The sequence below is a fragment of the Embleya sp. NPDC050154 genome, from assembly GCF_044460165.1.
Classification (GTDB): Bacteria; Actinomycetota; Actinomycetes; order Streptomycetales; family Streptomycetaceae; genus Embleya.
This window is the reverse complement of sequence record NZ_JBITJP010000018.1, coordinates 57672-115342: the sequence shown is the minus strand read 5'-3', so window position 1 is coordinate 115342 and position 57671 is coordinate 57672. Positions and strand designations below refer to the sequence as shown.

Sequence of the window (57671 nt, the reverse complement as noted above, 5' to 3'; positions counted from 1 at the left end):
CCCCAGCCCGGCCGCAGCCGCAAGGGCCTGTGGATCGGCGTCTCGGTGGTCGCGGTGCTCGCGATCGTCGGCGTGATCGTCGCGGTCGGTATGTCCGGTGACGACGACAAGAAGAGCTCGGCGTCCTCGACGTCCTCGGCGAGCGCGTCGACCGGCTCGAAGTCCGGATCGGCGACGCCGTCGACCAAGCCGACCAAGCGCGTCACGTCGCCCGATCCGGACACCGACGAGGATTCGGACCCGCTGCCCGGCGGGGGCGGCGGACTCGGCGAGAACAACTTCCTCAGCACGTTGCACCTGCTCGTCCCGGCGACGAAGTCGAAGCCGGACGCCGAACTCGTGGCCCAGGGCAAGCAGGCCTGCGCGGACCTCAAGTCCGGGAAGAGCCTGGTCGAGACCGCGACGAAGGTGACCGCGGTGAGCGCGATGCAGGAGAAGGCCATGCTTGTGGGCGGTGCGGTGCCCGCGTTCTGCCCGGAGCAGAGGGGCAACATGAAGTAGGGCTCGTCGGTCCCGCAGTGAACGAGTGAATCTCGCCCGCCGCGCGTTTCCGCCCCCCCACCACGTCGTTGACCAGCGTGCCGAACCTGGTCGGCACGTTACGTGGAGGAACAACGCTGTGACGAACATGAAGAAGATCGCCGCCGTCGCGGCCATGGCCGGTGGCATCGCGGCCATGGGCGCCGGCGTGGCGACCGCGAGCGCCGAGTCCGAGGGCGCGGCGGTCGAGTCGCCGGGTGTCGCCTCGGGCAACCAGATCGCCGGTGACCTGCACGTCCCGGTCAACATCTGCGGGAACACGGTCGACATCCTGATCGCCGTGCTCAACCCGACGTTCGGCAACACCTGCGTCAACGCGGGCTGATCCACGCGCCGCGGCCCGCCTCCCGGGCCGCCGCCGGCGCGACTGCCCCGTTCCCGGCATTCGGGAACGGGGCGGTCGTCGTTGCGGGCGGCGCGCCGAACCGAAGCGATCCGCGATGTACATTTCTCGCGGGTTCACGGCGTCGTACCGGTGCTATTCCGATCACCTGCGAACCCGGTCGGCATATCGACTCGGGCGACCCGCGATGATGGGGATTGCTCGGGCCGGTCTTCCGCGTTGTATACGCAGAGGCGCCGTGTGGGGCGCGTACGAAACGCACGCGGAAGAAGGGGTTCCATGGAGCGAATGGGCAGAATGGCCGGATGGCTGCGCCGTCGACCGCGTGAGGATCCGGACACCGTTCGCGACCGGCGGGCCGGACTGCTCATGGACCTGGTCGAGCGCGGCTGGCCCGTCTGTCCGGCGGCGCACCCGGTGGGCTTCGGCTGCTCCTGTGACCGGGTCGGCTGTCCGGCACCGGGCATGCACCCGGTCTCGTTCGCGTGGCAGACCCAGGCGTCCACCGACCCGGTCCAGGTGGCGCGCTGGCTGGAGTTGTATCCGGAGGCCAACTTCGTCACCGCCACCGGCGCGGGCCACGACGTGTTGGACGTACCCGCGCGGGCGGGCGAGATCGCCCTCGCGGTATTCGCCGAGCAGGGCATCGAGATCGGTCCGGTGGCCTCCTGCGGCCCCGAACGCACGCTGTTCTTCACCGCGACCCGCGGCACTCCCGCCGACGAGGACGAGTGGTGGCCGTGCGAGTTGGACTGCCATCCCGAGACGCTGGACGCGCATCCGGGCCTGCGCTGGCACTGCCGGGGCAGCTATGTGCTGGTCCCCTCCGCACAACACCCCTCGGGGCAGCAGGTGCGCTGGATCCGGGGCCCCGAACTGCCGCTGCCCGACCCGCTGCGGGTGCTGGACGTGCTCACCGACGCGTGCGACACGGTGGGCGCGACGGCCGGCGACGTGCGCTGGATGTAGCCCGGCCCACCCGCCCCGGCGCCGGCGGATCACTCGCCGTCGGCGCCGACCAGGCCGTACATCCAGCCGACAAGCTGCACCTTGCCGCCGGCCTTGGGGACCACCGCGACGTACTCGGAGAGCCGGTGCTCGGTGACCGCCCTGGTCGGCTTGCCGGTCAGGAAGGTCAGGGTCGAGGGGTCCACGTCGCCCAGCCGGCGCGGCGGTTGCACGGTCAGCTTGACGCTGTGCTGGAGTGCGAAGAGCACCAGTGCGCCGCCGTCCTTCGTGCGCAGCGCGAGCGGCGGGAACTGGTTCGCCGCGCCGTCCACCGTCTGCCGCACGAAACCCTCACCGATCGGCTCGTCACGCTGCTTGCGCAACTGCGCGGTGTACGGGTCGGGCCCGAACAACTCGGCGCGGGTCTTGCCGTCCTTGAGGAACTCGGTGAGCACGGGCCCCAGTTCGCCGGGCGCGGCGGCCAGTCCGGTGGCGTTCGGGGCGACCGGTTCGAGGTAGCCGTCCGCGTCCCGCCGCAGTTCGGGCAACGGGCTCTGCAGGGTCGGGCCCCACGCGGCCTGCCAGACCGCGTCCGGGTTCGCCTTGACGAACACGAGCAACTGCGGCTTGGCGTTGTTGAAGTTCGGCGTGCTGTGCACGGCGAACCACTTGGGCCAGCCGATCACCTTGGGGATCAGGAACTCGGGCCGCTCGTGCTTGATCGGCGCCTTGCCCAGATTGCCGCGCGGGTCGGTGAAGCTCAGGATCTTCAGACCGGCCTGGTCGAGCGCGCCGAGCGAACCGGTCTCCACCCGCGCGTTGAGCGGGAGGTCGCGGTTCGCGTAGGCCTGGTTGTTCTGCACCTCGTAGTCGTGCAGCACCTTGCCGGCCTCGTGCCGGTCCAGGGCCTCGACGGGCGTCGTGGAGCCGTGGACGGCGACACAGCCGGTGGCGGTGAGCGCCGTCACGAGCAGGGCGGCGGCCGTGGCCACCGCGCGGGATATGCGCATCGGTACTCGGCACTCTTCCAGGGGAGCGGGCAGGAGGAGATCTCGCGAAACCTTACTGCCCGCGCCCGGTGCCGCACCGCGCCCGCCCGGTGTCGACCACGGCCACACGGAAGTACACGCAGCTACGCGACGGTCAGGACCTCGGCGCCGGTGTCGGTGACGACCAGGGTGTGCTCGAACTGCGCGGTGCGCTTGCGGTCCTTGGTGACCACGGTCCAGCCGTCGTCCCACATGTCGTAGTCGTAGCTGCCCAGGGTCAGCATCGGCTCGATGGTGAAGGTCATCCCGGGCTCCATCACGGTGGTCGCCCGCTCGTCGTCGTAGTGCGGGATGATCAGCCCGGAGTGGAACGAGCTGTTGATGCCGTGGCCGGTGAAGTCGCGGACCACGCCGTAGCCGAAGCGCTTCGCGTAGGACTCGATGACCCGGCCGATCACGTTGATCTGGCGTCCCGGCCGGACCGCCTTGATGCCCCGGTTCAGCGCCTCGCGGGTGCGCTCGACGAGCAGCTTCGACTCCTCGTCCACGTCGCCGACCGGGTAGGTCGCGTCGGTGTCGCCGTGCACGCCGCCGATGAACACGGTGACGTCGATGTTGACGATGTCGCCGTCGTTCAGGCGCGTGGTGTCCGGGATGCCGTGGCAGATCACCTCGTTGATCGAGGTGCAGATGGTCTTGGGGAAGCCCCGATAGCCCAGGCAGGACGGATAGGCGTGGTGATCCAGGACGTACTCGTGGGCGATCCGGTCCAACTCGTCGGTGGTCACGCCCGGTGCGATGTGCGCGGCGGCGGCCTCCATCGCGCCCGCCGCGATCCGGCCCGCGACGCGCATGCGCTCGATCGTCTCGGCGTCCTGCACCTCGGGCCCCGTGTACGGGGTCGGCGCCGGCTTCCCGACATACTCCGGCCGCGGGATGTCGGCGGGAACAGAGCGGATGGGGGTTGCCTTACCGGGTACGAGAATCGCCATAACCAGCGAGTGTAGCCGGCGCCGCGACCGAGGCATCGATCGATACGACGGATACGACCGGATACGACGGACAGCAGCTCGAGTGGGCGGAGGACGGGTCGTGAGGTTGAGACTGTGGCGCAAGCCCGAGGGGCGCGCCGGCGAGTGGTACTACTGCATCAAGCACGCCAAGGTCGAAGAGGGACCGGAGTGCCCGGCTCGCGACCGGCTCGGACCGTACGCCACCCGTCGGGAGGCGGCGAACGCGCTGGAGACCGCGAAGACGCGCAACCAGGTCTGGGAGAACGACCCCAACTGGAACGACCCCGGGCGCCGCTGAACCGGCCGCTCGGCCGGCGGTCGGGTCACTCGGAGGGTTCGGGGACCCGCCCGCCGCCCGCGGTGAGCACTCCGGGCAACTCGGAGATGCCGGACACCAACCCGGTGGGATCGGCCGGGCCCTCCAAGAGCAGGACCACGGCCGCGGCCCGGGGCTCGATGGAGGTCTCCCCGGGGTCCTCCGCGGCCTCGCGGTCACGGTTGTGCACGGACACGTCCACCACGGTGAACCCGGCGCCGGTACAGGCGACCAGGACCGCGGAGAGCACACCGTGCCCGGGAAGGTAGCCGATCCGGACCTCGGCCACCCGGCTCCGCGGCCCGCTTATCCTGCGGATGATCGGCGGATAGCCGTACACGACCACGAAGTGCAGCGTGGTGACCCCGATCGCGAGATAGGGCAGGGCCCGCGCCGCAGGCCATGCCGATCGCGCACGTCAACCAGACGACCGCGGCGGTGGTCAGGCCGCGCACCGTGTCGCGGCGGACGAAGATCAGGCCGCCGCCGATGAAGCCGATGCCGGAGACCACCTGCGCGGCGATCCGGGACGGATCCCAGCCGACGTGGCCCGCGGGCAGCACGTCGGCGAAGCCGTACTTGGAGATCTCCATGAACAGTGTGGTGCCCACGCCGACCAGTGCGTGGGTGCGCAGTCCCGCGCTCTTCTGGCGCACCTCGCGCTCGACGCCGATCACGCTGGAGAGCACGAAGGACAACATCAGCTCGGAGAACTGGGTCCACCCCTGACTCTGCGCGATCCCCTGCGACCAGGCCGCCAGGGTCGTGCCGGAATCCACGCGCCCACCTCCTCCGCCCGGGACCGGGGGTCCCGGGGCTGCTCGACCGCTTTCCCGTCCCCCGCACGCTACGACCTCGGACAAAGCCGTGGGTTACGCGCGGGGGTCCGGAAACCGGCGATCGAGGGAGGGGTGGGCGTGGGTCAGGCGCGGCGCGACCCGGCCATGGTCCGCTTTCGCGATCCGCTCGGCGTGGATACCGCCTTTCGGGTGCGCGAGGCGCCGGTCCTGGAAACCGCCGTCCGCGACGCCGTTGTCCTCGATACCGCCTTTCGAGTGGTCGAGGGCTTGGTCGAGGCCTTTCGGGATTCCGCCTTTCGGGGTGGTGCCTTCGCCGTGGCGGACTTGGCGGGCGCGCTCTTGCGCACCGTGCCGCCGCGCTTGGCGACGGTCCGGGCGACCGGCGTCCGGCGGGGCGAGGCCACGGACTTCGACATCCGGGCTCGGGCCGAGGCCGGGGCGTCGACGGTGCGATCGTCGACCGTTTCGGTGTCGCCGTTGCGCTGGACGGACCGAAGCGCGGTCAATGCCGCGCGCTTCGTGTCATAGGGCGACGACTTGATGATGGTCGAACCGTTGGCGGCTGCCAGGACGAATCCGTACTTGCCGGAGCGTCCCTTGGTGACAATGAATTTGGCCGGCACTGCGTCTCCTTGGAGAGCGTAGAGAAAGTTTTCTCTTCCAAGGAAACACGGTTCGTCCCGGTTGTCATATATAAGTGCTATTTCGGAGTGAATCGACCCGCACAGCCGAAAACCAGTGTGACCTCGACTGCATCCGGGTGCGCACCCCGTGTCCTCTGCGGTTTCGGCCGGCAGGATCGCGCCCATGACAACCCCCTCGTCCCCCAAACGCGACCCGCGTGACCTGCCGAACATCGACCATCTGGTCGTGGGCGTCCTCGGCGGCACCGGCGAGCAGGGCCGCGGCCTCGCGTACCGCCTGGCTGTCGCCGGCCAGAAAGTGATCATCGGATCGCGCAACGCCGAACGGGCCGCCTCCGCCGCGGCGGAGCTCGGCGCCGGTGTGCGCGGCGCCGACAACGCCACCTGCGCGGCCGAGAGCGACATCGTGATCATCGCCGTGCCCTGGGAGGGGCACCGCGACCTGCTCGTCGCGCTCAAGAGCGAGCTCGCGGGCAAGATCGTCGTCGACTGCGTGAACCCGATGGGCTTCGACAAGCAGGGCGCGTTCGTGCTCGACGTCGAGGAGGGCAGCGCTGCGCAACAGGCCGCCGCCGTGCTCACCGACTCGGCCGTCACCGCCGCCTTCCACCACGTGTCCGCGGTGCTGCTGCTCGACCCGAACGTCGAATCCCTGGACACCGACATCATGGTGCTCGGCGACCAACGCGACGCCACCGACGCGGTGCAGGCGCTCGCCTCGCGGATCCCGGGCATGCGCGGTGTGTACGCCGGCCGGCTGCGCAACGCGCGTCAGGTCGAGGGGCTCACCGCCAACCTCATCTCGACCAACCGCCGCTACAAGGCGCACGCCGGTCTGCGCGTCACCGACGTGTGAGGCCGCGATCCCGGGTGCGACCCACGACGCACTCGTTCGAAACGGCGTGAGGCCCCGCACATCGTCGGATGTGCGGGGCCTCACGCCGTTTCGCCTCGCCGGTGCCGCCCGGGGTCAGGCCAGCGACGCGGCCCAGGCGCCCAGCGGGCGGGCGACCAGCTCGCCGGCGTTGTTGTCGATCGCGTCCTGCAGGCCGGCCAGTACGTGGGTGACCATGCCGGCGGTGGCCGGGTCGGTCAGCACGTGCTGTACGTCGGCCTCGACGCCGAGCCGGGTGTGCACCTCGGGGACGGAGATCTCCGGGCCGGAGACGACGAAGTTGTTCAGGTCCCGGAGCAGCGTCTTGAGCTGGATCAGCGCGCGGATGCCGCCCTGGACGCCCGGCGAGGCGGACATCGCGACGATCGACTTGCCGGCCAGCACGCCCCGCGCGTACGGACGCGAGGCCCAGTCCAGCGCGTTCTTGAGGACGCCGGGCAGGCTGCGGTTGTACTCGGGGGTGGTGATGATCAGGCCGTCCGCCTCGGCGATCGCCTCGCGCAGGCGCACCACGGACGCCGGCGGGTTGGCCTCCAGGTCCTGGTTGAAGTGCGGGAGTTCGTCCAGACCCTTGTACACCTCGATCTGCATGCCCTCGGGCGCGAACGGCTGCAGGGCGTGCACGAGCGCGGTGTTGAACGACTCGGCGCGCAGCGAGCCCGAGATGGCGAGGATGCGGGTCATGGGTTCCTCCGTGGAGACGGCGAGGCGGAAGTGGTTGAACGCTTAACAAACTACTCCGGGTTTGTTGTCGGCTCAACTTTCGCTGGTCAGCGGGCGTGCCGCGGGCCCGGCTCGGCGCCCCGGGGGCGCCGCCGGCCGGTGCCGGCGGCCGGGTCGGCGGGGGCGACAATGGGAGCGCGTCGCGCCCGTACCGTCCGCGACCCGTTCCTCGCCCGCGCCCGTCTGGAGCCCCCGTCATGCCCCGCATCGTCGTCCTCGCCGTGATCGTGTGCGTCCTGGCGCTCGCCGCCGCCGTGGTGGCCTTCGTCGGCGGCAGTTGGCTCGGCGTCCCGTTCGTGCTGCTCGCCGCGCTGGACGGGAACATCGCCTTCTACTACCTGCGCCGGCACCGGGTGCGCCGTTCGCGTGAACTCGCGGCGCAGGGCTGATCCGGCGGTCGACGGGCCCGGTGCCCGTCCCCCGTATGGGTGGATGCCGGCTTCCGGTGGTGTGTCGGCATCGAATTCGAACAAAGGTTCGGGCTAACCTTCGACCCGACGTTGTCCACAGGCGTACGCCGGTCGTGCCTCCGTGTCGGTGCGACGGGTTAGCGTTCAAGGTGTGAAGCGAACACCACAGACCGGCAAGGCGGCAGGCATGGCAGGACAGGATCGCGAGAAGGCGTTGGAGAACGCCCTCGCCCAAATTGAACGGCAGTTCGGGAAGGGTTCGGTGATGCGTCTCGGCGACGAGGCGCGCGCACCGATCGAGGTCATTCCCACCGGCTCGATCTCGCTCGACGTGGCACTGGGCATCGGTGGCCTCCCGCGGGGCCGCGTCGTCGAGGTCTACGGCCCGGAAGGCTCCGGCAAGACGAGCCTCGCGCTGCACGCCATCGCGAGCGTGCAGCGGGCCGGCGGCATCGCGGCGATCGTCGACGCCGAGCACGCGCTCGACCCCGAGTACGCGAAGAAGCTCGGCGTCGACACCGACGCCCTGCTGGTGTCGCAGCCGGACACCGGCGAGCAGGCACTGGAGATCGTCGACATGCTGACGCGCTCCGGCGCGGTCGACATCATCGTCATCGACTCGGTGGCGGCGCTCGTGCCGCGCGCCGAGATCGAGGGCGAGATGGGCGACTCGCACGTCGGCCTCCAGGCCCGACTGATGAGCCAGGCGCTCCGCAAGATCACCGGTGCGCTCAACCAGACGAACACCACCGCGCTGTTCATCAACCAGCTCCGCGAGAAGATCGGCGTGATGTTCGGCTCGCCGGAGACCACGACCGGTGGCCGGGCGCTGAAGTTCTACGCGTCGGTGCGACTGGACATCCGGCGGATCGAGACGCTCAAGGACGGCACCGAGGCGGTCGGCAACCGCACCCGGGTCAAGGTGGTCAAGAACAAGTTGGCCTCGCCGTTCAAGCAGGCCGAGTTCGACATCCTCTACGGCGTCGGGATCAGCCGCGAGGGTGGCCTGATCGACATGGGCGTCGAGCACGGCTTCGTGCGCAAGTCCGGCGCCTGGTACACGTACGAGGGCGACCAGCTCGGTCAGGGCAAGGAGAACGCGCGGAAGTTCCTCAAGGACAACCCCGACCTCTCCGACGAGATCGAGAAGAAGATCAAGGAGAAGCTGGGGGTCGGCCCGCGGGTCGACGTGCCGGCGGAAGCGGAACCCGAGGAGGGCTGAGCCCGTGGGTCGCCCTGCCGGCGAGTGGTCGAACACGTGGGGGGACGGATCCGAGGACGGACCCGTCTCCCCACCGATCGACGCCGCCGAACTGCGGGCCGCGTTGGCGGCCGTCACGGCACGTGCCGCGACGGGGGGTCGAGCCGCGCGTGGTGGTGCCGAGGGAGGTGCCGCGCGCCCAGCCGGCCCGACGCGACGCGAGCTCGGGGAGCGCGACGCGCGGGAGTACGACCCGGAGGACGACGGCTCGGGGGCCGCCGCCTCGAGGACGTACGAGCGGGCCGCCGGTCGGCGGTCCGAGGATGGTCGGGCCAAGCGCGGCAAACGGGACAGGCGGGAGCGGGCCGGGACTCGGGGCCGGGCCCGTCGGGACGCGGACGACGAGGGCGTCGACGGCGCGGAGGGGGCCGATGCCGCGCCCGAACCGCTCGCCGATCCGGAGGCCACCGCGCGGGCGATCTGCCTGCGCCTGTTGACCGGGCGCGCCCGCACCAGGGCCCAGTTGGCGGACGCGCTGCGCCGTCGGGAGGTGCCCGACGAGGTCGCCGAATACGTACTGGGCCGATTCACCGACGTGGGACTGATCGACGACACCGCCTTCGCGGGCGCGTGGGTCGACACCAGGCACACGGGCAAGGGCCTGGCCCGCCGTGCCCTGGCCAGGGAACTGCGGCAACGCGGTGTGGACGCGGTCGTGGTGGACGAGGCGGTCGCCCGACTCGATCCGGAACAGGAATTGGAGACCGCCCGGGCCCTGGTGGCCCGCCGGTTGCCGGGCACGCGCGGCCTGGACCGGGACAAGCGCATCCGCAGGTTGGCGGGCATGCTCGCGCGCAAGGGATACGGCGAGGGCTTGGCCCTGCGAGTGGTCCGGGACGCGCTGGCGCACGAGGCCGAGACCGACGAAGCCGGCGACAGCGACGAGACCCCGTGGCGAGCCTGGGACGGACCGGTTTGATCCGGGCCCCCGCGGCGCCGGTCGGTGACCTAGCCTGGGGAGCGTTGTCCGAGCCGTCGGACCGCCACAAGCGCGTCCCTCGGCGCGCACACGTCCCTGCCGTCCGCTTGAAGGGCCATCCGCCTTGGCGATCAGTGTGTTCGACATGTTCTCGATCGGGATCGGCCCGTCGAGCTCCCACACGGTGGGTCCCATGCGCGCCGCGCGGATGTTCGCGCAGCGGCTCAAGAGCGAGGGTGTCCTGGATCGGGTCGCCTCCGTCCGGGTCGAGCTGTACGGCTCCCTGGGCGCGACCGGCCACGGCCACGGCACCCCGCGCGCGGTGCTGCTCGGCCTGGAGGGCTACTCGCCGCGCACCGTCGATCCGGAGGAGGTGGAGCCGGAGCTGGCGCGCATCCGCGAATCGGGGATGTTGCGGCTGCTCGGTGTGCACGACATCGCCTTCGACGGCGACCGGGACCTGGTGCTGCACCGACGCAAGACGCTGCCGTACCACGCGAACGGGATGACCGCGTGGGCGCGCGACGCGGACGGCACCGAGTTGCTCACCAAGACCTACTACTCGGTGGGCGGCGGCTTCGTGGTGGACGAGGACGCGGTCGGCGCGGATCGGGTCAAGCCCGACGACACCGTGCTGCGCTACCCCTTCCGCACCGGCGACGAACTGTTGCGGCTGACCCGGGAGACCGGGCTCTCGGTGTCCGCGCTGATGCTGGAGAACGAGAAGGCGTGGCGCACCGAGGCGGAGATCCGCGCCGAACTGCTGGAGATCTGGCAGGTGATGCGCGCGTGCGTCGAGCGCGGACTGGCCACCGAGGGCATCCTGCCGGGCGGGCTCAAGGTGCGCCGCCGTGCCTCGCGGACCGCCCGCACGCTGCGCGCCGAGGGGGACCGGCCCACGCACGCGATGGAGTGGGTCACCCTGTGGGCGATGGCGGTCAACGAGGAGAACGCGGCCGGCGGCCGGGTGGTCACCGCGCCCACCAACGGCGCCGCCGGGATCATCCCGGCCGTCCTGCACCACTACGTGGCGACCGTCCCGGGCGCGGACGAGGAAGGCATCGTCCGCTACCTGCTCGCCGCGGGCGCGATCGGCATGCTGTTCAAGGAGAACGCGTCGATCTCCGGCGCCGAGGTCGGTTGCCAGGGCGAGGTGGGCTCGGCGTGCGCGATGGCCGCCGGCGGCCTGGCCGAGGTCCTGGGCGGCACCCCCGAGCAGGTGGAGAACGCCGCCGAGATCGGGATGGAGCACAACCTCGGGCTCACCTGCGACCCGGTCGGCGGCCTGGTGCAGATCCCGTGCATCGAGCGCAACGGCATGGCCGGCGTCAAGGCGGTCACCGCCGCCCGGATGGCTCTGCGCGGCGACGGTCGGCACCACGTCTCGCTGGACAAGGTGATCAAGACCATGAAGGAGACCGGCGCGGACATGAAGGTCAAGTACAAGGAGACCTCACGCGGCGGCCTCGCCGTCAACATCATCGAGTGCTGAGCGGGGTGCTCGAGCGCCGTCCGGTCGGCTGCGCGGGGACCGGTTCGGGCCGCCGCGCGGGTGAGGTGCGCGACGCCCGCGTGTTGCCGATCCCCACGGGACACATGAGGTGTGCTCCCGGGAACGAAGGGTAGGCATGCGCCCGTGAACGATGCGAGTGGTCCCCTTCTGGTGCAGGTGTCGACGGTCGGAGCCGGTCACACATTGGTGACCGTGCACGGCGAGATCGACATGGACAGCGGTCCGGTACTCGACGACGCGCTGAGCCGACAGGTGTCGGCCGGGCTGACCCGGCTGCTGCTCGATCTGTCCTCGGTGGCGTTCATCGACTCGTTCGGCCTGCGGATCCTGGTCCGGGCCGAGCGGCGGGCCCGCGAGGCGGGCGGTTCGTTGCAGCTCATCGCGCCGACCCGGGCGGTCGCGCGGGTGCTGCGGCTGACCGGCTTCACCCTGATGGTGGCCGTGCACGACACCGTGCGAGAGGCGATCGAGGCACAGGACAGCCCGGCCGGGCACGAGTAGGCCCGCCCAGCCGGTCAAAAACGGCGAGATTCATGATCAAAATGAGGCCGAGGGGTGGCCGGATTCGATCATGCACGCCACACTTGGAGTGTCCGCGCGCCGGATGTTTCTGCTGTCGCCCGAAGGCCGTGGACCTGTGGCCGTCCCGTCGAGCGCAAGCCCGACGGGACGGCCGCCGCATGTCCGGGGCGGGGCGGAGTGAGGCGGCCCCGCCCGATCAGGCCAGCGTGCGCTCGAGGAACCGCGCGATCGTCGAGCGGTACTCGCGCGCCTCGGGCAACAACGCCGTGAGTTCGCCCGCGCCGTGTACGAAACCGTCCCAGCGCTTGGCCTCGACCGCGACGCCGGCCGCCTCCAGTTGCTTCGCGTAGGCCTCGCCCTCGTCCCGCAGCGGGTCGTACTCGCCGGTGAGCACCAGCGCGGTGGGCAGCCCGGCGAGGTCTTCGGCGAGCAGCGGTGAGGCGAGCGGGTCGGTGCGCTCGCTGCGCGGGCTGGTCAGGTAGAGCCGGATCGCCTCCTCGAGCGCCTCGCGGGTGAGCAGCAGGCCCTCGCCGTTCTCCTGCACGGAGGCCCCGGACAGGGTCAGGTCCAGGATCGGGGCGTCCAGCACCTGGGCGAGCGGGGTCGGCTGGCGGCGATCGCGCAGCATGATCGCGCAGGCCGCGGCCAGGTTGCCGCCCGCGCCCGCGCCGCCGATGGCGACCTTGTCCGGGTTGACGCCGAGCTGGAAGGCGCGCTCCTGGACCCAGATCCACGCGGCGTACACGTCTTCCAGGGGCCACGGGAACTTGAACTCGGGTGCCAGGCGATACTCGACCGAGATCACCACGGCGCCGCTCTCGGCGGCGATGTGTGCGCAGTGCGCGTCGGAGCCGTCCACCGAGCCGTGCCACCAGGTGCCGTCGTGCAGGTACACGTAGCCTGGACGACCGCCCCTGGGGGCGGCGCCGGCCGGCGTGTACACGCGGGCGGTGATCTTGCCCGGTTCGGGCTCCTTCACCGTGATGTTCACATCCCGCGTCGTCACACCTTCCGGCGCGGGCTCGACGAACGCGAGGATGGACGACTCGAGAGCTTTGTTCGACGCGGCACGACGCTCCGCCAGGGGCAGGTCGGCCGGAAGGGGCGGCGCGGCGGCGACAGCGTCGAGAATCGGCTGGATCTGCGGTGCGACGGGCATGCGACTCCTCCGAACGGACTACGAAGCAGCACAGTAGAACTTCGCGCCCGGAGTTGACAGGGCGTCAGAAGTCGAACGCGTGACATAGGCCACACAGAAAACGCGCGAAGGGCGTCAACCGTGTCAGTTGCCCTCGGCGTTGAATAACCGGAACCCACTGAGGAGTACGTGTTGACCGTCATCGACGAGCCCCGGATACCGGGCGCGCCGCCTTCGACTTCGGGCCGGGGCACCCCCGACGAGAACTCGTCGGGGGCCCTGTCGGTCGCGGAGCGCGGCATCCGGCTGCTGTGGCCGCCGTTGGCGGTATACGCGGGCACCGCCGTGCTCCAGCTGCTGGTGCTCTCGTGGATGATCCCGGCGGGCGGTCCGAGCCTGCGCGACCGACTGTTGCAGTGGGACGCGCACTGGTACGTGGACGTCGCCGCGCACGGCTACCCGGACAGCTTCACGTACACCCCCGAGGGCGACCTCACCGGCAACACCCTCGCGTTCTTCCCGCTGTATCCGGGCCTGGTCCGGATCGTGCACTACCTGACCGGCACCGACTACGAGACGGCCGGCCTGATCGCCGGACACCTCGCGACCGCCGTCGCGCTGTGCGTGCTGTACGTGTTCATGCAGCGCCTGTACGACCGGCGCGCGGCGCTGGTGATGACGGTGCTCGTGGGCGGCGCGCAGCCGATGGGCGTGGTCTTCTCGATGGCCTACAGCGAGACGCTGTTCCTGGCGCTCGCGGTGGGCACGCTGCTCGCGGCGCACCGACGGGCCTGGATGACCGCGGGCCTGCTCGCGTGCCTGACCAGCGTCACCCGACCGGCCGGTATCGCGGCGATCGCCGCGCTGGGGGTGGCCGCGCTGTTGGAGATGTGGCAACACCGGCGGCTCCTGTATCCGCCGATCGCGGCGTGTGTGATCGCGTGTCTGGGCATGCCGATGTACCTGCTGTGGGTGGGCACCCGGCTCGGTGAGACCGACGCGTGGTTCACCATCCAGGACGCCGGCTGGGGCACCAGGTGGGACAACGGCGAGGCGCTCTGGCACTTCCTGACCGACACACTGCGCAACGGCGACCAGTGGATAGCGGTCAGTACGGCGGTGCTGATCATCGCGGCCGTGGTCGGCTCGCTGGTCGCGCTGAACCGACGGATCTGGCCGCCGCTGGCGGTGTACGGCCTGTCGATACTGGTGATGACGCTGTGCCAGAGCAACTACTACCACTCGAAGCTGCGGCTGATGATCCCCACGCTGCTGTTCTTCGTCCCGCTCGCGACGGTGCTGGCGCGTGCCCGCACGCGTACGGCGGCATTGGTGCTCGTCGGGATGTGTCTGTTCGGCATGTGGTACGGCGCGTACATGCTCACCACGTGGCACTACGGGATCTGATCCGGGCCCGGGTCGCGGGCCGCCGTCCTCGAACGCCGCACGGGCCGATCGATGGTCGCCCGTGCGGCGTTCGCGGACGAGGCGGGTCCGGCCGCCGCGTCAGTGCCCCGCGCCGCGGGCGCGGTCGATGGTCTCCTCGAGGATGTCCAGGTGCTCGGGGGGCAGGTGCGCCGCGAGGTAGCCGTCCGGCCGGATCAGCAGGATCGTGTGCGCGCCGGCGCCCGGGTACTCCGGGGTGACCACCAACTCCGCCGGTGCGGCGAGCTTGTCCAGGCGCGCGCGCAGCCGCGGCATCAGGCCCGCCTCGCGCCAGCGGTCGCCGTGCCACACCTCTATGCCGGGGGCGATCAACAGCACGACCAGTCCTCGGTCCAGACACTCGGTCAGCCACCCGTCGGCGCCGTCCGCGCGGACCACGGGTACGTCCCGGATGCATTCGCCGACCCCGGGGCCGGGGGTGAGCAGCGGCGAGCCGGTGTAGTCGGGGCCCGACGTGCTCGCGGCCGGACCGCGCGGGTCGAGCCGGCGCAACGTGGTGCCCTTGCCGCGTGCGCCCATCAGGGTCAGCCGGCGGCCCATCTTCTGCGCCGGACTCACCGGCGCGAGGAAGTGCAGCGCGTCCTCGCCGAGCGCCAGCCGTCGCCTGGCGGCCCCCCGGCGCTCGCCGTGGTAGGTCTCCAGCAGCCGGATCGGGGCGTATCCGCGCAGCGTGAAGGCCAGCTTCCAGGCCAGGTTGCGGACGTCCTGGAGGCCGAGTTCGACCGCGTCCGCGGCGGACGGGTGGACCAGGTGCGCGGCGTCCCCGGCGAGCAGCACCCGGCCGACCCGGAAGCGGCGGGCGAGCCGCTGGTGCACCTCGTACTCGCCGCTCCACAGCAGGTCGTGCGCGGGATCCTCGGCCCCGTCGGAGTCGGGGGAGAGCGCGTCCAGCGTGCGCAACACCGAACGCACCCGCGCGGAGACCCGCTTGGGGTCGGCCAGGTCCCCGACGACCTGGATCACCCGGGTCTCCTCGGCGGCCTTGGCCACCCCGTGGGCCATCGGGAGTTGCCAGGTCAGTCGCCATACGTCGTCCGGCAGCGGCTGGGCCAGGACCGTGCCGCCGCGGTGGAAGGGCGGGTCCACGAACAACCACGGGGTGGCCGGCCCGCTGGTGTCCGGCGTCGGCGGCTCGTCGGCGAGCGAGGGGTCCGGCGGGACCAGCGAGGTCGCGGTGATCCGGCGCGGCAGCCGTACCTTCACGTCCGCGCACAACAGGCGGTCCACCCGCGGGCGGCCGGGGAAGCGCACGTTCACCGCGCGCCGGACCACCGAGCGCGCACCGTCGCAGGCGACCAGCCACTGCGCGCGCCACTTGACCGGGCCGCCGGGGCCGCGGGCGAGCAGGGTGACCGAGGTTTCGTCCTGTTCGACCCCCTCGATCCGATGCCGCCACGCGGTGGTCACCAGTGGGCTCGCGTGCACGGCGTCCAACAGGGCGCGTTCCAGGCGCTGTTGGGAAAGCCCGTAGCGAACCGGGGCATCCGGCTCGTCGACCGGCTGCGGGACGTCGCGGCTGCGTCGGCGGATCCGCTGCACGCCCCACGGCTCGGCGGCGCCGTCGAGCCGGGTGCCGGTCAGGTCGTAGACGAAGGCCAACGTCGCGCCGTCGAGCGCGCACGCGCGCGAGCCCGCCCGCGGTGTGCCGTTGCCGGAGTCCACCACGACCGAGCGCACCCCGCGCCCGGCCAGTGCCAGGGCGGCCGCCAAACCGGCGGGCCCGGCACCCGCGATGATCACCGAGTCCGCGCGCGGAGCGTTGCCCGCCATCGTGGCCCCCCAAGTGTTGCAAGACGTGTCGTACTCGTCGCCCATCATCCGGCACCGGGGCCCTTCGACGACAAAGCGACGCCCCGCGGGTGGCGTTCACCGCGGGGCGTCGGTCGGTGGTGCGGGGGTGGGACGGTGCGTCCGGCAGGGTCAGACGGCCACCGCGTCGCGGGACAACTCGCCCGGCGCCGGCGTGGCGACGGCCGGCGGCTTGCCCTTGCGCGAGGTGCGCAGCCTGCGCTCGAGCCACGTGGCGAACGCCGACAGGAGCATGCACATCGCGACGTAGATCGTGCCGACGATGATCGTGACCGGGATGAACGGCATGTGGTAGTCCTGGTAGCCACCGATCAGCTTGGCCGCCGCGAGCAGTTCCGGGTAGGTGATCAGGAAGCCGAGCGAGGTGTCCTTGAGGGTCACCACGACCTGGCTGATGATCGTCGGGAGCATGGTGCGGATGCCCTGCGGGACCAGGATCATCGTCATCACCTGGGTCTTGCGCATGCCCAGCGCGTAGGCCGCCTCGCTCTGGCCCTTGGGCACGGCGAGGATGCCCGCGCGGATGTTCTCCGCCTGCACGGTGCCGTTGTAGATGGTCAGGCCGACCACCAGCGGCCACATCGGATCCCACTTCCACCAGCCCTGGCTGCCCGGGACGAGGTAGAGCATGAAGATCAGCACCAGCAGCGGCATGGCGCGGAAGAAGGTGACGAACGTGGTCGAGGCCCAGCGCACGATCTTGTGATCGGAGAGCCGGCCGGCGGCCAGGAAGGCACCGAGCACGATCGAGAACACCGCGGCCAGCGCGAACGCCTTCAGGGTCGCCTTGAGGCCGTCGAAGATGAACTGCTGGACACCCGTGTACTGGAACGGGTCCCACTTGGCCGCCTCGAACTGGCCGGTGTCCTCGAACCGCACGACCACGAAGACCATGAACGCGAGCAGAGCCACGCTGCCGAGCACGCCGATGATCAGGTTGCGCCGGCGCGCCTTGGGGCCCGGTACGTCGAACAGCACACTCGCTTCGCGGCTCATCGGACCACCGCCAGCTTCTTCTCGAGCGCGGCGAGGAGCGCGCTCATGGTCAAGGTGATGATCAGATAGCCGACCGCGATCCACAGCAGGACCCACAGCGACTTGTAGCCGTTCTCCACCATCTGCGCCTGGGTGCCCATGAGTTCGGTGACGTTGAAGGCGCTGGCGATGGCCGAGTTGCGGACCATCGCGATCAGCAGGCTGCCGATCGGCGGGACCGCCGCCCGACCGGCCTGCGGCAGCACGATCTGGCTCAGCGTCTGGGTGAAGGACATGCCCAGGCTGCGGGCGGCCTCGGCCTGACCGATCGGGACGGTGTTGATGCCCGAGCGGATCGCCTCGCAGATGAAGGCGGCGGTGTACGTGCTCAGCGCGATGACCGCGAACTGGAAGAAGGAGAGGTTGAAGCGCAGCTTGGGGAAGCCGAGCGCGACGGCGAAGAAGATCAGCGTCAGGGGGGTGTTGCGGAAGAGATTGACGTAGGCGGCGCCGAACCAGCGCAGCGGGGGCACCGGCGAGACCCGACACGCGGCTATCAGCGTGCCGAGCAGAAGCGACACGATCCCACAGACGACGGTCAGCTTGAGCGTCCCGACGAAGCCGTGCCGCAAGAGATCCCAGTTGTCCTGGATCACCTCGAGCATCGTGATCGAGCCCTCCTCTCCGTGATCGTGGGTTCAGGGGTGGGGTGACGGCCCGTTCCCCCGGTCACGTGCGGCGGGGAGCGGGAGGGGTCGTGCGCCGACCGGTCCCGGGGGAGCCGGGACCGGTCGGCGCGCGACGATCGACGGTCAGTAGCGGACGAGCGCCGGAATGGCCGGGGCGGCGGAGCCGGACAGGCCGAGCGTGGCGTCGTACGCCTTCTTCCAGTCGCCGCTCTTCTCGTGTGCCTCGATGGCGTCGCTGACCGCGTTGCGGAACACCGCGTCGTCCTTGTTCAGGCCGACGCCGTAGTTCTCGGTGGTGAACGGCTCACCGACCACCTTGAGCGCGCCCGGGTCCTTGGCCGCGTAGCCCTTGAGGATCGCGTCGTCCGTGGAGACCGCGTCGACCTGGTTCGACAGCAGGCTCTCGACACACAGCGAGTACGTGTCGAACACCCGGGTGGTGGTGTCGGGGAACTTGGTCTGCAGGTTCTGCAGCGGCGTGGAGCCCTTCGCGGAGCACACCGTCTTGCCCTTGATGGTGTCCTTGCCGGTGATCGCGGTCTCGTTCTTACGGACCAGGAGGGACTGGCCGGCGATGTAGTACGGACCGGCGAAGGACACCTGCTCCTTGCGCTTGTCGGTGATGCTGTAGGTGCCGACGTAGTAGTCGATGTCACCGTTGACCAGCGCGTTCTCACGGTTGGTCGACGCGATGGCCTTGAACTCGATCTTGTCCGGGCCGAAGCCCAGGTCGGCCGCGATCATCTTGGCGATCTCGATGTCGAAGCCGGAGTACTTGCCGGTGGCCGGGTCCTTGGAGCCGAGGAAGGGCTGGTCCTCCTTGGCGCCGACGACCAGCTTGCCGCGCTTCTTGGCGTTGTCGAAGGTCTTCGAGCCGGTGAGCGCGACGTCCGTCTTGGGCGTGTAGGTGGGCAGCTCGGGCTTGGAGGCTCCGGGAGCGCCGGGCGCGCCCTGCGAACCACCGGTGGTGCCGCCCGGCGTCTTGGCCTCCGGCGAACCGTCCTTGCCGCACGCGGTACCGAACAGGGCGAGCACGGCGATGCCGGCGACGGCCACGGATGAGCGCATCTTCATGATCAACGTCCTTGCGTGAATGAGGCGAAACAGGCCTGAGGACAACAGAAACTCGTGGGGCGAAGCGCGAGTCGTGCCGCCGATCGGACCGGGCGCGCCGAAGGCGCCCGATGCGACTCGGGGAGGCGGGACGGACTCAGTGATGCAGGATCTTGGAGAGGAAGTCCCGAGCACGGTCGCTGCGCGGGTTGCTGAAGAACTCCTCGGGCGTGTTCTCCTCGACGATGCGGCCGTCCGCCATGAAGATCACCCGGTTCGCGGCGGAGCGCGCGAAGCCCATCTCGTGGGTCACCACGACCATCGTCATGCCCTCGCGGGCCAGGTCGCGCATGACCTCGAGGACCTCGTTGATCATCTCCGGGTCGAGCGCCGAGGTGGGCTCGTCGAAGAGCATCACCTTGGGCTCCATGGCCAGCGCGCGGGCGATCGCGACGCGCTGCTGCTGACCACCGGAGAGTTGCGCCGGGTACTTGTCCGCCTGACTGCCCACGCCGACCCGGTCCAGCAGTTCGTGCGCCCGACGGGTGACCACGTCGGCCTTCTCCCGGCGCACCTTGAGTGGACCGAGCGTCACGTTCTGTAGCACCGTCTTGTGCGCGAACAGGTTGAACGACTGGAACACCATGCCGACGTCCGAGCGCAGCCGGGCGAGCTCGCGGCCCTCCTGCGGGAGCAGGTTCCCGTCGATGGTGATCCGGCCGCCGTCGATCGCCTCGAGGCGGTTGATCGTGCGGCACAGAGTCGACTTGCCCGATCCGGACGGGCCGATGACGACGACGACCTCGCCCTTGTGGATCGTCAGGTCGATGTCCTGCAACACGTGCAGGGCGCCGAAGTGCTTGTTGACGTTCTCCAACACGACGAGGGGCTCGCCGGGGTGGGCGTCCTTGGTGGTGTCGCTCTTGGCGAGCACCGGCGGCTTCGGTGCGATGTCAGAGGCATCCGTCGTCACGATGGCGGGCTCCGTCCAGAGTCGTCCCGTATCTTTTTGCGCGACCGGGTGGCAGGTGGGTTCGAGAGTCTCCCGGCGACGCCGGGTGGTGCGTGACACTAGGGCAGGCAGCACCCCCCGAGTCAGTGCACTTGAGCTTGTCTTGAGGTCAAGAGTCGGTAACGGACCGTCAGATGTGAGGAACCACGTGCGCCTCCTGCTCGTCGAGGATGATCTGCGTGTCGCCGCGCCGCTACGCGCGGTCCTGGGTCGGCACGGCTTCACCGTGCGGCACGCCACCACCGGCGAGGAAGCCCTCGCCGCGATCGACGACGTCCCCGACGTGGTGCTGCTCGATCTGTCGTTGCCCGACCACGACGGATTCGAGGTGTGCAGCCGGATCCGGCGGCTGTGCGACGTCCCGGTGATCATGGTCACCGCGCGTGCGGACATCCGGTCCCGGATACACGGCCTGAACCTGGGTGCCGACGACTACGTCACCAAGCCCTACGACATCGGCGAACTGCTGGCCCGAATACACGCGGTGAGCAGACGCACGCGCAGTGACGCGCCGGCCGCGGAGAGTGCTCCGGCCGCCAAGGGGCCCGGCGGCATCGAACTGGACCCGGCCACCCGGCGGGTCACCGTCGGCGGCATCGACGTGGTGCTCACCCGCAAGGAGTTCGACCTGCTCGCGCTGCTGGCCCAGCGCCCGGGCGTGGTGTTCCGGCGCGAGCAGATCATCAGCGAGGTCTGGCACACGAGCTGGGCGGGCAACAACCGCACCCTGGAAGTGCACGTCGCGTCGCTGCGGTCCAAGCTCGGCAATCCCGCGATCGTCGAGACGGTGCGCGGCGTGGGCTACCGTGTCGTCCCCGAAGCCTGATCCCACCGGCTTCCCGAAGGATCGTCACCGGTTCCTGTGCGCACCCGCCTGCTCGCGTTGCTCCTCGCCCTGATGACCGCAGTGCTGATCGCGCTCGGCATCCCGTTGGCGATCTCCCGCGCGTCCGCCCATCAGCAGGAGCTGATCCGGGACCGGGTGGACGATCTCACCCGCTTCGTTTCGGACACCCAGTTGACCGTGGTCTCCGACACCGTGCGCGCGCAGACCGACGGCGGGGCGCGGCCCGGTCCGGACGCCGCCGACCTGGACATGCTGCGCTCCGAATTGGAGCGCTACGAGGCCGTCTACGGCATCCGGGTGGGTGCGTTCGACCGGCGCGGTCAGCCGATCGCCGTGTCACGTCCGGGATTTCGGATCGACCCGCGCTCGCCCGCGTTCACCGAGGCGCTGGCCGGGCGACGCAGCGACGACCCCGGACAGGTGTGGCCCTGGCAGCGCGATCGCATCGTGGTCGCGGTCCCGGTGATCCACCGGGGCGACGTGGTCGCGGTCGTGCTCACCGACTCGCCGACCGGTCGGATGCGCTCGAAGATCCAGCGGGTGTGGCTGATTCTGTTCGCCGGAGAGGTGGTCGCGGTGCTCGCCGCGCTGCTGCTGGCGACCCGACTCACCGGATGGGTGCTGCGCCCGGTCCGGGTGCTCGACTCGGTGACCCACGAGATCGCCACCGGCCGGCTCGGGGCCCGCGTGGCCGGCGCCCAGGGACCACCCGAACTCCGGCGCCTGGCAAGGTCGTTCAACGAGATGGCGGACCACGTGGAGACGGTCGTGGACCAGCAGCGGGCGTTCGCCGCGGACGCCTCGCACCAACTGCGCAACCCGTTGTCCGCGCTGCTGCTGCGGATCGAGGAACTGGGCCTGTCGCTGCCGCCCGGCCACGGCGAGACGCTGGACGGGGTGCGCGACGAGGGCCGCCGGCTCACCCACGTCCTGGACGAACTGCTGGAGTTGGCGCTGGCCGAGAACGCGCGCCCGTCCGCCCGGGCCGTGGACGTCGCGGCCCTGGTGCACGAGCGGGTCGACGCGTGGCAGACGCTGGCCCGTTCGCGCGGTCGTCGGTTCGAGCAGGAGGGCCCGCTCGCGCTGACCGGCAACGTGGACCCGGTCACCCTGGGCAGCGCGCTGGACGCCATCCTGGACAACGCGCTCAAGTTCGCGCCCGAGGACACCACGATCACCGTCGCGTGCTCGGCGGTGGGCAGTCGCGTGGAGATCCGGGTCAGCGACCGCGGTCCGGGACTGACCTTCGAGGAACTGCGCCGGGTGGGCGACCGGTTCTGGCGCAGCCCGCGGCACCAGAACGTGGACGGCTCGGGCCTGGGCCTGTCGATCGCCCGCACGCTGCTGGGCGCGAGCGGCGGCACGATCGACTTCGCCGCGCGCGAGGGCGGAGGGCTGACCGTCACGCTGATCGTGCCCAGGGCCGACTGAGCGCCGCCGGCCGCGGCCGACACACCCGCGCTATTCGGCCACCCGGCACTGCGGCGCGCGCGGCTGCGGCAGGCCCAGCGGACGCAGCCGCACGTCGTAGGCGCGTTGCCAGTCACCGTTGGCGATGTGCCGGTTCAGCGCCCCGCACACCGCCTCCGCGAGTGCGACGTCGCCCTTGCTCAGCCCCACGCCGTACGGCTCGTCCGAGAACGGCCGGCCCAGGATGCGCAGCGTGCCCGGGTGCTGGGCGACGAAACCGGACAGGATCGCGTCGTCGGTGCTGACCCCGCGCACGTTCTTGGCCAGCAACTCGTCCACGCACTCGGAGTACTTGCCGCGCTCCTGGACCTTCATGGTCGGGAACTCGCTGCGGATGCGGACGGCCGACGTCGACTCGCGCACCACGCACACCGCGCTGTCCGCGAGGTCCTCGGGACCGTCGACGCCCGGCTCGTCCGTGCGGACCAGGAAGTCCTGGCCCGCGATGAAGTACGGCCCGGCGAACGAGACCTTCTGCGACCGGGCCGCGTTGATCGTGTAACTGGCCACGACCAGGTCGACCTGCCCGCTGGTGATCCGGTACTCGCGGTTCTGCGTCTCCACGTCCATGAACGTGACGCGGTCCTTGAACCCGAGGTCGTCCGCGATCATCCGGGCGACGTCGTCGTCGAAGCCCTGATACGCCTGATCGCCGGTGCGCACGCTCCACCCCGGCTGGTCCGGCTTGACCCCGACGATGATCCGCCCCCGGGCCTCCATCGCCCGGTAGGTGGGCGATTTCTCGCGCAGATCGGCGAACGGGTCGGGCGCGTGGGTGCCGCCCTCGGCCCGGTTGTTCTCCACCGCGAGCCAGGACGCGCCCACCGCGACCAGCAGGAAGGCCAGCGCGGCGGGCAGCGCGATCCGGGTGCGCCGCCACCACCGGGCGCGGCCGAGGCGGCGCGGGGCCGGTTCGTCGGTCGGCGGCCCGCCCGCGTAGGTCGCCTCGGTGCCCTCGTCCCACTCCTCGACCGCGCGCCGGGGCAGCGGGTCGCCGCCCCAGGTCACCGGTACCGAGTCCTGCACGACCCGGGTCAGCAGCGCGTCGGTCTCCTTGGCGTCCAGGCGTCGGGTCGGGTCCTTGCGCAACAGGCCCATGATCACCGGCTCCAGCGGACCCGCGTGCCGGGGCGGCGCGGGCGGCGCGTTGACCACCGCGTCCACGACCTCCACGGGAGAGGCCCGACGAAACGGCGCGAGACCCTCGACCATCTCGTACAGCGTCGCGCCCAGCGACCACAGGTCGGACGCCGGATCCAGCGCGTCCGGATGGTCGGCGAGTGTGTGCTCGCTCGACGCGTCGTCGGTGAGCACACTGGGCCGGGCCCGGGCGAAGTGCTCCGCGCGCTCGGGCGCGAGATAGCCGGGGGTGCCCAGCAGTTCGCCGAACTGGGTGACCTGCGGCGCGTCGGCGAAGGTGGCGATGCCGAAGTCGGTGAGCACCACCCGGCCGTCCATGCCCAGGAGCACGTTCGCCGGCTTCACGTCACGGTGCAGCACGCCCTTGGCGTGCGCGGCCCGCAGTGCCCGCAGCACGTCCAGACCGATCCGGGCCGCCTCGGCGTGGTCGAGTCGACCCTCCGCGCGGATCACGTCGGCCAGTGAGCGCGAAATCACCAATTCCATGACGATCCACGGCAAACCGTCCTCTTCGAAGACGTCGTGCACCGTCACCACGTTCTCGTGGCGGATGCGGGCCGCGGCGATCGCCTCGCGTTTGCTGCGCTCCAGCCAGGACCGCTGCGACCCGGCGTCCAGGGACTTCGGCAGCAGCAGTTCCTTGACCGCGACCTCGCGGCCGAGGGCGGTGTCCACGGCCAGCCAGACCTCGCCCATACCGCCTCGGCCGAGACTGCGGCTCAGGCGGTAACGATTGTTCAGTATTCGGCCGATCTCCCCCTCGGACACCGCGGTCGCACCCTCCTCCCGAGCAAGCGGGCCTCCCTGACCATGATTGCGGCCTTCCCCCCGGTCGGCTCACAGCGTCGGTTCGGGGACCGCGCACGGTCTGGCCTTCAAGCTCAGAGCGTAGATGTCGGTCCCGAACACCATGACACGAACCCAGCATGTGCCATCGGGACCGCTTCGCGCGACGCCCTGGGCATCACGATCTGTCCGATCAGGGTTTCACCGATCGGTACCAGCGCTGGGCGCCGGCGTGCAGCGGCAGCGGATCGGTGAAGATCGCGGTCCGGGGGTCGACCAACTGCGCGGCGTGCACCTCGCGTCCGATCGCCTCCCGGTTCTCCATCACCGTCTCGGTCACCCGCCTGATCAGCACCGAATCCTGCGACGCCCGGGTGACCAACAGGTTCGGCACCGCGATGGTCGGCGTCTCGGTGCCACCGGGATAGGCGTCCGCGGGCACCACCGCCTCGCGGTACACCGGCCCATAGCGATCGCGCAGTTTGCCCGCGAGGTCGCCGAGTTGCACCAGCCGCACCGACCAGTGCCCGGCCAGGTCGGAGACCGCCCCGGTGGGCAGCCCGCCGGACCAGAAGAACGCGTCCACCGTGCCGTCGCGCAACCGTTGGGTGGCCTCGCCGATGCCGATCCGGACCGGCGTGATGGCGTGCTCCATGTCGCTCATGCCCACCTCGCTCAGCAGCCGGCGGGTGATCAACTCCACCCCGGATCCGGGCAGCCCGACCACCACCCGGCGCCCGCGCAGGTCGGTGATCCGCTGCACCGGCGAATCGGTGGGCACCACCAGTTGCACGTAGTCGTCGTACAACCGGGCCACCGCGCGCAACCCGTCCCGCTCGGCAGGCCCCAGGTCGGCCACCGCGTCCGAGGTGGCGATGCCGAACGTGTCGACGCCGTCGACCACCCGGCGCAGGTTCTCCACCGACCCCCCGCTGGAGTTCACCGCGACCCGCACCTTGAGGTCCGCGGACAGCCGAGGCCGCAACAGTTCGCCGTAGCGGTGGTACACCCCGGTCGGCACCCCGGTGGCCAACGAGACCGGCCCGCCCGGGGTCGGCCGCTCGTCCGTCGAGAGCACCGCGTAGCCCCCGAGCACGCACAGCAGCACGAGCGTGGCCAGCCCGGCCCGGACCAGGCGGGGCCGGCGCGCGCAGGCGTCGCGCACGGAAACGGGGAGGAACGACAAGGAGGGCACGGCGGCGAGTTTGCCATGGCGGACGCCCACACACGCCAGGAGGCAAACCCCGTACCCTGTCGGGTGTTATGACTGCGCGAAGCTATGAGGTCCGCACCTACGGGTGCCAGATGAACGTCCACGACTCCGAGCGACTGTCCGGTCTGCTGGAGGACGCGGGTTACGTCCGCGCGCCCAAGGGGGAGCCGGCCGACGTGGTCGTCTTCAACACGTGCGCCGTCCGCGAGAACGCGGACAACAAGCTGTACGGGAACCTGGGCCACCTCGCGCCCGCGAAGGCCGAACGCCCCGGCATGCAGATCGCGGTCGGCGGCTGCCTCGCGCAGAAGGACCGGGACACCATCGTGCGCAAGGCGCCGTGGGTGGACGTGGTCTTCGGCACGCACAACGTGGGCTCGCTGCCGGTGCTCCTGGAGCGGGCCCGGATCGAGCAGGAGGCCCAGGTCGAGATCCTGGAGTCGCTCGACGTCTTCCCCTCCACGCTGCCCACCCGACGCGAGTCGGCGTACGCGGCGTGGGTGGCCATCTCGGTGGGCTGCAACAACACCTGCACGTTCTGCATCGTGCCCGCGCTGCGCGGCAAGGAGAAGGACCGCCGCCCCGGCGACGTGCTCGCCGAGATCGAGACGCTGGTCGGCGAGGGCGTGATCGAGGTCACCCTGCTCGGCCAGAACGTGAACGCGTACGGCTCGGACATGGGCGACCGCGAGGCGTTCTCCAAGCTGCTCCGCTCGTGCGGACGGATCCAGGGCCTGGAGCGGGTGCGCTTCACCTCGCCGCACCCGCGCGACTTCACCGACGACGTGATCGCGGCGATGGCCGAGACGCCGAACGTGATGCACCAGTTGCACATGCCGCTGCAGTCCGGCTCGGACGCGATGTTGCGCGCGATGCGCCGCTCCTACCGGCAGGACCGCTACCTCGGGATCATCGAGCGGGTGCGCGCGGCGATGCCGGACGCGGCGATCTCCACCGACATCATCGTGGGCTTCCCCGGCGAGACCGACGAGGACTTCGAGCAGACCCTGCACACCGTGCGCGAGGCCCGGTTTGCCGCCGCGTTCACGTTCCAGTACTCCAAGCGCCCCGGCACGCCGGCCGCCACGATGGACGGCCAGGTGCCCAAGGAGGTCGTGACCGAGCGCTACCAGCGACTGCTCGCGCTCCAGGAGGAGATCTCCTGGGCGGAGAACCGCGCCCAGGTCGGCCGCACCCTGGAGGTGCTGGTCGCCGAGGGCGAGGGGCGCAAGGACCACGACACCGCGCGGTTGTCCGGGCGGGCCCCGGACAACCGCCTCGTGCACTTCGAGCGCCCCGCCGAAGGCGTGCGACCGGGCGACATGGTCTCGGTCGAGATCACCTACGCCGCGCCGCACCACCTGCTCGCGGAGAAGCCGACCCTGGCGATCCGGCGCACCCCCGCGGGCGACGCGTGGGAGCGGCGCAACGCGGCCCCCGCGGCCAAGGCCGGCGTACTGCTCGGCATGCCGCAGATCGGCGCACCCGCGGTCGAGGCCGCCCCGACCGCGGTCGCCTGTTGCGACTGAACTCCGCTCAGGTCACGTTCCACCCGAGCAGGACCGGCTGTTCGCGCTCGTAGCCGAGCGTGGACAGCCGGGCGGTCTCCAGTTTGAAGAGCCGGCCGTCCTGCGGCGGCAGACCAAGCCAGCGCGCGGTGAGCACGCGGAGCAGGTGGCCGTGCGCGACGAGCACCGCGTCCTCGCCGCCCTCGAGCACCGGACGCACCCGCGCCAGCACCCGGTCCACCCGGCGGCCCACGTCGGCGATCGACTCGCCCGGGTGCTCCGCGTCGCCGGGGGGCACCCCGTCCCGCCACAGGAACCAGCCCGGCACACGCTCGCGGATCTCGTTCGTGGTGATGCCCTCGTAGCCGCCGTAGTCCCACTCGACCAGGTCCGGCTCGACCTCCGCGCCGGTGATCCCGGCGAGTTCCGCGGTGTGTCGGGCCCGGACGAGTGGGCTGGTCAGGGCGAGCGAGAAGGTGTGCCCGGCGAGCAGGTCCGCGACCGCCTTCGCCTGGGCCTCGCCCTCCGGGGTCAGCGGGATGTCGGTCAGCCCCGTGTGCCGCCCGGACCTGCTCCACTCGGTCTCACCGTGTCGCACCAACATCAGTTCTGGCATGTGATCCATCCCATCACGCGCTCCGAGAGGCGTCGCGGCGAGCGCTTAGTACTCTCCCTGAATGCTCGTAGCCGCCGCGGTAGTCCCGTGCCCCCCGATGATCGTGCCCGAGCTGGCCCGCGGGGCCGTAGCCGAGCTGGACGGCCTGCGCGCCGCGTGTGATCAGGCCCTGGCCGCGCTGGCCGAGGCGGCACCCGACCGGCTGATCGTGCTCGGCGCGGGCGAGGCGGACGCGACGCTGGAGGCCGGCGGGACCGGCTCGTTCGCGCGGTACGGGGTCGACCTGGAGGTGACGCTGGGAGCGGGCGCCGCGGCCCGCCTGTCGCCCGCGCTGACCGTCGGCGCGTGGCTGCTCGGCCGCTCCCCGTGGGCCGCCGAGCGGATCGCGTCGGGGACCGCGCCGAGCCCGGTGACCGGCGCGGAGATCGCCGCGGACGCCGAGCCCGCGCGCTGTGCGGCCCGGGGCGCCGAACTGGTCGCGGGCGCCGATCGGGTCGCGCTCCTGGTGGTGGCGGACGGATCCGCGTGCCGGACCGAGAAGGCCCCCGGCTACTTCGACGCGCGCGCCGAGCCGTACGACCTCGCGCTCGGCGCGGCGCTCGAGGCGGCCGACCAGGTGGCGCTCGCGGAGTTGGACCCGGCCCTCGCACGGGAACTGTGGGTGGCGGGTCGGCCCGCGCTCCAGGTGCTGGCCGGCGCGGCGGGCCCGGGGCGGCACGGCCGGCTGCTCCATGCCGAGGCGCCCTACGGCGTCGGCTACTTCGTGGCGCTCTGGTCCTGACCGCGCGCTTGCGCTCCGACGACGACGACGACGGCGGCGGCCGTGCGGCCCGGACACGACGACGGGCGGTGGTCACCGGGATCCGGTGACCACCGCCCGCCGGCGACTCAGGCGCCGGGTCCCGCCGGGGGCCGGCTCTCGGGCATCGCCTCGGTGGTCGCGTCGGGCGCGCCGCCGCCGGCCTTGCCCAGTGCCTCCTTGGCCTTGCCCGAGGCGCCCTGGATCTTGTCGGTGTGCTTGCCGCCGGTCTTTCGATCGGCGATCTCGGCGGCCTTGTCGACGCCCTTGTCGGCCTTGTCGCCGTGCTGACCCAGCAGACCCTCGGCCTTGGCCTTGATGTTGTCGAAGACACCCATGTCCTGCTCCTCCTCGGATACGCCCGCCTCGACCGGTTCACCGGCCGCGTCCCCGGGGGTCCGGGGAGCGGGCGTCGTGGCCGTCGCCTCGACCGGTTCGGCCTCGGCGGCGGGCGATGCCGGCGTCGCGGGCCGGTCCTCGACCAGCGTGGCGGTGTCCGTGCCCGCCGCGTTGTGCGAGCAGCACGAGCCGCTTTCCTCCGACGTGCTCGGACGCCGCTTGAACCAGTCGAAAACACTCACAATTTCTCCTAGACCGTATGTCTGTGGTCGTTGTCGTGCATTTCGGCGGCAACGCGGGTGACGTCGCGCCGAGCCGCCCGGAGTACATGGGTCGCGGGAGATCAACGAGAGCGAACGGTGCCGGTCACGACCACGCGGGCGGCCGTACCGCAACGAGCGACGGCACGCGTGGCGGCGGCGACCCGGGGCCGCGCCCGGCACGACCGGGGGCGGTGATCCGGCAGACTTGGGGGGTGAGTCCCCGTGTCATTGCCGTCGTCGGTCCCACTGCGGCCGGAAAGTCCGATCTGGGGGTCGCCTTGGCCCGTGCGCTGGACGGGGAGGTGATCAACACCGATTCCATGCAGCTCTACAAGGGCATGGACATCGGCACCGCCAAACTGTCCGTCGCCGAGCGCGAAGGCGTCCCGCACCACCTGCTCGACGTGTGGGACGTGACCGTCTCCGCCAGCGTGGCCGAGTACCAGCGCGACGCGCGGGTGCTGGTCGAGGACCTGCTGGCGCGCGGCAGGACACCCGTCCTGGTCGGCGGCTCGGGGCTGTACGTGCGCGCGGTGCTGGACGACCTGGAGTTCCCCGGCACCGACCCCGCGATCCGGGCCCGGCTGGAGGCCGAGGCCGAACGGGTGGGCCCCGGTCCGCTGCACGAGCGCCTCGCCGCGGCCGATCCGCCCGCCGCCGCCGCGATCCTGCCCGGCAACGCCCGACGGATCGTGCGCGCGCTGGAGGTCATCGAGCTCACCGGGCGGCCGTTCACCGCCACGCTGCCCACCCACCGCTCGTTCTACGACAGCGTGCAGATCGGGGTGGACGTGCCCCGCCCGGTGCTGGACGAGCGGATCACCACGCGGGTGGACCGGATGTGGGCCGCGGGTCTGGTCGAGGAGGTGCGCGAGTTGGAGAGGGCCGGTCTGCGCGAGGGCCGGACCGCGTCGCGCGCGCTGGGCTACGCGCAGGTGCTGCGGCTGCTCGCGGGCGAGTGCACCGACGAGGAGGCCCGCGAGGACACCGTGCGCACCACCCGCCGGTTCGCCCGCAGGCAGGACACCTGGTTCCGGCGCGATCCCCGGATCGAATGGCTGGAGCACTCTCGGGCCGATCTGCTGGACGCCGCACTCGAACGGGTGATCCGACCCGCGTAGGGGTGTTGCGGGTGGGGCCCACGTGGCACGGTGGGGGGTCCGTGGCACACCCAAACCTGCTCGGGGGAGGCGGTCGTGATCCGCTCTGTTCGTCGCGCCATGGCGCTGGGTACGGCGCTGGGGCTCGCGTTGACCATTCCGGGAGTGGCGTCCGCGCACCCCGGTGAGTCGGGCGGCCCGCCGGCCAAGCAGCCGGTGGCCACGGGATGGGGCGGTGCGGTCTCCAGCGTCGACCCCGACGCCACCCGGATCGGTCTGGACGTGCTGCGCCGCGGCGGCAACGCGGTGGACGCCGCGGTGGCCACGGCCGCCGCGCTCGGCGTCACCGAGCCGTACTCGTCGGGGATCGGCGGCGGTGGCTACTTCGTCTACTACGACGCCCGCAGCCGCACCGTGCGCACCCTGGACGGCCGGGAGACGGCACCCGCGCGGATGGGCGAGGGCGCGTTCCTCGACCCGGCCACCGGGCTGCCGATCCCGTTCGACCAGGGGGTCAACTCGGGGCTCTCGGTGGGTGTGCCCGGAACCCCGCAGACCTGGAACACCGCGCTGCGCAAGTGGGGCACCACCAACCTGCGCGCGGCCCTGGAGCCCGCCCGGGCACTGGCCGAGCGCGGGTTCGTGGTCGACCAGACCTTCCACGACCAGACCGCGGCGAACGCGAGTCGGTTCGACGACATCGCCCCGACCGCGAAGCTGTTCCTGCCGAACGGACAGCCGCCCGTCGTGGGCAGCGTCTTCCGCAACCCGGACCTGGCCCGGACCTACGAGCAGCTCGGCCGCAACGGCGTGGACTGGCTGTATCGGGGCGGGCTCGGTCGCGAGGTGGTGCGCACCGCCCAACAACCACCGATGGCGCCCGGCGCGGACCGGGTCTTCCGGCCCGGCCTGATCGAGACCGGTGACCTCGCCCGCTACCGGGTCCTGGACCAGCGGCCCACCCGTGTCGACTTCCGCGGGCTGGACGTCTACGGCATGGCGCCGTCCTCGTCGGGCGGATCCACCGTGGGCGAGGCGCTCAACATGCTGGAGACCACCGACCCACGCCGGCAGGACGAGGTCGTCGCGACGCACCACTACCTGGAGGCGTCCCGCCTCGCCTTCGCCGACCGCAACCGCTACGTCGGCGACCCGGCCTTCGTGGACGTACCGCTCCGGGGCCTGCTCGCGGACGGCTACGCCCGGGAGCGCGCGTGCCTGATCGACCCCGACCACGCCGCGGTGAGCCCGGTCCCGCCGGGTGATCCCACCGCGCCGTACGACCGGAGCTGCCGGCCCACCGGCACGCCCGAGGCGGCCGAGCCGATCGAGGGGCTGTCCACGACCCATCTGGTCACCGCCGACCGCTGGGGCAACGTGGTGTCCTACACGCTGACCATCGAGCAGACCGGCGGCAGCGCGATCACCGTGCCCGGGCGCGGCTTCCTGCTCAACAACGAACTGACGGACTTCAACTTCGCGCCGCTCACCCCCGGCGTGTTCGACCCCAACCTGCCCGCGCCGGGCAAGCGCCCGCGCAGCAGCATGTCGCCGACGATCGTGCTCCGCGACGGTCGGCCGTTCATCGCCGTCGGCTCGCCCGGCGGCGCGACCATCATCACCACCGTGCTCCAGGTGCTGACCGGGCGGCTGGACCGCGGGCTGTCCCTGCCGCAGGCGGTCGCCGCGCCGCGCCTGTCCCAGCGCAACGGAGCGGCCACCGAAGTCGAACCCGGGGTGCCGGCTTCGCTGCGCACGGCCCTGGAGCAACGCGGGCACGTGCTCAAGGCCAATCCGGAGATCGGCGCCGCCGCGGCGCTGGAGTTCCTCCCGGGCGGCCGGGTCCAGGCGGTGGCGGAACCGACCCGCAGGGGTGGTGGCGCGGCGGGTGTGGTCCGGCCCGACTGATCGGGCCCGATGGGCGGGAGGCATTCGATAACGGGCCTCAATCTCGCCGACCCGCCCCCTTCCCACGCCCGAGCGCCCCCGGTGGAAACCCGCCGGGGGCGTTCGCGGTCACGGCCTAGGATGGTGCGGTGAGCACTCTGCACTTCTTCAAGGGCCACGGCACCGAGAACGACTTCGTGATCGTGCCGGACGCGGACGGCGAGCTGGACCTGACCGCCGAGCAGGTCGTCGCGCTGTGCGATCGGCGCGCGGGCATCGGCGCCGACGGCGTGCTGCGCGTGGTGCGCGCGGCGAAGGACCCGGCCGCCGAGCATCTGGCGGGCGAGGCCGAGTGGTTCATGGACTACCGCAACAGCGACGGGTCGATCGCGCAGATGTGCGGAAACGGCGTGCGGGTGTTCGCCCGGCACCTGGTCGAGCGCGGCCTGGCCGAGGCGGGCGAGCTGCGGGTGGCCACCCGCGGTGGGATCAAGGTGGTCACCGTACCGAGCGAGGGCGCGGTCACCGTCGACATGGGCGTGGCCCGGCTGCCCGGCTCCGGGGGCATCGGGGTGGACGTCGAGGGGCGGGTGCGGCCCGCGACCAACGTCGACATGGGCAACCCGCACGCCGTGGTGTTCGTCGAGGACCTGGCCCAGGCGGGCCCGCTCCACACGGCGCCCGCGGTATCCCCGGAAGGGGCCTACCCCGAAGGGGTCAACGTCGAGTTCGTGGTGCGTCGGGGACCGGAGCACGTGGCGATGCGGGTGCACGAGCGCGGATCCGGGGAGACCCGCTCGTGTGGGACCGGGGCGTGTGCGGTGATGGTCGCCGCGGCGCGGGCGGACGGTGCGGAGCCGGCCGTCACCGGTGAGCCGGTCACCTACACGGTGGACGTGCCCGGTGGTCGGCTGGTGATCACCGAGCGGGTGGACGGCCATATCGAGATGACCGGCCCGGCCGTGATCGTCGCCGAGGGGCGGGTCGACCTCGCCCGGTTGTGACATCCGGGCCGGCGATGTCGCCGGCGCCATCGGGCACCTGTGCACGCCCGGCGCCCCGTGATAGGTCTTGCATGACCTGGTCAAGCAATACCGTCATGGGGAGACACCGACATGAGCAGCTTGGACACGGCACGCGCCACCACCCGCGCGGTGAAGAAGACGGTGCAGGCGGGCGGGGCCTTCTTCTTCGCGCCGAACACGGTGGCGCGCGGCGCGGAGTTGGGCCTGGACGGCGTGACCCTGTACATCACCGGTCGCGGCGGGGTGCTCGGTGACGCGGACGACGAGACGGTGGTGCGCGCCTTCCACCACTTCACCGCCGAGACCCTGATCCCGCTGTGGGAGGCGGGCCGCAAGGTCGCGCCGCCCGCGCGGATCGGCGAGCTGTACGCGGACTGCGTGCGCGCTTGGGGTCGCGAGCACCTGGCCGACCTGCCCGAGGTGGAGCGACTCGCCGCGATCACCACCCGGATCGTGCGGGCCAACGATCTGGGTGGGCTGGCTCCGCTCTATTCGGCCTGGCGCGGTGTACCTCTTCCGGATGACGCGCCCGCCGCGCTCGCGCAGAACCTCCAGACGCTGCGCGAGCACCGCGGCGGGCTGCACATCCTGGCCTTGGCCGCGCATCGTCTCGCACCGGTGGAGGCCCAGGCGGCCGAGGCAAGCCCGTATCTGGAGTTCTACGGGCACCGGAAGCCGTTTCCCGAGGTCACGGCCGAGCTGAGGGCCCGGCGGGAGGCCGCGGAGGAGCTCACGGACGAGCTGGTGGCGGCGGGCTACGCGGTCCTGGACGAGGCCGAGGCGGCCGATTTCGCCGCCCTCGAGCCGGCCCTGGGCGCGCGCCTGGCGCACTGACGCGGGCGGTGGGTCCCGGTACCGGGGTCCGGGAGAACCCCTAGGCGGGTCCTTCCTGGAGGTGGAGCGCCTCGGGGCTCTCTCCTGCCAGGGAAGGACCCGCCTTACCCGACGCCGGACCGACGCGGGACGAGGCGGGTATTCCTAGCCTGGGAGGTACCAGGAAAGCGGGGGAGTGGTCGTGCGTTCGGGCGGCGCACCCCGCCCCGACCCAAGGAGATTCCATGTCTGCCCGCACCCGCCGACTGACCCTGTTGGCCCCGCTGGTCGCGCTCCCGCTGGTGCTCACCGCGTGCGAATTCAACGTGGACACCGACGACCACGAGGCGGAGAAGAAGACCACGTCCTACGACGTCACGCAGAACGTGCGCTCCATCAAGGTGGACAGCAACGCGGGCAACGTCAAGGTGACCGAGGCCGACGTCAAGACGGTCAAGGTGACGGAGAAACAGCATTACGACAAGACGGCCCCGACGACCACGCACAACGTGGACGGCAACGGCCAACTGGTCCTGGACTACGACTGCGCGAACAAGAAGGCCTGCTTCGTGGCGTACGAGGTGACCATTCCGCGCGGGGGCGCCGCGCTCGACATCCGCACCGACGCCGGCAACGTGACCCTGCGCGATGTGACCGGGACGCTCAACCTGCACACCAGCGCGGGCAAGATCGACGGCGAGGGGGTCACCTCGGCGAAGGTGACCGCGCAGACCAGCGCCGGGTCGATCGACCTGACCTTCACCAAGCCGCCCACCGACGTGGACGCCAAGACCAACGCGGGCCGGGCCACGGTGCGTGTCCCGGGTGGGCAGCAGTACGCGGCGGACGTGTCCACCACCCTCGGCGACACCGACGTGAAGGTCTCGCGCAACGACCAGTCGCAGCACAAGATCAAGGTGCACACCGACGCGGGACAGGCGCGACTGCTCACCTCGTGAGGTCGCGGCGCGCGGTGGACCCGCACGGCGGACCCGAGAGGGTGCCTCGGGTGGGCGCCCGGGGCGCGGCGGCGGGTCTGGCGGACCGGAGCGGCCGGGTTCGCGGATGTCGCGTGACGAACCGGCCGAAAACCCGGATGCCCGTGCGGTGGCCGCCGTGGGACCATCGTGACGGCCGCCCCGGGGAATGGAGCGGCCCGCCGACTACGTTGAACAGGACGATATGACTTCTCGCTCACACCGCGCCGGACACGACGACACGGACTCGACTCCCCCATTCGACGACGCCGACGGCTTCGACGACGGAGCGGCCTTCGACGGATTCGGAACGGGCGATGACGTCGGGGTCGGTCCGCTCGACTACGACGGCGACCAGTTCGACCGCGAGGAGCGCAGCGCGCTCCGCCGAATCGCCGGTCTCTCCACGGAGCTGACCGATGTCACCGAGGTCGAATACCGGCAGCTTCGCCTGGAACGGGTCGTGCTCGTCGGGGTCTGGACCGACGGGACCGCGGCCGACGCCGAATACTCGCTCAAGGAACTCGCGGCGCTCGCGGAAACCGCGGGCTCGCAGGTGCTGGACGGACTGATCCAGCGCCGTGACAAGCCGGACCCGGCGACCTACATCGGGTCCGGAAAGGCCAGGGAACTGCGCGACGTGGTGATCGCCACGGGCGCGGACACCGTGGTCTGCGACGGTGAGCTGACCCCGGGTCAGCTCATCCAGCTCGAAGACGTGGTCAAGGTCAAGGTCGTGGACCGCACGGCGCTGATCCTGGACATCTTCGCGCAGCACGCCAAGTCCCGAGAGGGCAAGGCCCAGGTCTCGCTGGCGCAGATGCAGTACATGCTGCCGCGCCTGCGCGGCTGGGGTGCCTCGCTGTCGCGCCAGATGGGTGGCGGCGGCGGTGGCGGGATGGCCACGCGTGGTCCCGGTGAGACGAAGATCGAGACCGATCGTCGGCGCATCCGGGAGAAGATGGCCAAGATGCGCCGCGAGATCGCGGACATGAAGAAGGCCCGGGACACCAAGCGGCAGGAGCGGCGTCGCAACGCCATCCCGTCGGTGGCCATCGCGGGTTACACCAACGCCGGCAAGTCCTCGATCCTGAACCGGTTGACCGGTGCGGGCGTGCTGGTGGAGAACGCGCTGTTCGCCACGCTGGATCCGACGGTGCGCCGGGCCGAGACGCCCAGCGGTCGCGGGTACACGCTGGCGGACACGGTCGGCTTCGTGCGGCATCTGCCGCATCAGTTGGTCGAGGCGTTCCGGTCCACCCTGGAGGAGGTCGCCGACGCGGACCTGATCCTGCACGTGGTGGACGGCTCCGACCCCACGCCGGAGGCCCAACTGGCGGCCGTACGCGAGGTGTTCACCGAGGTCGAGGCGCACAAGGTGCGTGAGATCGTGGTGGTGAACAAGGCCGACGCGGCCGATCCGGAGGTGCTCGCGCGGCTGTTGCGTCGGGAGAAGCACGCGATCGTGGTGTCCGCCCGGACCGGGCAGGGCATGGACGAGCTGCTCGCGCTGATCGACGAGGAACTGCCGCGTCCGGACGTGGAGGTCGAGGTGGTCGTGCCGTACGAGCGCGGCGATCTGGTCGCCAAGGTGCACGGCAGCGGTGAGCTGCTGGCCACCGAGCACCGCGAGGAGGGGACCTGGCTGCACGCCCGGGTGGGCCGGCAACTCGCGGCCGAGCTGGAGCGGTTCGTGGTCGCCAAGCGCTGATCCTCGGAGCCTTCGGGCCCGGGTCGCACACCGACATCGGTGTGTGGCCCGGACCTTCGTCGTGTCCGGGTGCGGCTGTGGCGCGGGGTGCGGTGGTCCGTTCAGCGTTTGCCGCCCAGATCCTCCAGCATGCGGCGGGCCTCCTGGCCCAGGTAGGGGCCGGCGATCCAGGTGTGTCCGGCGCCGCTGAGCGCGCTGTTGCCGATCAGCCGCAGGGTGCCGTCGGGGGCGGTGGCGTACCAACCGCCGCCGCTGGCGCCGGCCGTCATGGTGCAGCCGATCCGCAGCAGCGGCGGCGCGTTCGGGTCGACGGTCACCCGGCGCGGGGCCTGGGTGCAGCCGAACATGGTCAGGCCGTCGAAGGGGGCGTCCTGGGGGTAGCCGTACGCACTGGCGGCGGGGAGGTCGCGCGGGGCGTCGAACCAGACCGGCAGGGCGCGGCCGACCACCTCCTCCAGGCTGCGCGTGCCGCGGTCGGGGTTCTTGACCTCGACCACCGCGTAGTCGTGGGCGGTGGCCGGTGAGGTGGAGCCGGTGCCGCCCGCGCGCCACTGCTCGGAGGTGGCGACCGAGGTCGCCGGCCACTGGCCGAACGGCGCGACCGGGCCGGGGTTGCCGAGGTTGGCCAGGGTGGCCTGGCCGCTGCTGTTGAACGCGGGCACGAATTGCAGGCTGGCGAACCAGGTGCCGCCGCGGCCGGCGTGGACGCAGTGGCCGGCGGTCCAGACCAGGTTGCTGCGGCCGGGGCGCTTGGGGTCGGCGACCACGGTGCCGGAGCAGACCGAGGGGCCGTCGGGGGCCTCGAAGAAGAGTTTGCCGACGGCGACGGTGCCGGCCTCGCCGGTGTAGGGGCGGGCGATCGGTCGGGCCTGTACGGGCGGTGGCTTGGCCTCGGCGAGCACGTCGGGCAGGGGGCCGCCGGTGGCCTGCGGGTCCGGCTCCTCGGGGGCCGCGGCGGGTGCGGGTGGGCCCTCGTCGCTCTTGGGGTCCCGGGGTTTGGCCCGGCTCATGCGTTCCGGGGTCCAGTGCGCGGGATCGCCCGGATCCGCGAGCGCCCCCGGCGCCCTGTCATTGCCGTCGTCGTTGCCGGCGCCGTCCAGTGTCAGTGCCATGACGGTGCCCGTCACCAGCAGCGACACCGCCACCGTCAGCGTGACGAACAGCGTGCGAACGCCGCGCGTCAAGCGCCTACCTCCCCGTGTGCGCCCCCGTATTCGACCGCCCGACAGTATCGGAGGGCGCGCCGGCCGTGATCGGGCGGCGGTTCGGTCGTTGTTTCAGCAGGGGCCGTCGATCCGGCGATAGTCACTCGTTGTGATGATGGTTTTGCCTTCCGTCATCATTTAAAGGTAAGCCTTACCTAATTCCGATCGCCCTTGTGGAGGTGCCGCAGTCATGACCGCCGCCCTGACCAGGCCGGACGACCGCTCCGGTACCGAGGACCCGGCGTCACCCGCGCCGCCCGCCGACACCACGCTTGCCGACACCACGCCCGCCGACACTGCTCATGCCGACACCGCACCCGCCGACACCGCTCATGCCGACACCGTGCCCTCGGATGCCGGGCGGATCGGTCGGCAGCGCTCCGGCACGCCGGTCGCCGATGGGCCGGGCATCCTGCGCCGGCAGGCAGCCCGCGAGTCCTCGGCCCGCACCTACGCGCGATCGTTGCCGATCGTGCCGGTGCGGGCGCGCGGGATGACCGTCGAGGGGGCCGACGGCCGGCGCTATCTGGACTGCCTCTCCGGCGCCGGCACGCTCGCGCTCGGCCACAACCATCCCGTGGTGCTCGCCGCGATCCGGGGCGTGTTGGACACGGGCGCACCGCTGCACGTGCTGGACCTGGCCACGCCGGTCAAGGACCGTTTCGTCGAGGAACTGTTCGCCACGCTGCCGCCGGAGTTGGCGCGCGACGCCCGGATCCAGTTCTGCGGCCCGGCCGGCACCGACGCGGTGGAGGCGGCGCTGAAACTGGTGCGCACCGCGACCGGGCGGCGCGGGGTGGTCGCGTTCACCGGCGCCTACCACGGGATGACCGAGGGGGCGCTCGCGGTCGGCGGCGACACCGCGATCCGCGACGCGATCGGTGCGGGCACCGGCGACACCGTACGGCTGCCGTTCCCGCAGGACTACCGCTGCCCGTTCGGCACCGGCGGCGCCGAGGGCGAGCGGATCGCCGCGCACTACGCGCGCACGCTGCTGACGGATCCGGGCGGCGGAGTGCCGGCCGCCGCCGGGATGATCGTGGAGCCGGTCCAGGGCGAGGGCGGGGTGCTGCCCGCGCCGGACGGCTGGCTGCGCGAGATGCGTCGGCTGACGGCCGAGCGCGGGATCGCGTTGATCGCGGACGAGGTCCAGACCGGCCTGGGCCGCACCGGCGCGATGTGGGGTGTGGACCACGCCGGCGTGGTGCCGGACGTGATGGTCGTGTCCAAGGCGATCGGCGGCAGCCTGCCGCTGGCGGTGGTGGTCTACCGCGCCGAGTTGGACCGCTGGTGGCCCGGCGCGCACGCGGGCACCTTCCGCGGCAATCAGCTCGCGATGGCCGCGGGCACCGCGACGATCGCGTTCGTGCGCGAGCACCGACTGCACAAGCGTGCGGCCCTGCTGGGGGCCCGACTCGCGGGCGCGCTGCGCGATCTGATGCCGGATCAGCCCGCGATCGGGGAGGTGCGCGGACGCGGCCTGATGCTCGGCGTGGAGATCGTCGAGCCGGACGCCGCCCCGGACGCGTGCGGGGCCCGTCCCGCGGCGCCGCGGTTGGCGATCGGGGTGCGGCGCGAGGCGCTGGCCCGGGGGCTGATCGTGGAACTGGGCGGGCGTCACGACAGCGTGGTGCGGCTGCTGCCGCCGCTGACGATGACCGACGTGCAGGCGGACGCGGTGCTGGAGCGGCTGGCGGACGCGATCGAGGCGGCCCGCTCCGGCCACTCGGGCACGGCGGCCGGATCGGGGTCGGCGTGAGCGGCGCGCGGCACGTCGGACATCCGGTCGGGGCCGCGCTCGCGGGCGGGGTCACCGGAGCCGACGAGCTGCGGGCGCTGGTCGAGGTCGCGCTGTCCGCGCTGGAGGCCGGGGTGGGCGCGCGGGGCGGGCCGCTGCCGGCGGGTGGTCCGGGCGCGGTCGCGGCCGAGGTGGCCCGGGTACTGGGCCCGGGCGCGTTGGGCGCGGGTGCGGCGGGGGCGTTCGCGGCCGCACGCGGGGCGGCCGGCGGTGGTCCGGGCCCGCTGCCGGTGATCGGGGTGGGCGAGTCCGCCGCGCTGCGCGAGTTGTCCGCGCTGCTGGCGTGGGGTACGGCCGATCCGGCCGATCCGCACTGCGCGGGGCATCTGCACTGCCCGCCGTTGGCCGTCGCGGTGGCGGCGGACCTGGTCGCCGCCGCGCTCAACCCCTCGCTCGACTCGTGGGACCAGGCCCCGGCGGCGAGCGCCCTGGAGGTCGAGGTGGTCGCCGCGCTCGCGGGCCTGGTCGGCTTCACCCCCGGAGTGGCCGGCGGCACGATCACCAGCGGCGGTACCGAGGCCAACCTGATGGGTCTGCTGCTCGCGCGCGACACCGCCGGGCCCGGGGTGGGCCGGCGGCGGATCCTGTGCTCGCAGGCCGCGCACTTCTCGGTGCGCCGCTGCGCGGGCCTGCTGGGCCTGGGCGAGGACGCCGTGGTCACCGTGCCGGCCGGCGCCGACCACCGGATGGACCCGGACGCGCTGGCCGCGGCCGGTCGGCGGGTGCTGGCGGGCAACGACCGGATCGCGGCGATCGTGGCCACCGCGGGCACCACCGACCTGGGTGCGATCGAGGCGCTGCCGGCGATCGCCTCGGTGGCCCGCGAGTTGCACGCGTGGCTGCACGTGGACGCGGCCTACGGCGGCGGCGCGCTGTTCTCGGACCGGCTCGCGCCGCTGCTGGTCGGGCTGGATCGGGCCCACTCGGTGGGTCTGGACCTGCACAAGCTGGGCTGGCAGCCGATCGCCGCCGGGGTCTTCCTGGTGCGCGACGCGGCGCTGCTGGGCCCGCTCGCACAGCGCGCCGCGTACCTGAATCCGGACGACGACGAACAGGCCGGCTACCTCAGCCTGTTGGGCAACTCGCCGCGCACCACGCGGCGCGCGGACGTGTTCAAGATCGCGGTCACCCTGCGCGCGCTGGGCCGCTCGGGGCTGGGCGAGCTGGTCGATCGTTGCCACGATCTGGCCCGGCACGCGGCGGAGTTGATTCGCGCCGACCCGCGCCTGGAACTGGTCGCGGAGCCGGTGCTCACCTCGGTGGTCTTCCGCTACCTCCCCGACCGGTACGACGGGCGCAGACCCGCGGACCGGGCCGAGGCGGACCGGGTCAACGCGGCGCTGCGCCGTCGGCTGCTGCACGAGGGGCGGGCGGTGGTGGGCCGTACCGAACTGGGCGAGGGGCCCGGCGCGATCCGGCTCAAGCTCACCCTGCTCAACCCGAACACCACCGGCACGGACCTGGCGGCGCTGCTCGCGGCAGTGGTCGAGGCGGGGCGCGCGGAAAGCGCCCCGGTGGGCTGACGCTCCGTCAACAATCTTCGGTTCCGCGCGCCTCGCATGTTTGCGACCTTTTGCGCCAAACAATCGACACGGGTCGAAATCTCCATATCCCGACAGCACGCCCATTCACGGGCATCGACCACCGGGTCGATCGACACCACACGGAGCAGCGATGACCATCGCGGGTCCCGATCCGTCCGCCGTGCGGACGGATCCCGAAACGGACCATCTCGACGCGCCGGACACCCGGCGGGCCGCCGACGGGGCGACGGTCGAATGCCTGCTCCGCTGCTGGGTGCGCGAACGCGCGCTGCCCGAGCCGGAGTCGAGCATGCTGACCATCGATCTGCCCGCGATCGGCCGGACCCTGACGGTGCCGGTGCACTACTGGTCGCCCTCGGGGTGGCACCGCTTCGGCGCCCCGCGCCTGATCGACGAGGGCCCGCTGAACGCGGTCACGCTGACGCTGCTGTTGGGCGACGAGGCGAGCGCGCAGGAGGCGAGTGAGCGCGAGGCCGGCGCGGGGGCGCGCGAGGCCGGCGGGGCGTGCGGAGACACCGCGATCCGGGTGGCCGACTCGGTCACCCGCGCCGAGCGCTACATCGCCTACCGCCGCGCGCACCCCGAGGACCCGCCCGGTACGGCGCCGTTCCTGGCCGCCGAGCAGTCACTGGTGCTGGGCCATCCGATGCACCCCACGCCCAAGAGCCGAGACCGGCTCGACCCGGACGAGGACGCCGCGTGGTCGCCGGAATTGCGCGGCTCCTTCGCGCTGCACTGGTTCGCCGCGGACGCCGACCTGGTCGCGCAGGACAGCGCGCTGGAGCGCGAGGCGGCCGAGGTGCTCGCCGAGTTCGCCGGCGAGTTGCGCGCGCCCGCGGGCACCGTGCTGGTGCCCGCCCACCCGTGGCAGGCCCGGGACCTGCCCGAGCGCCCGCATCTGCGGGCGCTGTTCGACGCGGGTCGGCTGCGCGCGCTGGGCCCGGCCGGCGCCCCGTGGCATCCCACCTCGTCGGTGCGCACCGTCTATCGGCCCGACGCCGAGGTGATGCTCAAGCTCTCGCTGGGCCTGCGGATCACCAACTCGCGCCGGGAGAACCTGCCCAAGGAACTGCTGCGCGGGATCGAGGTGCACCGCCTGCTGCGCTCCGGCCTGGAGCACGAACTGCGGTCCGTGCACCCCGCCTTCGACATCGTTCGCGATCCGGCCTGGATCTCGGTGGCGCCGCCGGAGTCGTACCCGCGCCAGGACCGACCCGCGGCCGGCCTGGAGTTGGTGCTGCGGGCCAATCCGTTCGCGGTCGACCAGCGGGTCTCGTGCGTGGCCGCGCTGGTGGCCGAACGGCCCGGGATCGGCCCCTCGCGGCTGGCCGGATACGTACACGCGCTCGCCGAGCGCACCGGGCGGGCACCGGCCTCGGTCGCCGAGGAGTGGTTCGAGCGCTACCTGGCGGTGGTGGCCGAACCGGTGTTGTGGCTGGACCGGCACGCGGGCATCGCGCTGGAGGCGCACCAGCAGAACACCCTGGTCCTGTTGGACGCGGACGGCCTGCCGGTGGGTGGACGCTACCGGGACAACCAGGGCTACTACTTCCGCGCCTCGCGCGCGGGCGACCTGGCCCGCCGGTTGCCCGCCGCGGGGGTGGCCAGCGACACCGTGGTGGCGGACGAGATCGCCGACGAGCGGCTGGCCTACTACCTGGGCGTGAACAACCTGCTCGGCCTGATCGGCGCGTTCGGCGCGCAGGGCCTGGTCGAGGAGTCGGTGCTGCTGGCCCGCCTGCGCGCGTTGCTCGCCGGCCACGCGTCCACCTCCGGCGCGGCGCGCTCGCTGCTCACCGATCCCAGGCCGCGCTGCAAGGCCAACCTGATGACCCGACTGCACGGCCTCGACGAACTCGTCGGTCCCGTGGCGACGCAGTCGATCTACGTGCACATCCGCAACCCGCTCGCCGACGCCCCGGCGTGAGCCCGGTCCCAGGAGGTTCCGTCCCCGTATGAGCCCGTCATCCCTGTCGTCCCGCACCACCGATCAGCCGGCGCTCGCCGAGGCGGAGACCGTGCGCCTGGCCACCCGGCACCCGCGCGCGGGGCTGACCGGACCGCTCGCCGAGGCGGCGCGCTGGGGAGCGGTCCCGCTTCCGGTGGGCCGGTTCTCGCTGCACGAGATCCACCCCAAGCGCGACCTGGCGCTGCTGCACGCGTGGATGAACGACCCCGCCATCGCCCCCTGGTGGGAGTTGGCGGGGGACGAGGAGGTGGTGCGCCGACACCTGGCGACCCAGGCCGCGGGTACCCACACCAACGCCTACCTGGGCTGCCTGGACGACGAGCCGATCAGCTACTGGGAGCTGTATCGCGCCGACCTGGACGACCTGGCCCGGCACTACCCCGCGCGCCCGCACGACGTGGGGATCCACCTGCTGGTCGGCCCGGCGGCCCGGCGCGGGTGCGGGATCGGCTCGCTGCTGCTGCGCGCGGTCGCCGAACTGGTGCTGCGCGCCGCCCCCGACACGATGCGCGTGGTCGGCGAACCGGACGTGCGCAACCACGCGTCGCTGGCGGCCTTCGCCCGGGCCGGCTTCCGGCACGCCGGCGACGTCGAACTCCCGGACAAGACCGCCGCGTTGATGATGCGAGCGCGCAGCGTGCGGGAATCGGGTGCCCGACGGTGACCGAACGCCTGCCCGCCCCGCGCCGGGCGCCCGATCCCGGCGCGGTGGTGTACGACCTGGTCGGCGTCGGCATCGGGCCGTTCAACCTCGCGCTCGCCGCGCTGGCCGACCGGGTCGAGCCGCTGCGCACGCTGTTCCTGGACCGGGCCCCCGCCTTCAGTTGGCATCCCGGGCTGTTGCTGGACGGCACCACGCTCCAGGTGCCGTTCCTGGCCGACCTGGTCACCCTGGTCGACCCGACCAGCCCGTGGTCCTTCCTGGCCTATCTGCGCGCGCACGACCGGCTGTTCCCGTTCTACTTCGCCGAGCGGCTGCACGTGCCCCGCCGCGAGTACGACCACTACTGCCGGTGGGTCGCCGAGTCGCTGCCGGCCTGCCGGTTCGGCAGCGACGTGGCCTCGGTGTGCTGGGAAGGCGACCTGTACCGGGTCGAGTTCCGCGACATGGGGACCGGCGAGCGGCATCACGTGCACGCCCGGCACGTGGCGCTGGGCATCGGAACCGAGCCGGTGGTGCCGGAGCCGTTCGCGCGCCTGCTCGGCGAGAGCGTGCTGCACGCGGCCGACTACCTCGGCCACCGGGCCGACCTCACCGACGCCGAGGACGTCACGGTACTGGGCTCGGGGCAGTCCGGCGCCGAAGTCTTCCTGGACCTGCTGCGCCGGCGCGGACCGAACCGGCGCCTGACCTGGCTGACCCGCTCGCCCGCGTTCGCCCCGATGGAGTACTCCAAGCTCGGCCTGGAGCACTTCACGCCCGACTACACGCGCTACTTCCACGCGCTGCCCGAGCCGGTCCGCGACCGCCTGGTGCCCGAGCAGTGGCAGTTGTACAAGGCGATCAGCGCGGACACCATCGCCGCGATCCACGACGAGCTCTACGAGCGCGGGATCGCGGGCGGGCGGGTGCGCGCCACCTTGATGCCCGATGTCACGGTGACCGCCGCGCGCACCACCGGCGAGGGGGTGGAACTGGGCTGTCGGCACGGCGAACAGGACCGCGCCTTCACCGTGCGCACCGACCGGGTCGTGCTGGCGACCGGGTACGCGCCGCGGCATCCGGCGATATTGGATCCGCTCAAGGACCTGATCGCGCGTGACGACGCAGGCCGGCCGTTGATCGACCTGGACCATCGCGTCGAGCTCGCCGAGCACGTCACCGGCGGGCTGTACGCGCAAAACGCCGAGCTGCACACACACGGCGTGGGTACACCCGACCTGGGCCTGGGCGCGCACCGGGCCGCGACCATTCTCAACTCCGTGTGCGGCAGCGCGGTCTACCGGCTGCCGATCCGCACCGCGTTCACCACGTTCGGCCTGGCCGCGGGCGACACCGAGCCCGTGCGCCGGCCGCACCGACGGAGCGCGACCGACCCCGCAGAGGTACGCAATGTCGCAGTCGAACCCGGCAGCGGGGCCCATCGAGGCCGAACTGCCGCACCAGGGCACCCGACCCGCCGCGCCTGAGCCCGCGTCCCGGGTCCCCGGCGCGCGACCGGGCGCCGCCGGTGACCGGGACCTCTGGCGCCGGGTCAACCGGGACATGATCGCCAAGGCGCTCGCCGAGTTCGCCTACGAGGAACTGCTCGGCCCCGTCGCCGACGGCGACACCTACACCGTGGACGTCTCCGGCGACGTGCACTACCGCTTCCGGGCCCGGCGCGGCGCCTATGACGCCTGGCACGTGGACCCCGCCTCGGTAGTGCGCGAATGGGAGGGCGGCGCCGACCCGGCAGAGGACATGCTCCAGTTCCTGCTGGACGCGCACACCGTGATCGGGCTGAGCGGGGACACCGCGGGCCACCTGGTGCGCGAGTTGACCGCGACGCTGGCCGCCGACGCGGCGAGCGCGGCGAGCGCGGAGAGCGCCGCGACACTGGCCGACCTGGGCTACGCCGAGTTGGAGGGCCACCAGACCGGCCATCCGTGGATCGTGCCGAACAAGGGCCGGGTCGGCTTCTCGGCGAGCGACGCGCGCGAATACCCGCCGGAGGCGCGACGTCCGCTGCGGCTGCCGTGGATCGCGGTGCACCGGGACCTGGCCGTCTACCGCGCGGTGCCCGGGCTGGACCGGGCGCGGCTGTACGCCGAGGAACTGGACCCGGAGACGATCGAGCGCTTTCGTCGGGTGCCGGCCGCGCACGGTTGGGACCCGGACGACTTCCACTGGCTGCCGGTGCACCCGTGGCAGTGGGACGAGACGATCGCGACGCTGTTCGCGCCGCAGATCGCCGCCGGTGCGATCATCGCGCTGGGCGAGGCGGAGGATCACCACCTCGCGCAGCAGTCGGTGCGCACCTTCCTGAACCTGGACCGGCCCGCCCGGCGCACCGTCAAGCTGCCGCTGTCGGTGCTGAACACACTGGTGTGGCGCGGCCTGCCCAGCGAACGCACGCTGGCCGCGCCCGCCGTCACCGACTGGGTGCTGGGGCTGCGCGACGCGGACCCGTTCCTGCGCGACGAGTGCCGGGTGATCATGCTCGGCGAGACCGCGTCGGTCACCGTGCGCCACCCGGTCCTGGAGGAACTGCCGGGCGTGCCCTACCAGTACCGCGAACTGCTCGGCGCGATCTGGCGCGAACCACTGGCCCCGCGCCTGGACCCGGGCGAACGCGCCCGCACGCTGGCGTCGCTGCTGCACGTGGACCCGGACGGCCGGCCGTTCGTCGCCGAACTGATCGAACGCTCGCAACTGGCGCCCCGGGTGTGGCTGCGCCGGCTCTTCCACGCGCTGCTCCCGCCGCTGCTGCACTGCCTGTACAAGTACGGTCTGGTGTTCTCCCCACACGGCGAGAACGCGATCGTGGTCTTCGACGAGCACGACGTCCCGGTCCGGCTCGCGATCAAGGACTTCGTCGACGACGTCAACATCAGCGATCAGCCGCTGCCCGAATTGGCCGAACTGCCCGTCGAGGTCGCCGCGGTGCTGCTTCGGGAACGGCCGGACTACCTGTGCCAGTTCATCCACGCCGCGCTGCTGGTCGGCCACCACCGCTACCTGGCCGATCTCGCGGCCCAACACCTGGGCGTCCCGCAGGAGGGCTTCTGGGCGCTGGTGCGCGAGGAGATCCTGGATCACCAGGCGGCGTTCCCCGAACTCAAGGACCGGCACGAGCTGTTCGACCTGCTCACCCCGCGGATCGAGCGGCTGTGCCTGAACCGCAATCGGTTGCTTCTGGACGGCTACCGGGACCGCCCCACGCGTCCGCACGTGGGCGCGCACGGGAGCGTGCCCAACGCGCTGTGCATGTGAGGCGCACCGCACGCCGCGACCGGGTCGCGAACAACCTGTCCGGTTTGCCGATGGTGTGATCCCCATCACGATGCCAGAATGCGGCGGGTGACCGACGTCGCCGAAAACGCGAGGCAACCGCTGAGGGTCGCCGCCGCACAGGCCCAGGCGCGGCCGGGTGACATCCCCGCGAATGTCGCCACGGCCGCGCAACTCGTGCGCTTCGCATCCTCGGCCGGTGCCGATGTCGTGGTGTTGCCGGAACTGTTCCTGTCGGGCTATGACCTCGACCTGTTCCGACCCGACGTCAAACCGTGCGACATCGTGCCCGGCGACACCCGGCTCGGTGAACTCCAGGCCGCCTGCTACGCCACCCGTACGGTCGCGGTGGTCGGCGCCGCGGTGCGCCGCGCGGGCGGGCGGACCATCTCGCTCGTGGTGATCGGCCGCGACGGCGACGCGCACGTGGCCTACGACCGCCAGCACCTGTGGCACGACGAACGCGAACTGTTCCTCCCGGGCGACCACGGCTGCACGATCGAGATCGCCGGCTGGCGCCTGGGCCTGGGCAGCGCCTACGACGTGAGCTTTCCCGAGCACGTACGCGCCGCCGTGCACGACGGATGCGACGCGTACCTGTGCCCCGGGGTCTACACGCGCGGCGACGGCGAACACCGCCGCGATCTGTACTTCGCCGCCCGGGCCCTGGAGAACACCTGCTACACCGTGGTCGCCAACCACATCGGCGACACCGTGCTCGGCCCGGCGTGCGGCCGCAGCGGCGTGTACGGGCCGGACGGACGGGTGGTGATCGAGGCGGACGGGGAACGGGTGGACGTGGTCGCCGCGACCTTCCAGGACATCGAGATCGACGCCGCGCGCGAGTGCCTGACCATGCTGGAGGACCTGCCCGCGTCCCGGCGCCCGGGGGCCGGTCAGCGGCGCGAGACGATCAAGCTGGACTGAAACCCGCACCGGCTCGTGACCGGCGGATGCTGGAAACCGCGCGCGGGAAACCCTAGTCTCACCGGACCGGGACCTACCGACGGGTAACGGGAGCCGGCACGACGGAGGGGAGCGCACGTGCGCACAACTCGCAGGGCGATCGCGGGTCTGGCCGCGCTGACGGCGCTCGTCGCGCTGTCCGCTTGCTCGGACGACTCCGACGACAAGGCGGCGTCCGCCGACAAGAAGGCCGGCGTGCCGGCGGCGGACAAGGGCACCGCGCCGAGCGCGCTGCCGGTTGCCGCGAGCGGGGCCACCTATGTCGCGCTCGGCGATTCGTACGCGGCGGGCGTGAAGATACCCGTGATCGTGCCCACCGCGCCGCCCGGGTGCAGCCGCTCGGAGAGCAACTACGCGCACCTGGTGGCCAAGCAGAAGAACATCGCCGGCTTCGTCGACGTCACCTGCGGCGGCGCCAGGACCCCGGACATGACGGCGGGTCAGCAGACCCAGGGCTCGCCGCCGCCGCAGTTCGACGCGCTGCGCCCGGACACCGCGCTGGTGACCCTGGGCATCGGCGGCAACGACATCGGCTTCTCCGAGATCGTCACGACGTGCGTGATCCAGAGCCGCAGCACCACCTCGACCCAGCCGTGCACCGACAAGTACGCCGGCGGCGGCAACGACGAGCTGGCCAAGCGGATCGCGGACACCGCGCCGAAGATCGCCGCCACCATCGCCGGGATCAAGGAGCGCTCGCCCAAGGCCCGGATCCTGGTCGTGGGCTATCCCACGATCCTGCCGGAGAGCGGTCCCTCGTGCCCCGCCCAGGTCCCGGTCGCCGAGGGCGACCTGCCCTACCTGCGCAAGGTGGTGCCGGCGCTGAACGACATGATCGCCAAGGAGGCGGCCAAGCAGGGCGCGGAGTACGTGGACACCTACGCCGGCTCGGCCGGCCACGACGTGTGCCGGCCGGTCGGCACCAAGTGGATCGAGGGCATCAAGCCCGAGTCGCCCGGCGCCCAGGTGCACCCCAACGCGCTCGGCCAGGAGGGCATGTCCAAGGCCGTGCTCGCCAAGCTCGGCTGACCCGGGTCCGGGCGGGCCCGACACCGGGACACGACCTCGCGGGAGAAGCCGGACGAAGCGGGCCGCGCGGTCGGCGATGTCGGTCGGAGCATCTAGGCTTGTCGCCCGATGAGCGACTCCGACCGTCCCGAACTGACCGAACTCCTGCACGCCGCCGTTGCCGCCGTCGGCGGAGCGGAGCGGCCCGGACAAGTGTCCATGGCCGAGGCCGTCTCCGGCGCGGTGGCCCGCGCCGAACACCTCCTGGTCCAGGCGGGTACCGGCACCGGCAAGTCCCTGGCCTACCTGGTGCCCGCGCTCGCCGCGCGGCGCAAGGTCGTGGTCGCCACCGCGACGCTCGCGCTCCAGCGTCAACTGGTCGAGCGCGACCTGCCGCGCACGGTCGAGGCGCTGCGGCCGATGTTGCGCCGCTCGCCGACCTTCGCCACGCTCAAGGGCCGCGGCAACTACCTGTGCCTGCACCGGCTGCACGACGGTCCGCCGGACGAGGGCGAGGTGCTCTTCGACCCGGCGCCCACGAGCAGGCTGGGCCAGGACGTGGTCCGGCTGCGCGAGTGGGCCGACGACACCGAGACCGGCGATCGCGACGACCTGAGCCCGGGCGTCAACGACCGGGCCTGGGCCCAGGTGTCGGTGTCCTCGCGCGAGTGCCTGGGCGCCTCGCGCTGCCCGTACGGCGACGACTGCTTCGCCGAGGCCGCGCGGGAGCGGGCCAAGCAGGCCGACATCGTGGTCACCAACCACGCGCTGCTCGCCATCGACGCGTTGGAGGACGCGCCGGTGCTGCCCGAGCACGAGTTGTTGATCGTGGACGAGGCGCACGAGTTCGCCGGCCGGGCCACCGGGGTGGCCACCGCCGAGCTGAGCCTGAGCGCGGTGGACCGCGCCGCGCGCCGCGCGGGCAAGCTGGCCAACGAGGGCGCGGTGGACAACCTGGACGCCGCCTCGGAGGCGTTCAAGAAGACCATGGAGGGGCGCGAGCCCGGCCGACTGCGCGAGGTGGACCCGGATCTGGGCTGGACGGTGTCCGCGCTGCGCGACGCGAGCCGGGGCGTGATCACCTCGCTGGGCGAGGTCCGGGACAAGTCGCTGAGCAACGAGGACGCGGCCCGGCGGCAGGCGCTGGCCGGCGTCGAGCACATCCACGACACCTGCGAGCGCATCCTCAAGGGCTCGCCGCACGACGTGATCTGGCTGGAGCGCAACGAGCGCACCGGCGCCTGTCTGCGAGTGGCGCCGATCGCGGTGGCCGGGCTGCTGCGCGAGGCGCTGTTCGGCGACCGCACCGTGGTGCTCACCTCGGCCACGCTCAAGCTCGGCGGTGACTTCCGCGGCGTGGCGGGCAGTCTGGGGCTGACCGCCGAGGGGCTGCTCACCGACGAGCCCGCGCCGGTGCCCACCGAGGTCGCGGTGCATCCGGGGGACGGCGAGGAGCCGGACGAGGACGCGGACCCGGATACCGACGCGGACCTGGCGGCGTGGCGCTGCCTGGACGTGGGCTCGCCGTTCGACTACCCCCGGCAGGGCATCCTCTACGTCGCGCGGCATCTGCCGCCGCCGGGCCGGGACGGGATGAGCGTGGACACCCTGGACGAGCTCGCCGAGCTGATCGAGGCGGCCGGCGGGCGGGCGCTGGGCCTGTTCTCCTCGCGGCGCGGCGCGGAGGCGGCCACCGAGGCGCTGCGCGAGCGGCTCGAGATGCCGATCCTGTGCCAGGGCGACGACTCGCTGGCGGAGCTGTTGCGGCGATTCGCGGCCGAGCCGCGCACGTGCCTGTTCGGCACGCTGTCGTTGTGGCAGGGCGTGGACGTGCCCGGGCCGTCCTGCCAACTCGTGGTCATGGACCGCATCCCGTTCCCGCGTCCGGACGACCCGCTGATGAGCGCGCGGGCGCAGTCGGTGCAGGAGAACGGCGGCAACGGCTTCATGGCGGTGTCGGCCACGCACGCCGCGCTGCTGATGGCGCAGGGCGCCGGCCGGCTGATCCGGGCGATGGACGACCGGGGCGTGGTGGCGGTGCTCGATCCGCGGCTGGCCACCGCCCGTTACAGCGGGTTCTTCCGGTCCTCGATGCCGCCGCTGTGGTACACCGAGGACCGCAATCAGGTGCGCCGCTCGCTGGCCGCGATCGACAAGGACGACAGCGCCTGAAGCGTCACCGTGTCGCGAACGCGAGACGGGCGGTCGTACGGCGAACTCTCGCCGTACGACCGCCCGCTGCCGGTATGTCGATGTCCCCGGTCATCTCAGACCCGTCGCATGACGGCCACCACGCGGCCCAGGATGGTCGCCTCGTCTCCGGGAATGGGCTCGTAGGCGGGGTTGTGCGGCATCAGCCAGCGGTGCCCGTCCCGGTGCCGCAGACGCTTGACGGTGGCCTCGCCGTCGATCATGGCGGCGACGATGTCGCCGTTCTCGGCGACCGGCTGGCGGCGCACCGCGACGTAGTCGCCGTCCATGATCGCGGCCTCGATCATCGAGTCGCCGCTCACCTTGAGCAGGAACACGTCGCCGTCGCCGACGAGCTGGCGCGGCAGCGCGAACACGTCCTCGATGGACTGCTCGGCCAGGATCGGGCCACCGGCCGCGATCCGACCGACCACCGGCACGTAGGACGCGGCCTGCGCACCGCGTTCGGCGTGCGGCCCGGCCGGCGCGAGCGGGCGACCGCCGTCCGGCGAACGCACCTCATAGGCGCGCGGGCGATGCGGATCACGGCGCAAATAGCCCTTGCGTTCCAGGGCCATCAGTTGATGCGCGACGGAAGAAGTGCTCGACAGGCCGACCGCCTCGCCGATCTCGCGCATGCTCGGCGGATATCCGCGTGTCTCCACGGAGGAGCGGATCACTTCCAGGACACGGGTCTGGCGCGGCGTCAGCCCCCCCGCCGGACGCCGCGTCGAACCACCCTGGACCTGCCCGTTCTCGGTGCCCGGGGCGGGCGCCGGAGGCGGCACGGTGGTGCTGTGCGGGTGTTTCACGGGGAGACTTTCGGTGCGGATTCCGGGGTGGATGGCTCCGGTGGCTTCTCCGGTCACGGCTGGCCCTTTCGACGGATTGCTCGCACGTGGAGAACGGTAGTCGGGTTCGAAAGGTTGCGCCAAACACACGTTCGAGTGAATTTAGGCCAATCCAGTGGCGATCATTCGGTTCCCGCTGTAGTAATCGTACATACATTCGAATTCGGCTCGGGGAAAACGCTCGTTTCGACTGCCCGATATGTGGCATCCGTGGCTCGTGTGCCACGACACGCGGCCGGCCGGGTTAATTTTCGCCGGACGTCGGGCGGTGACCTGCGGGGATGACGAGAGGTCACCACGGGCTCTCCGAGTGTCTGCGCGTCGGCTTGCAGCGCTCGGGGTCGCGGTCTACCGTAGCCACTACATCTTGTGGTCGAGGTCGCTAAAGGAACCCACAAGTTGTGGTTGCCGTATATACCATATTCCCGGAGCGCACCGGACGGGCCCCACGCGGAGACCCCGGGGCGAGGGCGCGGCAACAACCCGGGCACGCTTCGCCATACCGCGCGCGGCGCGCATGAGCAACACGGACGACCTGCGTCTCAACGAGGGGGAGAGGGAACCGCATGCACTGCCCCTTCTGTCGGCGAGCGGACAGCCGCGTCGTGGACAGCCGGACCACCGACGACGGCGCCGCGATCAGGCGTCGTCGCTCGTGTCCCGACTGCGGACGGCGCTTCACCACGATCGAGACCGCCTCGCTCACGGTGATCAAGCGCAGCGGCGTCACCGAACCCTTCAGCCGGGACAAGGTCATCGCCGGGGTGCGCAAGGCGTGCCAGGGCCGCCCGGTCACCGGCGACGCGCTGGCCCTGCTCGGCCAGCGGGTCGAGGAGGCGGTACGAGCCACCGGCTGCGCCGAGTTGACCACCCACGACGTGGGCCTGACCATATTGGGCCCGCTGCGGGAGCTCGACGAGGTCGCCTACCTGCGGTTCGCGTCCGTGTACCGGGCCTTCGAGTCCCTGGAGGACTTCGAGGCCGAGGTCGCGCTGCTGCGCGCCGGTCGCGCGGAGCCCGCGGTGCCCGTGGACGCGGCGGACAGTCCCGCCTCGGACTGATCGCGATCACCAGAAATCAATTTCGGTAGCACACGAACGACGGACCACCCGACCGGTCGGCGGACATCCCCCGGGACGTTTCCGCCTGCCCACGGCGTTGTTCAAAAGAGGAGACGGCATGACAGAGACGACGAGCGGCTCAGCACGCGGTTCCGGCCGGTCACGACCCGGCAAGGGCCTGCGGATCGAGCGCGTGTACACGACCCCCGGCGTCCACCCGTACGACGAGGTGGTCTGGGAGCGTCGTGACGTCGTCATGACCAACTGGCGCGACGGCTCGATCAACTTCGAGCAGCGCGGCGTCGAGTTCCCCGACTCCTGGTCGGTGAACGCGGTCAACATCGTCACGAGCAAGTACTTCCGCGGTGCGGTGGGCACGCCGCAGCGCGAGTGGAGCCTGAAGCAGCTGATCGACCGGGTCGTCAAGACCTACCGCAAGTCCGGTGAGGAGAACGGCTACTTCGCCGGCCCCGCCGACGCGGAGATCTTCGAGCACGAGTTGGCGCACGCCCTCCTGCACCAGATCTTCAGCTTCAACTCGCCGGTCTGGTTCAACGTCGGCACCACGCAGAAGCAACAGGTCAGCGCGTGCTTCATCCTGTCGGTCGACGACTCGATGGACTCGATCCTGGACTGGTACAAGGAAGAGGGCCTGATCTTCAAGGGCGGCTCGGGCGCCGGCCTGAACCTCTCCCGGATCCGCTCCAGCAAGGAACTGCTCACCTCCGGCGGCAACGCCTCGGGCCCGGTCTCCTTCATGCGCGGCGCGGACGCCTCGGCCGGGACGATCAAGTCGGGCGGCGCGACCCGCCGCGCGGCCAAGATGGTCGTGCTCGACGTCGACCACCCCGACATCGAGGACTTCATCGACACCAAGGTCAAGGAGGAGGAGAAGATCCGCGCGCTGCGCGACGCGGGCTTCGACATGGACCTCGGTGGCGCCGACATCGCGTCGGTGCAATACCAGAACGCGAACAACTCGGTCCGCGTCTCGGACGAGTTCATGAACGCGGTCGAGCAGGGCAAGGAGTTCGGCCTGCGCGCCCGGCTCACCGGCGACGTGCTGGAGACGGTCGACGCCAAGGCGCTGTTCCGCAAGATGGCCGAGGCGGCGTGGGCCTGCGCCGACCCGGGCATCCAGTACGACGACGAGATCAACAAGTGGCACACGTGCCCCGAGTCGGGCCGGATCACCGCGTCCAACCCGTGCTCGGAGTACATGCACCTGGACAACTCGTCCTGCAACCTCGCGTCGCTGAACCTGATGAAGTTCCTGCGCGAGGACGACACGTTCGACGCGGTCAGGTTCGCCAAGGTCGTCGAGCTGGTCATCACCGCGATGGACATCTCGATCTGCTTCGCCGACTTCCCGACCGAGAAGATCGGCGAGACCACCCGCGCCTTCCGCCAGTTGGGCATCGGCTACGCCAACCTGGGCGCGCTGCTGATGGCGACCGGGCACGCGTACGACAGCGACGGCGGCCGTGCGCTGGCCGGCGCGATCTCCTCGCTGATGACCGGCACCGCGTACAAGCGCTCCGCCGAACTCGCCGGCATCGTCGGTCCGTACGACGGCTACGCCCGCAACGCCGAGCCGCACAAGCGCGTCATGCGCCTGCACGCCGAGGCCAACGACGCCGGCAAGCGCATGGACGACCTGGACACCCCCGTGTGGGACCTGGCGACCAAGGCGTGGAAGGACGTCGCCAAGCTCGGCGACAAGAACGGCTTCCGCAACGCGCAGGCCTCGGTGCTGGCCCCGACCGGCACGATCGGCCTGATGATGGACTGCGACACCACCGGTGTCGAGCCCGACCTGGCGCTGGTGAAGTTCAAGAAGCTGGTCGGCGGCGGCTCGATGCAGATCGTCAACGGCACGGTGGCCCGGGCGCTGGGCCGGCTGGGCTACCAGCCCGAGCAGGTCGAGGCGATCATCGAGCACATCGCCGAGCACGGCCACGTGGTGGACGCGCCCGGCCTCAAGCTCGAGCACTACGAGGTGTTCGACTGCGCGATGGGTGAGCGCACCATCTCGCCGATGGGTCACGTACGGATGATGGCGGCGATCCAGCCGTGGATCTCCGGCGCGATCTCCAAGACGGTCAACATGTCCGAGGACGCCACCGTCGAGGAGATCGAGGAGATCTACTTCCAGGGCTGGAAGCTCGGCATCAAGGCGCTGGCGATCTACCGCGACAACTGCAAGGTCGGCCAGCCGCTCTCGGCCGGCAAGGGCGAGAACAAGGGCAAGGCGGACGACGGCAAGTCGACCGCGGCCACCGTGGTGGAGAAGGTCGTCGAGTACCGCCCGGTGCGCAAGCGCCTGCCCAAGGGTCGTCCCGGCATCACCACGTCCTTCTCGGTGGGTGGCGCCGAGGGCTACATGACCGCCAACTCCTACCCGGACGACGGCCTCGGCGAGGTCTTCCTGAAGATGTCCAAGCAGGGCTCGACCCTGGCGGGCATGATGGACGCCTTCTCGATCGCGGTCTCGGTGGGCCTGCAGTACGGCGTGCCGCTGGAGACCTACGTCTCCAAGTTCACCAACATGCGCTTCGAGCCGGCCGGGCTGACCGACGACCCGGACGTGCGGATGGCGCAGTCGATCGTCGACTACATCTTCCGCCGGCTGGCGCTGGACCACCTGCCGTTCGAGACCCGCTCGGCGCTGGGCATCCACTCCGCCGCGGAGCGCACCCGGCACCTGGAGACCGGCTCCTACGAGCCGGACGAGCCGGCCGCCGCCGAGGACATGCGCACGCTCGCGCAGTCCGCGCCGGTGGACGCCGCGCTCAAGGCCCCGGACCTCAAGCCGGTCCCCGCCGCGGTGCACTCCTCGACCGAACTGCTGGAGGCCCGCCAGGGCCGCAGCGCGGACGCCCCGCTGTGCTTCTCCTGCGGGATCAAGATGCGCCCGGCCGGCAGCTGCTACGTGTGCGAGGGATGCGGCTCGACCAGCGGCTGCAGCTGACCTCGAGGTCGGTGAGGTGAACGCCTGAAAGGGGCGGGGAACCGGTGATACCGGTTCCCCGCCCCTTTCGGTGTTGCTCGTGCGGTGTGCGGTGTCCGTCGCGGTCGCCCGCGAAGGGCCGGTCGGCCGCGGTGGGTCAGCCGGCGAGCTGCTTGGCCTTGGCGTCGCGCTTGGCGAAGACCTCGTCGCGCATCGACTCCATCTCCTTGAGCACGTTCTTGCGCTCGCGCTTGGAGAGGCGGTCGATGTACAGGTAGCCGTTGAGGTGGTCGGTCTCGTGCTGGAGGCAGCGGGCGAAGTAGCCCTCGCCCTCGATCACCAGCGGGTTGCCGTCCTTGTCCACCCCGCGCGCGATCGCGCGGTCGGGGCGGGCCAGGTCCTCGTGCGGGCCGGGGACGGACAGGCAGCCCTCGCCCGCCTCCTCCAGGTGCCGCTCGGTCGCGGGCAGTTCGTCCAGGACCGGGTTGATCAGGTGGCCGACGTGCCGGTGGCCGTCCTCGTCGACGCAGTCGTACACGAACAGCCGGATGCCGACGTCGACCTGGTTCGCGGCCAGACCCACGCCGTCGGCGACGTACATGGTCAGGAACATGTCGTCGATCAGCGTGTTCAGCTCTTCCGTGCCGAACTCGGTGATCTCGGCGCAGGGTCGGTGCAGGACGTCCTCGCCGACCACGGTGACGCGCAGGACCTTGCCGCGGGCGGCCTCGGGCGCCATGGCGGGGTACGCGTCCACCGGGCGGCCCATCACAAAGATCCGGCCTTCTTCGTGATCGTGGTGATCGTGGCTGGAGTGGTCGTGGTGCTCGGCCATCGGTTTGCTTACCTTTCCACCAGGGCATGAACCCGAATCACCCTACCGGCCCGGTCACGGCAGAACGGCCGACGCCTTCGCCTTGATGGTGACCTCGCCGGGCTCGGTGACGGTGATCTCGGTCCAGCCGTCCTCGGTCTCGCCGATGCTCGTGTTGGGTTTGTCCGCGACGAACCAGCTCGTGCGGTGGATGCGCACGGTGAAGGTGCCCGCCTGCTGGGCGAGCAGGGTGAAGCCACTGGGCGAGATGTCCACGAGCTGACCGGGGCCGTCCAGCAGCGGAACCGGGTCGGCCACCTCCCAGATCACCCAGTGCGGGTCGGACCACACCGGCACCAGCCAGTCGGCGCCGGCGCGCAGGATCTCCGCCTCGCGCTTGGCGGAGGGGTCCAGCGGCACGTCGGGCAACGCGATGAAGCGCACGCCGGTCTCGCGCACCCACGCGTGGTACTGGCCCTCGTCCAGGGTGGGGCCGTACAGCACCGTGTTGTGCGCGCGGTCGAGTTGGCGCTCCCAGCCGCGGGCGAGCGGCATGTGCTCGGCGACGTAGACCGTCTCCCAGTGGCCGCGCGTGAACGGGATCTCGATCCGGCCCACCGGCAGGTTGGCGCGTTCCAGGAAGTCGAGCATGCCGGTGTAGTAGCCGGCCTTCTTGCCGGTGCTGTCCTGGTTGTTGAACGCCACCGCCTTGCCGGCCGAGGAGAACTGCCAGGCCAGCAGCGGGATGGCGAGCAGCACCACCAGGCGCCGGCGGCCGAGCGAGAGCAGCACCACGGCCATCAGCGGGCCGGCGCACAACTCGCCGAGCCGGGCCGCGTTGCCGCCGACCGCGCTGGGGATCATGAACAGCACGGTGGAGGACAGCGCGTACAACCACAGGAAGCGGCGCGCGCTGACCTCGGTGCGCG

The 57671-nt window shown here is 71.6% G+C and carries 52 protein-coding genes (2 of these 52 cut by a window edge); 32 read left to right on the top strand and 20 right to left on the bottom strand.

Annotated elements, in window-relative coordinates; translation table 11 throughout:
* The 3 genes from ACIBSV_RS32550 to ACIBSV_RS32540 all read left to right on the top strand — a co-directional run.
* A protein-coding gene (locus tag ACIBSV_RS32550) for a DUF732 domain-containing protein (protein WP_395869432.1) crosses the window boundary here: on the top strand, positions 1-501 show its 3' portion. Its footprint begins 180 nt before the window's first position; only the last 501 of its 681 coding nucleotides appear in the window; its start codon lies off the left edge, out of view; it ends in the stop codon at positions 499-501.
* Positions 502-628: 127 nt separating this feature from the next.
* The gene (locus ACIBSV_RS32545; protein ID WP_395869604.1) at positions 629-865 is read left to right on the top strand and encodes a chaplin; all 237 of its coding nucleotides are present in this window, start codon (positions 629-631) and stop codon (positions 863-865) included.
* Positions 866-1162: 297 nt separating this feature from the next.
* On the top strand, positions 1163-1852 hold the full coding sequence (locus ACIBSV_RS32540; RefSeq protein WP_395869430.1) for a bifunctional DNA primase/polymerase: 690 nt from the start codon (positions 1163-1165) through the stop codon (positions 1850-1852).
* A gap of 29 nt (positions 1853-1881) precedes the next feature.
* On the opposite strand, the gene ACIBSV_RS32535 is transcribed toward ACIBSV_RS32540, so the two are convergent.
* Together ACIBSV_RS32535 and map are read right to left on the bottom strand one after the other, a co-directional pair.
* Positions 1882-2841: a hypothetical protein gene (locus tag ACIBSV_RS32535; protein WP_395869428.1), complete on the bottom strand. Its 960-nt coding sequence runs from the start codon at positions 2839-2841 to the stop codon at positions 1882-1884.
* 122 nt (positions 2842-2963) lie between these two features.
* Positions 2964-3812 (bottom strand): type I methionyl aminopeptidase, encoded by an 849-nt coding sequence (map, locus tag ACIBSV_RS32530; protein ID WP_395869426.1) that lies wholly within the window; start codon positions 3810-3812, stop codon positions 2964-2966.
* Positions 3813-3918: 106 nt separating this feature from the next.
* On the opposite strand from map, the gene ACIBSV_RS32525 reads away from it, so the two are divergent.
* Positions 3919-4131 carry a hypothetical protein gene (locus ACIBSV_RS32525; protein ID WP_395869602.1) on the top strand — a complete coding sequence of 71 codons (213 nt, stop codon included), beginning with the start codon at positions 3919-3921 and terminating at the stop codon, positions 4129-4131.
* 25 nt (positions 4132-4156) lie between these two features.
* Here the strand turns inward: ACIBSV_RS32525 and ACIBSV_RS32520 are convergent, their stop codons facing one another.
* The 3 genes from ACIBSV_RS32520 to ACIBSV_RS32510 all read right to left on the bottom strand — a co-directional run bounded on the left by ACIBSV_RS32520 (position 4157) and on the right by ACIBSV_RS32510 (position 5758).
* A complete protein-coding gene (locus ACIBSV_RS32520) occupies positions 4157-4345 on the bottom strand; it encodes a hypothetical protein (RefSeq protein WP_395869424.1) in 189 nt (62 codons plus the stop codon).
* Entirely contained in the window at positions 4326-4928 is a 603-nt protein-coding gene (locus ACIBSV_RS32515) for an MgtC/SapB family protein (RefSeq protein WP_395869423.1), read from the bottom strand. The genes ACIBSV_RS32520 and ACIBSV_RS32515 overlap by 20 nt, the downstream gene beginning before the upstream one ends.
* Before the next feature lie 143 nt (positions 4929-5071).
* Positions 5072-5758, bottom strand: coding sequence for a DUF1508 domain-containing protein (locus ACIBSV_RS32510; protein WP_395869422.1), 687 nt, complete (start codon positions 5756-5758; stop codon positions 5072-5074).
* On the opposite strand from ACIBSV_RS32510, the gene npdG reads away from it, so the two are divergent.
* Positions 5757-6449: an NADPH-dependent F420 reductase gene (gene npdG / locus ACIBSV_RS32505; protein WP_395869420.1), complete on the top strand. Its 693-nt coding sequence runs from the start codon at positions 5757-5759 to the stop codon at positions 6447-6449. The two genes, ACIBSV_RS32510 and npdG, sit on opposite strands and share 2 nt — an antisense overlap.
* 114 nt (positions 6450-6563) lie before the next feature.
* Here the strand turns inward: npdG and ACIBSV_RS32500 are convergent, their stop codons facing one another.
* Positions 6564-7172: an NADPH-dependent FMN reductase gene (locus tag ACIBSV_RS32500; RefSeq protein ID WP_395869418.1), complete on the bottom strand. Its 609-nt coding sequence runs from the start codon at positions 7170-7172 to the stop codon at positions 6564-6566.
* Positions 7173-7408: 236 nt separating this feature from the next.
* On the opposite strand from ACIBSV_RS32500, the gene ACIBSV_RS32495 reads away from it, so the two are divergent.
* The 5 genes from ACIBSV_RS32495 (at position 7409) to ACIBSV_RS32475 (ending at position 11815) form a co-directional block, all read left to right on the top strand.
* Entirely contained in the window at positions 7409-7600 is a 192-nt protein-coding gene (locus tag ACIBSV_RS32495; RefSeq protein ID WP_395869416.1) for a hypothetical protein, read from the top strand.
* A 208-nt stretch (positions 7601-7808) separates the two neighbouring features.
* A complete protein-coding gene (gene recA, locus ACIBSV_RS32490) occupies positions 7809-8843 on the top strand; it encodes a recombinase RecA (protein WP_395869415.1) in 1035 nt (344 codons plus the stop codon).
* A 4-nt stretch (positions 8844-8847) separates the two neighbouring features.
* Complete coding sequence (gene recX / locus ACIBSV_RS32485) at positions 8848-9801, top strand: recombination regulator RecX (protein ID WP_395869413.1); 954 nt, start codon at positions 8848-8850, stop codon at positions 9799-9801.
* A 124-nt stretch (positions 9802-9925) separates the two neighbouring features.
* The gene (locus ACIBSV_RS32480) at positions 9926-11293 is read left to right on the top strand and encodes an L-serine ammonia-lyase (protein WP_395869411.1); all 1368 of its coding nucleotides are present in this window, start codon (positions 9926-9928) and stop codon (positions 11291-11293) included.
* Between the two features lie 111 nt (positions 11294-11404).
* The gene (locus ACIBSV_RS32475; RefSeq protein ID WP_395869409.1) at positions 11405-11815 is read left to right on the top strand and encodes an STAS domain-containing protein; all 411 of its coding nucleotides are present in this window, start codon (positions 11405-11407) and stop codon (positions 11813-11815) included.
* A 217-nt stretch (positions 11816-12032) separates the two neighbouring features.
* On the opposite strand, the gene ACIBSV_RS32470 is transcribed toward ACIBSV_RS32475, so the two are convergent.
* A complete protein-coding gene (locus ACIBSV_RS32470; protein ID WP_395869407.1) occupies positions 12033-12995 on the bottom strand; it encodes an alpha/beta hydrolase in 963 nt (320 codons plus the stop codon).
* Between the two features lie 171 nt (positions 12996-13166).
* Here ACIBSV_RS32470 and ACIBSV_RS32465 point away from each other — a divergent pair, with 171 nt between their 5' ends.
* Complete coding sequence (locus tag ACIBSV_RS32465) at positions 13167-14381, top strand: hypothetical protein (RefSeq protein WP_395869405.1); 1215 nt, start codon at positions 13167-13169, stop codon at positions 14379-14381.
* Between the two features lie 99 nt (positions 14382-14480).
* Here ACIBSV_RS32465 and ACIBSV_RS32460 read toward each other — a convergent pair whose 3' ends face one another.
* From ACIBSV_RS32460 to ACIBSV_RS32440, 5 genes are all read right to left on the bottom strand, one after another.
* Entirely contained in the window at positions 14481-16190 is a 1710-nt protein-coding gene (locus ACIBSV_RS32460) for an FAD-dependent monooxygenase (protein WP_395869403.1), read from the bottom strand.
* Between the two features lie 150 nt (positions 16191-16340).
* The gene (locus tag ACIBSV_RS32455; protein WP_395869401.1) at positions 16341-17225 is read right to left on the bottom strand and encodes an amino acid ABC transporter permease; all 885 of its coding nucleotides are present in this window, start codon (positions 17223-17225) and stop codon (positions 16341-16343) included.
* The gene (locus ACIBSV_RS32450; protein ID WP_395869399.1) at positions 17222-17869 is read right to left on the bottom strand and encodes an amino acid ABC transporter permease; all 648 of its coding nucleotides are present in this window, start codon (positions 17867-17869) and stop codon (positions 17222-17224) included. The genes ACIBSV_RS32455 and ACIBSV_RS32450 overlap by 4 nt, the downstream gene beginning before the upstream one ends.
* A 147-nt stretch (positions 17870-18016) precedes the next feature.
* A complete protein-coding gene (locus tag ACIBSV_RS32445; protein WP_395869397.1) occupies positions 18017-18967 on the bottom strand; it encodes a glutamate ABC transporter substrate-binding protein in 951 nt (316 codons plus the stop codon).
* 136 nt (positions 18968-19103) lie between these two features.
* Positions 19104-19880: an amino acid ABC transporter ATP-binding protein gene (locus ACIBSV_RS32440; protein ID WP_395869600.1), complete on the bottom strand. Its 777-nt coding sequence runs from the start codon at positions 19878-19880 to the stop codon at positions 19104-19106.
* 226 nt (positions 19881-20106) lie between these two features.
* Between ACIBSV_RS32440 and ACIBSV_RS32435 the strand changes: the two genes are divergently transcribed.
* A complete protein-coding gene (locus ACIBSV_RS32435; RefSeq protein WP_395869395.1) occupies positions 20107-20784 on the top strand; it encodes a response regulator transcription factor in 678 nt (225 codons plus the stop codon).
* 36 nt (positions 20785-20820) lie between these two features.
* Positions 20821-22236, top strand: a complete 1416-nt coding sequence (locus tag ACIBSV_RS32430) for a sensor histidine kinase (RefSeq protein WP_395869393.1) — start codon at positions 20821-20823, stop codon at positions 22234-22236.
* 30 nt (positions 22237-22266) lie between these two features.
* Here the strand turns inward: ACIBSV_RS32430 and ACIBSV_RS32425 are convergent, their stop codons facing one another.
* Positions 22267-24183 (bottom strand): bifunctional serine/threonine-protein kinase/glutamate ABC transporter substrate-binding protein, encoded by a 1917-nt coding sequence (locus tag ACIBSV_RS32425; RefSeq protein WP_395869391.1) that lies wholly within the window; start codon positions 24181-24183, stop codon positions 22267-22269.
* 211 nt (positions 24184-24394) lie between these two features.
* Entirely contained in the window at positions 24395-25396 is a 1002-nt protein-coding gene (locus ACIBSV_RS32420) for a TAXI family TRAP transporter solute-binding subunit (RefSeq protein ID WP_395869389.1), read from the bottom strand.
* Between the two features lie 68 nt (positions 25397-25464).
* Between ACIBSV_RS32420 and miaB the strand changes: the two genes are divergently transcribed.
* Positions 25465-26943, top strand: a complete 1479-nt coding sequence (miaB, locus tag ACIBSV_RS32415) for a tRNA (N6-isopentenyl adenosine(37)-C2)-methylthiotransferase MiaB (protein ID WP_395869387.1) — start codon at positions 25465-25467, stop codon at positions 26941-26943.
* 7 nt (positions 26944-26950) lie between these two features.
* On the opposite strand, the gene ACIBSV_RS32410 is transcribed toward miaB, so the two are convergent.
* Positions 26951-27538, bottom strand: coding sequence for a histidine phosphatase family protein (locus ACIBSV_RS32410; RefSeq protein WP_395869385.1), 588 nt, complete (start codon positions 27536-27538; stop codon positions 26951-26953).
* 61 nt (positions 27539-27599) lie between these two features.
* Between ACIBSV_RS32410 and ACIBSV_RS32405 the strand changes: the two genes are divergently transcribed.
* Positions 27600-28319, top strand: a complete 720-nt coding sequence (locus tag ACIBSV_RS32405) for a hypothetical protein (RefSeq protein WP_395869383.1) — start codon at positions 27600-27602, stop codon at positions 28317-28319.
* A gap of 107 nt (positions 28320-28426) precedes the next feature.
* Here the strand turns inward: ACIBSV_RS32405 and ACIBSV_RS32400 are convergent, their stop codons facing one another.
* A complete protein-coding gene (locus ACIBSV_RS32400) occupies positions 28427-28918 on the bottom strand; it encodes an antitoxin (RefSeq protein ID WP_395869381.1) in 492 nt (163 codons plus the stop codon).
* 233 nt (positions 28919-29151) lie between these two features.
* Here ACIBSV_RS32400 and miaA point away from each other — a divergent pair, with 233 nt between their 5' ends.
* The 6 genes from miaA to hflX all read left to right on the top strand — a co-directional run bounded on the left by miaA (position 29152) and on the right by hflX (position 36452).
* Positions 29152-30060, top strand: coding sequence for a tRNA (adenosine(37)-N6)-dimethylallyltransferase MiaA (gene miaA, locus ACIBSV_RS32395; protein WP_395869380.1), 909 nt, complete (start codon positions 29152-29154; stop codon positions 30058-30060).
* A gap of 99 nt (positions 30061-30159) precedes the next feature.
* On the top strand, positions 30160-31947 hold the full coding sequence (gene ggt / locus ACIBSV_RS32390; RefSeq protein ID WP_395869598.1) for a gamma-glutamyltransferase: 1788 nt from the start codon (positions 30160-30162) through the stop codon (positions 31945-31947).
* Positions 31948-32075: 128 nt separating this feature from the next.
* Positions 32076-32930, top strand: a complete 855-nt coding sequence (gene dapF / locus ACIBSV_RS32385) for a diaminopimelate epimerase (RefSeq protein WP_395869378.1) — start codon at positions 32076-32078, stop codon at positions 32928-32930.
* Positions 32931-33041: 111 nt separating this feature from the next.
* Entirely contained in the window at positions 33042-33785 is a 744-nt protein-coding gene (locus ACIBSV_RS32380; RefSeq protein ID WP_395869376.1) for a hypothetical protein, read from the top strand.
* Positions 33786-34009: 224 nt separating this feature from the next.
* Positions 34010-34723: a DUF4097 family beta strand repeat-containing protein gene (locus ACIBSV_RS32375; RefSeq protein ID WP_395869374.1), complete on the top strand. Its 714-nt coding sequence runs from the start codon at positions 34010-34012 to the stop codon at positions 34721-34723.
* A 223-nt stretch (positions 34724-34946) separates the two neighbouring features.
* Positions 34947-36452, top strand: a complete 1506-nt coding sequence (gene hflX / locus ACIBSV_RS32370; protein ID WP_395869372.1) for a GTPase HflX — start codon at positions 34947-34949, stop codon at positions 36450-36452.
* Positions 36453-36553: 101 nt separating this feature from the next.
* On the opposite strand, the gene ACIBSV_RS32365 is transcribed toward hflX, so the two are convergent.
* A complete protein-coding gene (locus tag ACIBSV_RS32365) occupies positions 36554-37636 on the bottom strand; it encodes a trypsin-like serine peptidase (protein WP_395869370.1) in 1083 nt (360 codons plus the stop codon).
* Between the two features lie 211 nt (positions 37637-37847).
* On the opposite strand from ACIBSV_RS32365, the gene ACIBSV_RS32360 reads away from it, so the two are divergent.
* From ACIBSV_RS32360 to ACIBSV_RS32320, 9 genes are all read left to right on the top strand, one after another.
* A complete protein-coding gene (locus tag ACIBSV_RS32360; protein ID WP_395869368.1) occupies positions 37848-39416 on the top strand; it encodes a diaminobutyrate--2-oxoglutarate transaminase in 1569 nt (522 codons plus the stop codon).
* Positions 39413-40978, top strand: coding sequence for a pyridoxal phosphate-dependent decarboxylase family protein (locus ACIBSV_RS32355; RefSeq protein WP_395869366.1), 1566 nt, complete (start codon positions 39413-39415; stop codon positions 40976-40978). The genes ACIBSV_RS32360 and ACIBSV_RS32355 overlap by 4 nt, the downstream gene beginning before the upstream one ends.
* A gap of 151 nt (positions 40979-41129) precedes the next feature.
* Positions 41130-42926 carry an IucA/IucC family protein gene (locus tag ACIBSV_RS32350; RefSeq protein WP_395869364.1) on the top strand — a complete coding sequence of 599 codons (1797 nt, stop codon included), beginning with the start codon at positions 41130-41132 and terminating at the stop codon, positions 42924-42926.
* A gap of 28 nt (positions 42927-42954) precedes the next feature.
* The gene (locus ACIBSV_RS32345; protein WP_395869363.1) at positions 42955-43632 is read left to right on the top strand and encodes a GNAT family N-acetyltransferase; all 678 of its coding nucleotides are present in this window, start codon (positions 42955-42957) and stop codon (positions 43630-43632) included.
* Positions 43629-45098 carry a lysine N(6)-hydroxylase/L-ornithine N(5)-oxygenase family protein gene (locus ACIBSV_RS32340; RefSeq protein WP_395869361.1) on the top strand — a complete coding sequence of 490 codons (1470 nt, stop codon included), beginning with the start codon at positions 43629-43631 and terminating at the stop codon, positions 45096-45098. The genes ACIBSV_RS32345 and ACIBSV_RS32340 overlap by 4 nt, the downstream gene beginning before the upstream one ends.
* Positions 45022-46884: an IucA/IucC family protein gene (locus tag ACIBSV_RS32335; protein WP_395869359.1), complete on the top strand. Its 1863-nt coding sequence runs from the start codon at positions 45022-45024 to the stop codon at positions 46882-46884. The genes ACIBSV_RS32340 and ACIBSV_RS32335 overlap by 77 nt, the downstream gene beginning before the upstream one ends.
* An 87-nt stretch (positions 46885-46971) precedes the next feature.
* Positions 46972-47829, top strand: a complete 858-nt coding sequence (locus ACIBSV_RS32330) for a carbon-nitrogen hydrolase family protein (protein WP_395869357.1) — start codon at positions 46972-46974, stop codon at positions 47827-47829.
* 117 nt (positions 47830-47946) lie between these two features.
* Positions 47947-48897, top strand: coding sequence for an SGNH/GDSL hydrolase family protein (locus ACIBSV_RS32325; RefSeq protein ID WP_395869356.1), 951 nt, complete (start codon positions 47947-47949; stop codon positions 48895-48897).
* Between the two features lie 108 nt (positions 48898-49005).
* Positions 49006-51048, top strand: coding sequence for an ATP-dependent DNA helicase (locus ACIBSV_RS32320; protein ID WP_395869354.1), 2043 nt, complete (start codon positions 49006-49008; stop codon positions 51046-51048).
* Positions 51049-51143: 95 nt separating this feature from the next.
* Here ACIBSV_RS32320 and lexA read toward each other — a convergent pair whose 3' ends face one another.
* Positions 51144-51854, bottom strand: a complete 711-nt coding sequence (gene lexA, locus ACIBSV_RS32315) for a transcriptional repressor LexA (protein WP_395869596.1) — start codon at positions 51852-51854, stop codon at positions 51144-51146.
* Between the two features lie 629 nt (positions 51855-52483).
* On the opposite strand from lexA, the gene nrdR reads away from it, so the two are divergent.
* Positions 52484-52978 (top strand): transcriptional regulator NrdR, encoded by a 495-nt coding sequence (nrdR, locus tag ACIBSV_RS32310; protein WP_395869352.1) that lies wholly within the window; start codon positions 52484-52486, stop codon positions 52976-52978.
* A 118-nt stretch (positions 52979-53096) separates the two neighbouring features.
* The gene (locus tag ACIBSV_RS32305; protein ID WP_395869350.1) at positions 53097-55949 is read left to right on the top strand and encodes a vitamin B12-dependent ribonucleotide reductase; all 2853 of its coding nucleotides are present in this window, start codon (positions 53097-53099) and stop codon (positions 55947-55949) included.
* Between the two features lie 136 nt (positions 55950-56085).
* Here the strand turns inward: ACIBSV_RS32305 and def are convergent, their stop codons facing one another.
* Together def and ACIBSV_RS32295 are read right to left on the bottom strand one after the other, a co-directional pair.
* On the bottom strand, positions 56086-56763 hold the full coding sequence (def, locus tag ACIBSV_RS32300; protein ID WP_395869348.1) for a peptide deformylase: 678 nt from the start codon (positions 56761-56763) through the stop codon (positions 56086-56088).
* A 54-nt stretch (positions 56764-56817) separates the two neighbouring features.
* Positions 56818-57671, bottom strand: the 3' portion of a protein-coding gene (locus tag ACIBSV_RS32295; protein WP_395869346.1) for a hypothetical protein. Its footprint extends 766 nt past the window's final position; only the last 854 of its 1620 coding nucleotides appear in the window; the start codon falls outside the window, past its right edge — the gene reads right to left on this strand; the stop codon is at positions 56818-56820.

Excerpts from the sequence above, each read along its gene's own strand:
- ACIBSV_RS32545 (WP_395869604.1), top strand. The coding sequence starts at position 629 with ATGAAGAAGATCGCCGCCGTCGCGGCCATGGCCGGTGGCATCGCGGCC.
- ACIBSV_RS32540 (WP_395869430.1), top strand. The coding sequence starts at position 1,163 with ATGGAGCGAATGGGCAGAATGGCCGGATGGCTGCGCCGTCGACCGCGT.
- ACIBSV_RS32535 (WP_395869428.1), bottom strand. The coding sequence starts at position 2,841 with ATGCGCATATCCCGCGCGGTGGCCACGGCCGCCGCCCTGCTCGTGACG.
- map (WP_395869426.1), bottom strand. The coding sequence starts at position 3,812 with ATGGCGATTCTCGTACCCGGTAAGGCAACCCCCATCCGCTCTGTTCCC.
- npdG (WP_395869420.1), top strand. The coding sequence starts at position 5,757 with ATGACAACCCCCTCGTCCCCCAAACGCGACCCGCGTGACCTGCCGAAC.
- ACIBSV_RS32510 (WP_395869422.1), bottom strand. The coding sequence starts at position 5,758 with ATGGGCGCGATCCTGCCGGCCGAAACCGCAGAGGACACGGGGTGCGCA.
- ACIBSV_RS32500 (WP_395869418.1), bottom strand. The coding sequence starts at position 7,172 with ATGACCCGCATCCTCGCCATCTCGGGCTCGCTGCGCGCCGAGTCGTTC.
- ACIBSV_RS32495 (WP_395869416.1), top strand. The coding sequence starts at position 7,409 with ATGCCCCGCATCGTCGTCCTCGCCGTGATCGTGTGCGTCCTGGCGCTC.
- recA (WP_395869415.1), top strand. The coding sequence starts at position 7,809 with ATGGCAGGACAGGATCGCGAGAAGGCGTTGGAGAACGCCCTCGCCCAA.
- ACIBSV_RS32470 (WP_395869407.1), bottom strand. The coding sequence starts at position 12,995 with ATGCCCGTCGCACCGCAGATCCAGCCGATTCTCGACGCTGTCGCCGCC.
- ACIBSV_RS32460 (WP_395869403.1), bottom strand. The coding sequence starts at position 16,190 with ATGGCGGGCAACGCTCCGCGCGCGGACTCGGTGATCATCGCGGGTGCC.
- ACIBSV_RS32455 (WP_395869401.1), bottom strand. The coding sequence starts at position 17,225 with ATGAGCCGCGAAGCGAGTGTGCTGTTCGACGTACCGGGCCCCAAGGCG.
- ACIBSV_RS32450 (WP_395869399.1), bottom strand. The coding sequence starts at position 17,869 with ATGCTCGAGGTGATCCAGGACAACTGGGATCTCTTGCGGCACGGCTTC.
- ACIBSV_RS32445 (WP_395869397.1), bottom strand. The coding sequence starts at position 18,967 with ATGAAGATGCGCTCATCCGTGGCCGTCGCCGGCATCGCCGTGCTCGCC.
- miaB (WP_395869387.1), top strand. The coding sequence starts at position 25,465 with ATGACTGCGCGAAGCTATGAGGTCCGCACCTACGGGTGCCAGATGAAC.
- ACIBSV_RS32410 (WP_395869385.1), bottom strand. The coding sequence starts at position 27,538 with ATGCCAGAACTGATGTTGGTGCGACACGGTGAGACCGAGTGGAGCAGG.
- ACIBSV_RS32405 (WP_395869383.1), top strand. The coding sequence starts at position 27,600 with ATGCTCGTAGCCGCCGCGGTAGTCCCGTGCCCCCCGATGATCGTGCCC.
- ggt (WP_395869598.1), top strand. The coding sequence starts at position 30,160 with ATGGCGCTGGGTACGGCGCTGGGGCTCGCGTTGACCATTCCGGGAGTG.
- ACIBSV_RS32380 (WP_395869376.1), top strand. The coding sequence starts at position 33,042 with ATGAGCAGCTTGGACACGGCACGCGCCACCACCCGCGCGGTGAAGAAG.
- ACIBSV_RS32375 (WP_395869374.1), top strand. The coding sequence starts at position 34,010 with ATGTCTGCCCGCACCCGCCGACTGACCCTGTTGGCCCCGCTGGTCGCG.
- hflX (WP_395869372.1), top strand. The coding sequence starts at position 34,947 with ATGACTTCTCGCTCACACCGCGCCGGACACGACGACACGGACTCGACT.
- ACIBSV_RS32360 (WP_395869368.1), top strand. The coding sequence starts at position 37,848 with ATGACCGCCGCCCTGACCAGGCCGGACGACCGCTCCGGTACCGAGGAC.
- ACIBSV_RS32350 (WP_395869364.1), top strand. The coding sequence starts at position 41,130 with ATGACCATCGCGGGTCCCGATCCGTCCGCCGTGCGGACGGATCCCGAA.
- ACIBSV_RS32345 (WP_395869363.1), top strand. The coding sequence starts at position 42,955 with ATGAGCCCGTCATCCCTGTCGTCCCGCACCACCGATCAGCCGGCGCTC.
- ACIBSV_RS32335 (WP_395869359.1), top strand. The coding sequence starts at position 45,022 with ATGTCGCAGTCGAACCCGGCAGCGGGGCCCATCGAGGCCGAACTGCCG.
- ACIBSV_RS32320 (WP_395869354.1), top strand. The coding sequence starts at position 49,006 with ATGAGCGACTCCGACCGTCCCGAACTGACCGAACTCCTGCACGCCGCC.
- nrdR (WP_395869352.1), top strand. The coding sequence starts at position 52,484 with ATGCACTGCCCCTTCTGTCGGCGAGCGGACAGCCGCGTCGTGGACAGC.
- ACIBSV_RS32305 (WP_395869350.1), top strand. The coding sequence starts at position 53,097 with ATGACAGAGACGACGAGCGGCTCAGCACGCGGTTCCGGCCGGTCACGA.
- def (WP_395869348.1), bottom strand. The coding sequence starts at position 56,763 with ATGGCCGAGCACCACGACCACTCCAGCCACGATCACCACGATCACGAA.